Raw genomic sequence first — 57,671 nt, 5'->3', positions numbered from 1 at the left:
GCGCCCGCTCGTCTGGCTGCGCTCCGAGGACGGCGCGGGGCCGGAGGCGCCCCTGTCGGGGGGGCTCGTGATGTGGAAGGACCAGCGGTTCCTGCCCTGGAGCGCCGACGAGGCGCCGCGGGTGTCCCGGAAGGCGGTGGCGGCCAGGCGGCCGCGCCCGGCGCTGCGGCCGCAGGCCACGGCGGCCCTGCGCGGCTAGCTGTACAGCCGCACGTCGGTGAGCACCGGACGGGCTGCGCTTCACCCGATAGAGACACGGAAGATCCCGTCCGCGTCGGCGCGAGGCGCTCGGCCGGCGCCGGGCATATCCCAGGTGTGCACGCCGCGCGGCCGGCAGTGCGCGCGGGCGATACGGCCCGGCGGCGGCGGGTGGCCTGCGTCGTGCTTGCCCTCCGCAGGGAGCGAGGCGCCATGCGGTTGACGTACGAGCAGGATGTGCGGGGGCACTCGGTGGTCGACGCCGAAGGGAGCGTGATCGGCGAGGTCGAGCAACTCTACCTCGACAGCGAGTCGATGAGGCTCGCCGGTCTGCGCATCAAGCTCCGCTCCGAGGCGGCCGAGGTGCTCGGCGTCCAGCACGGCCTCTTTCGCGCCGGCTTCCTCGACGTGCCGGCCGAGGCCATCCAGAGCCTCGGCCAGGCCGTCGTGCTGCGCACCCAGGCGCGCAACCTGCTGACCCCTCCCGTGTCCGGCCGCCCCGGCTCGCCCCCCTGAGCCCTGGGCAGCGGACACGTGCGCCCCGGGCAGCGGACGCGTGAGCCCTGGGCAGCGGACGCATGAGCCCTGGGCAGCGCGGCGAGACCTCGCGGTCGCTCGGCCTCGTTGAGGCCCGCAGGGTCGGGCGATAGAGTCGGCGTGGGCCTCGCTTCGGGCGACCCTCCCGAGCGCGCTCCGCAGAGCCGACGACCCATGAGCCGCAGCGATCGCGAGCAGACGGAGCTCCCCCATGCCGCGGGCCGCGCGTCGCCCGACGCCGACACCGCGATCGCGCGGTCGCCGGACATCGCCTCGGACGTCACGTTCCGGCTCCGGGAGTCGCCCAGCGCGAACGCCCGCGAGGCGCCGCCCATCTCCGTCGCGGCGCCCGAGCGCCTCTCCGCGGAGGAGCGGTACGAGGATCTCGGCTGCATCGGGCGCGGCGGCATGGGCGAGGTGCGCCGCGTGCGCGACCGCATCCTGGGGCGCGTGCTCGCCATGAAGGTCCAGACGCCCGAGGCGCGGGACGCGACGCCCGATCGCGCCCGCTTCCTCGCCGAGGCGCGCCTGACCGCGGCCCTCCAGCACCCGGGGATCGTGCCCGTGCACGAGTGCGGCGCGCTCGCCGACGGCCGGCTGTGGTTCACGATGAAGGAGGTGCGCGGCCGCACGCTCGCCGAGGTGATCGCCGAGGTGTACGCGGCCGGCGGCGGGCGCCTCTCCCAGGTCGCGCTGCGGCGGGCGATCGACACGTTCCTCCGCATCTGCGAGGCCGTGGCCTACGCGCACAACCACGGCGTGATGCACCGCGACCTCAAGCCGGCCAACGTGATGATCGGCGAGTTCGGCGAGGTGCTCGTGATGGACTGGGGCCTCGCGCGGCCCGCGGCGCGGCCCGCGGGGGCGCCCGCGGCCGCCGCCGGGCGGGTGGAGCTCATGGAGGAGGCCCCGCTCACGCGACCCGGCGAGGTGCTCGGGACGCTGCTCTACATGCCCCCGGAGCAGGCGCGCGGCGAGTGCGACCGCCTCGGCGCGGCGAGCGACGTGTACGCGCTCGGCGTCGTGCTCTACGAGATCCTCGCCGGCCGCCACCCGTACGACGGCAGCGCCGCGGCGCTCTGGAGCGCGCTCCTGACCCGCCCGCCCCCGCCGGTCGAGGCGGTCGCGCCCCAGGAGGTGCCCGCGGAGCTCGCCGCGATCTGCGCCCGCGCGATGGCGCGCGACCCGGAGGACCGCTACCCGGACGCCGGCGCGCTCGCCGCCGAGATCCGGAGCTGGCTCGACGGCGCGCGGCGGCGCGAGCGCGCGCTCGCGATCGTGGACAGGGCGCGCGAGATCCGGCCCGAGATCGAGGCGACCCGGGCGCGGGCGCGGGCGCTGCGCGACGAGGCGCGGGCGATCCTCGACGGGCTGAGCTCGTTCGCGCCCGCGGAGCAGAAGGCCGTCGGGTGGCGGCTCGAGGACGAGGCGGAGCGCCTCGAGCGGGAGGCGTCGATCGGCCAGATCGAGTGGATGCAGGTCCTCCGGTCGGCGCTGAACGAGGTGCCCGATCTCCCGGAGGCGCACGAGGCGCTCTCGGACCACTACGCGGAGGAGCTCGTCGCCGCCGAGGAGGCGCGGGATCCGCGCGGGGCGGCGCGCGCCGAGGCGCTCCTCCGGCAGCACGATCGCGGCCGCCACGCCGAGCTGCTCGCGGGCGACGGGGCGCTCTCGCTCTCGAGCGTCCCCGCGGGCGCGGAGGTCTCCCTTCATCGATATGTCGAGCGCGACCGCAGGCTCGTGCCCGAGCCTGTGCGCGAGCTCGGCCCCACGCCCCTCGTCGCGGTGACGCTCCCGCGCGGCAGCTACCTCTTGACGCTGCGCGCCCCGGGATACCGGGAGGCCCGCTATCCGGTGCTCATCGAGCGCGGGCGGCACTGGGACGGGATCCGGCCCGGCGGGGGCGCGCCGTGCCCGGTGCGCCTCCTCCGGCCCGGCGAGATCGACGAGGAGACGCTCCACGTGCCCGCCGGCTGGTTCCTGTCCGGCGGCGATCCCGACGCGGCGGACAGCCTGCCGCGGAGGCGCCTCTGGATCGACGATTTCCTCGTCCGCAGGCACCCGGTGACGAACGCCGAATACCTCACCTTCCTCAATGCGCTCGTGGCGAGCGGGCGGGAGGCCGAGGCGATGGAGTCCTGCCCGCGCCTGCCCCTGGGCCGCGCCGCGTCGGGGCCCGGCTCGCTCCGCTTCGTGCGCGGCGAGGACGGGAGCTTCCAGCTCGGCGCGGTCCCGACCGACGTCCAGGAAGAGCCGAGGATGCCCGTCGCCTTCGTCGACTGGCGGGCGGCGATGCGCTACGCGGCGTGGTACGCGGCCGAGACCGGCGCGCCGTGGCGCCTGCTGAACGAGCTCGAGTGGGAGAAGGCGGCGCGGGGCGTCGACGGCCGCCGCATGCCCTGGGGCGATTTCCTGGAGCCCACGTGGGCGTGCATGCTGGGCAGCCACGAGGGGGTCGCCGGCCGCCTCCCGGTCGACGACTTCCCGCTCGACGAGAGCCCGTATGGCCTGCGCGGCGCGGCGGGCAACGTGCGGGACTGGTGCCTCAACGCGTGGAAGCGGGAGGGGCCGCGGGTCGAGCAGCGGATCGTGCGCCTGGATCCGGCCGACGAGGGCGACGCGGGGTTTCGCGCGGCGCGGGGCGGCGCGTGGTCGACCGCGCCGAACCTCTGCCGCGCGGCGGGGCGCTTCGCGGGGAAGCCCGGCGACCGCTTCGGGGGGATCGGGCTCCGGCTGGCGCGCAGCCTGCCGCGGTGAGCGGCCCGGGCGTCCGCGCGCCGGGCGCGGGCGTCCGCGCGCCGGGCGCGGGCGTCCGCGCGCCGCTCACGGGCTCTTGTGAAAGTACCAGGTCGCCGCGGGATCGATGTGGGCCGGATCGGTCGTGGGCGCCTGGCGTCCGTCGAGCGCGACCTGGAAGCTCATCTGGCTCGGGATCCTCCCGAAGATCAGGCCGTTGTCAGGCCGGTAGGTCTTGTACCAGACGATCCGGACGAGCGCCCCGACGTCGTCCCGCTCGAGCAGGAGCCCTATCCGCGGCGAGTACATCGTGACGAGGCCCTGCTGCGCGTCCGGATCCTCGGCCCAGAGGAGCACGCGCTTCGGCGCCTTCGGCTTGTAAACGCCCTGGACCCACGCGGAGGGCGGCGCCTCCTGCGGGGCCGCGAGGACGCGGCCGTCGCCGATGAACTCATCGATCTCGTCCTCGTACCCGCCCGTGCCCGGGGCGTTCTTGAACCCCGACGAGAACAGGGACATCTCGAACCAGCCTTCGGGCAGGTCGTCGCGGAGCGACCAGTACTCGGTCTTCGCCTGGTACTTCCCGGCGGGGAGATTGCCCGTCACGGCGATGCGGAGGAGCGTCGCCTGGCTCTTTGCGTCGATGATGATGAGCTTCGAGTCGATGGGGACTTGAATGGTGCGGTTATCGTCCGTCGGGGGGTCCAGCACGGGGAGGGTCATACCGCCTGTCAATCCAGCGCTCATGGTTCGATATCTCCTTGTCGGGATCCGTGGACTTCTGGGGTGGTTTCGTCATGGCCGCCCCGGGCGCTCCGTCCTTCGGGGCGGGCGCGCCGCGGGCGGCGGCAGCCGGTCGGCTGCCATCTGCTCACTGCATCCTCACTACATACCCGGGCGTGCCCCGGCCGGTCGAGGCCCGGTGATGCGCTGTCGTGCCGGCCGCCGAAGGGGGCTCCCCTCGTCGGGGCCCGGCGCCCTCCGCGCCCGGTTCGCTCGTGCTCGAAGCAAGCGCCGGACCAGCGGGCCGTCGCGCGGCCAGGGGAGCTTCGGGCCGGCGTTTGTGGAGGCGGCGCGCGCGGGGGAGGGGGCGCTTGCGCGGCGATGGCGCAATCCGGGCGAAGGTGGCCCTGGTCGTGCCCGCGTTCCACCGACCTGCATGTCGGGTCGGGCCGGTCGCGGCCATGTCCCGCCGACCTGCAGGTCGGGTCGGGCCCGGTCGCGACCACGTCCCGGCTGGCTCTGGTCCACGAGATCGAGCCTTGGATAACCCCACATGTCGCCGCTGGTGTGAAAGAGAGGTTTGGTGCGAGTCGAGTTAAATTGTGTAAATCGCCCTCTGTCGAGAATCCGTTTGCTCTCCGTGCTCTCGACCCTAGAATGGGTGTGGCCAGCACGATAGGTGTCGTTGTTGAATATTTTTAGCTTGTCTGTGGCTTCAAACAGCGATCGAGAGGACGCCGATCGCAGAAAAGAGGGATCTTTGGTCAGCTTATCATTCCTCCGGCTGAAGCGTGGGCTCATCCTCGTCGCGGGGGCTCTGGCCCTGTCCTCCTGTATGGCTCCTGGCGTCGACGCGGACGACGCGCAGGAGCCGGCGGCGCTCGGGGAGCGCGACGCGGCGGCGCCGCCCGAGCCCGGGGAGGGCGCCGAGCTCGTGGACTCTTCCTCCCAGGCCGCCGCGGGCAAGGCGCCCTTCGAGCTGAGCAACGCCCTCTTGCCCTTCGACATGCCGGCGAGGGCCGATCTCGCGTCGAGCGGCTACAAGGTCTTCGCCCACTGGCACAATTTCCCGATCCGGCAGTTCTCCAGGAGCGGGGGGACGGCCAGAGACTACTACGTGGGCTGGCTCCAGCCGACGGGGCAGTACGAGGGGATCGGCGGGTGGCTGCGCGATCGGCCCATCCCGATCCTGCCCGTCCCGCCTTCGGAGGCGAGCTATCTCCGGAGCGACATGAAGGCGGACATCCAGACGGCCGCGGCGGTGGGCGTCGATGGATTCCTGATCAACTTCTGGTTCCCGCCCACGGACAGCCGCTGGGCGTGGCTGACGAACATGTTCGCCGCGGCGGACGAGTTCAACGCCGAGAACCCGGCCGCGCCGTTCCATGTCATCCCCAACGTCGACAGCCACATCCTCTCGGGGAACAGCGGGAAGGACGAGCCCCGGACGAGGGCCGACCACATCGCCAGGTTGAAGCACCACGCCTCGTGGATGAAGATGGGCGGCAAGTACCTGATCGGCAGCTTCAGGCCGGAGGCGCTCCCCGCGTCCTGGTATGCGGAGTTCTTCGACCAGCTGAAGACGGTCCACGGGATGGACGCGGTCCTGTGGGGCACCCTGCTGAGCCCCACGGAGGCGAACCGGAATGCGCTCAAGCCCTTCATGGCGGGGGCGGCCTTCTCCCGCTGGGACAACCTCCCGTACAACGCCAACTTCTCGTCCAGCCTGAGCACGCTGAAGGCCTGGGGCGAGCAGAACGGGGTCCCCTACGCGCCGCCCGTCAGCCACACGGACCACCGGCCCACGTCGGGGTGGGCGCTGGAGACCGCGGGCTTCCAGACGCAGTACAAGAGCTGGAAGGCGGCGATCGACTCGGGCGTGAAGATGGTCCAGATCCTCACGTGGAACGACCATTACGAGGGCCACGCCCTGAGGCCCAACTCGGCCATGCAATACGCGGCGTACGACATGACGGCCTACTACACGACGTGGTTCAAGACGCGGCGGCAGCCGACGATCGTGCGTGACGTCCTGTACTACGCGCACCGCATGCACCTGAGCTCGGCGCAGCCGGATCTCACGAAGCAGGACAGGGTGTTCACGTCGAAGAACAACGTTCCGTTCCTCGACCGGGTCTTCGCGCTCGGCATGCTGAAGGAGGGCGGGCGCCTCCAGATCCGGTCGGGCGGGGCCGACCATGCGAAGGACGTCGGCGCGGGAATGCAGTTCTTCGACGCGCCGCTGCGCGTGAACGATCGGCCGAAGCTCCAGCTCCTCCGGAACGGCGCGACCGTCATCGACCTCACGAGCGCCTTCCCCACGCGCTCCTCGATCGTGTGGCAGGACCTCATGTACCGCGCCGGGAGCTCCTCGCGCCCGGTGGTCGTCGGGGTGCAGGACGACCTCCCGCAAGACCGACTCCCCTGACAGCATGTTGCATTGAACCAGAAACCAGGAGAATACATCATGTCGATTCGCAAGCACCTCCGCCTCGTCTTCGCCCTGGCCGTCGCTGCGGCCGTGCTGGGCTTCACCGCGGCGCCGGCGTCGGCCTCCGATGATGGGGAGTGCAAGCCGCCGTGCTTCAAGCACCCGATCACCGGGCAGCTCATCTGCGGTCATCCCTGTCCCTGAGGCAGCCCTCCCCCGCGCCCCCTGCGCTCACGTCTTCCGCGCCTCCACGGCGCCCGCGCTGACGCTTTCGGCGCCTCCACGGCGCCGGCGCTGGCGCTTTCGGCGCCTCCACGGCGCCCGCGCTCCCACGCCGTCCCGCCGACGACCTCCGTCGGTCCGGGGGACGCGCCTCGCGCGTCTGCGGCGCGGCCGCGCCCGCGGCGGGGCCGTCCGGATCAGCTCCTGCGCTTGCGCGGCCGCGGGATGCCGTAGGCGTCCAGCCGGGCCACGAAGGTGCGGCGGGGCATGCCGAGGAGCGCCGCGGCCTGGGTCTGGTTCCCGGCGCACCGCTCCAGCGCGTCGACGATCCGGCGCCGCTCGAGCGCGTCGATCTCGCTCCGCAGGTCGCGCGCGCTCTGGGCCGGCTGGGCGGCGCCGGCGTCCTCGCCGGCTGCCCGCGCGGGCGCGGCGGGGGTCTCGGGGCTCGCCCGCTCGGGGCTCGCCGGGAGGACGGGCGGCGCCGCGGCCGCGTCGAGCAGGAGGTGCTCCGGGAGCAGCGTGTCCCCGCCGGAGAGCACCACCGCGCGCTCGATGACGTTGCGCAGCTCGCGGATGTTGCCAGGCCAGCGGTGCGCCTCCAGCGCGGCGAGCGTCTCGGGGGCGAGCGCCGGCGCCGGGCGCCCGAGCGCGCTCGCGGTCCGGGCGGCGATCGCGCGCGCGAGCGGCTCGATCTCGGCGACGCGCTCGCGGAGCGGCGGGATCGTCAGCGCGATGCCGTTGAGCCGGAAGAACAGATCCTCGCGGAAGGCGCCGCGCCGGACCTCGGCGGCGAGATCGCGGTTCGTGGCCGAGATGAACCGCACGTCGATGGACCTCGGGCTGAGCCCGCCGACGCGCATCACCTTGCGGTCCTCGAGCACGCGCAGCAGCTTGACCTGGATGCTCGGCGGCAGCTCGCCCACCTCGTCGAGCAGGACGGTGCCCTTCTCCGCCGTCTCGAGCAGCCCGGGCTTCGCGTGCGCGGCGCTCGTGAAGGCGCCCTTCTCGTGGCCGAAGAGCTCGCTCTCGAGGAGCGACTCGGACAGCGCGGCGCAGTTGAGCCGCAAGAACGGGCCGTTCGCGCGCGGCGAGCGCCGGTGGATGTGCTCGGCCAGCACCTCCTTGCCGGCGCCCGTCTCGCCGAGCAGGAGCACGCTGAGCGGCGCCCCGGCCACGCGCTCGGCGAGCGCGTAGAGCCGCTGCATCGCCGCGTCGCGCACGACGGGCTCGCCCTGCCCCTGGCCGGCGGCGGCGCACGCGGCGGGCTCGCGCGGCAGGATGACGATCAGGGCCGACCCCACGTTGACGGCGTCGCCGACCGAGAGCTCCATGGTCTTGCCCTGCTCGAGCTGGAGCTCGAGGAGCTTGGTCGTCGCGCCGGCGGTGCGGTCGCGGCGGAGGCGGGTGCCGTTCGCGCTCCCGAGATCCTCGATCGCGAGCCGCCGGCCGAGGTGGAGGATGGCGTGCCGGCGCGACACGGAGCTGTCGTCGATCTGGATGTCGTTGTCCCTGCCGCGGCCGAGCGAGACCCGGCCCTCGGCCGGCAGCGGGTGCCGGGCCGTGGACCCCGCGGCGAACACCGCGAGCTCGAGGGGGATCGGCGCATCATTTCCAGGGGACGTCATCGGAGCCACCTTATCTCATCTCCGCGTCAGCTCACCTCGCTCCCGATGGGCTCGCTGCGCGGCGCCCGTCCACGCGCGAGGCGCCCGCTCGACGGGCGCCCTGGGTGAACGCGCCGGGCGCCGGGCCGGGCGAGGCGGCGCCGGGCGCCCTGGGTGAACGCGGCGGCGCCGGGCGCCCTGGGTGAACGCGGCGGCGCCCGACGCCGGGCCGAGCGCGGGGCAGGGGGCTCACGTTGCAATCCTTCACGTTCGACGCGGTGCGGGCACGCGATGCAGTGCGAGCACGCGCTGCGGTGAGGGCACGCGATGCAGTGCAGGCACGCGATGCCGTGGGGCACCCGATGCGGTGCGGGGGAGAGGTTCAGCACAGGGATTCCCGCGGACTGACGCGTTGCGGGGGCGGAAGGATGTGTGATATGTGTGGCTGATGAAGGTCAGGAGCTCTCTTCTCATCACCCTCTGCGCGCTCCTCGCCTGCGGGTGCGCCTCCTCGTCGCTGAACCCTCCGTCGGGCCCGGAGAGCACAGGGAATGCCGCCTCGGCGTCCGATGGCGTGCCGTCGCCCGGCGCGCCGCCTCCGGCCGGCGCACCGGCGGCGACCCCCGCCCGCCCTCGCGGCCGCGCCTATCCGCCGGAGGAGCTGCGCCGGGTCGCCCGCATCGCGGCCGCGCGCTGCAAGAAGGCGAACACACCCACGGACTCGGCGTGTCTGCTCACGGAGGCCGCCGCGTTCCTGAAGTTCCGGCCCGAGGATCCGGATTGCCGCTTCGTCGCGGGCACCGCGCTCTCCGTGGCCGAGTGCACCGATTTCAACGAGGGCTGCCACAGCGTGGACCCGGCCGATCTCGAGCACCAGCTCGCAGCGCTGCAGAACGCCGGCAAGGAGTGCCATCGCGAGCCGACCGATCGAGAGCGGGACGAGGTGCTGAAGCTCGCGGGCGCGAAGTGACGGCGCGCATCGCCGTCGCGCCCTGGTCGCGGGGGAGGTCTTGCCGAGCCCCCGTGGGCGTCCGCCCTCGGCTCGGCTGCCTGGCGACGGTGGCCTGAGAGGCGCCCTCGCCCGCCGATCACGGTCTCCCCCGGCGCGTGACCCCCGCCACGCGCCGCGCCGCCTCGGCGGCCTCGCCCGGTGAATGCCGCCGCTCGATGACCGCCGTCACCCTGCCGGCCTCGATGTGCTCCTTCGATACGCGCAGGTCCTCCCTCCACGGCCTCATCAATGAACATTTCAGCCTGTCCGGCGCCCTGTGGGGTCGTGATTCAGAGGCAGGACCAGATCGAGGTGAACATGTCCATGGAGCTCTATGCGCATCCGTTTTCTTCCTACTGTCAAAAGGTGTTGATCGCGCTCTACGAGAACGAGATCCCGTTCGAGCTCCGCATGCTCGCGCCGGGGCACGAGGACGCGGTCGCCGAGCACGAGGCCCTCTGGCCCCTCAAGCGCATGCCCGTGCTCGTGGACGACGGCCGTACGGTGGTGGAGGCGAGCATCATCGTCGAGCACCTCGATCTCCACCATCCGGGCGCCGTGCGGCTGATCCCGGAGGACCGTCGGGCCGCGCTCGACGTGCGGATGATGGACCGCTTCTTCGATAACTACGTCATGACGCCGGTGCAGAAGATCGTGGGTGACCGCATCCGCAGCGCGGAGCGTCGCGATCCTCAAGGCGTCGCCGAGGCGCGGGAGCTGCTCGATGTGGCCTATCGCTGGCTCGATGGCGCGATGGCAGGGCGAGCCTGGGCCGCGGGCGACGACTTCAGCCTGGCGGACTGCGCGGCGGCTCCCGCGCTGTTCTATGCCGACTGGGTCCACCCGATCGGCGAGGCCTGCGCGAACGTCCGCGCGTACCGGCGGCGGCTCCTCGGTCGTCCCTCGTTCGCGCGGGCGGTCGACGAGGCGCGGCCCTATCGCGCCATCTTCCCGCCGGGGGCTCCCGACCGGGACTGACCATCGGGTAAGCGCTGCGAGCTCCGGGGGCGTGGCGGCGCGATCTCGTGCTCGCCCCTCCGGAGCGTCATCCGTTGGCCCACGCAGCGCTGCGGGGGGCACCCCGACGCCCCGCTCCGAGATCGCTCTCGAGGACCGTTGGGACGTGCCAGGCTGCCGCCTCGCGTGGTGCTCGGCGTGCATCTTTCCGCTCGACGAGCGCGCCCGGCCGAGCGACGCGCGCCAATCGTGCTGCGGGCGTGGAGGAATGATCGAGGCCCGCAAATGCGGGCATTCAGAGGGGGTCCGGGTGGTAGCTGGGCGGTTCCATTGAGGATGGGAAAATACGACGATGGCAAAGCGAATGAACCGAAGAATTTTCCTCCGGGGGCTGGGCGGAGCCTGCGTCGCGGCGCCGTTCCTCGGCTCGATCATCGACCGCACCGCGAGGGCGGAGCAGGCCACGCCACCGAGGCGGCTGATCGTGATGTACACGCACTATGGCTGCATCACGACGCGGTTCTTCCCGAAGAAGTCGCACGGCCCGCTCACCGCCGCGGACCTCGAGCCGACGACGCTCAAGCACCTGGCGCCCTACGTCGACAAGCTCCTCATGCCCCGGGGCATCCGCGCGATGAACGAGTGGACGGCGAAGATGGAGCGGGGGCAGGGGAACGATCGCCACTTGCAGGTGAACGCGTCGTTCTTCACTTGCCACCCGGTCACGCCCAACAGCGACGATCCGTTCGACTTCTCCCAGGCGACGAAGTTCAACGCCAAGCCGACCGGTCCCTCGCTGGACCACGTCATGGCACGACAGCTCAGCCCGGACGGCGAACCCCTGTTCATGCGGGTGGGGGGCCGCGGCGTCAGCAGTGACTCGGCGATCTCGTTCTCGGCGCCGATGACGCGGTATCATGGTCTGGGTGCGCCGGCGGAGATCCTGGCCAAGCTCACGGGTTTGTTCGCGGACCCCCTCCCGTCCCCGGACACGTACCAGGCCATCCGCGGCAAGAGCATCATCGACATCGTGCGGGACGATCTCGACACGCTCGCGCGCTTCGACATGAGCCAGGCGGACAGGAACAAGCTCGAGGCCTGGAAGGCGCTTCTCCACGAGACCGTGACGACCGTCGCCTCCGGGCAGTGCACGACGTCCCTCGCCACGGCGCTCGGGATCACGCAAGAAAACATCGACCTGGCGAGCCAGCACACGCTCGGCGACGACGTGCTGATGCAGAAAATCGCGGACAACTTGGACGGGGCAGACCTCTATTCGAACCTCGCCGTGCTCGCGGCGGCGTGCAACGCGAACCCCGTCATCTTCCTGAAGTACCCCGCGAACTACGTTTTTCGGGGGCTCGGTCTGTCGTTCGAGAGCGCCAGTCTCTCGTATCGCGTGGGCAGCGCGATGATGACGGGCACCTGCCACCCGGGGGTGATCGACATGCTCCTCAAGATCGACGACTACCATGCGAGGAAGTTCGCTCACCTCGTCGATCAGCTCAACCGCATCGACGAGGGCGACGGGACGCTCCTCGACAACTGCGCGGCCGTCTGGTTCCAGGACGCGTCCGACGGCTGCGCCCGCAACCTCAACAACCTGCCGATCGTCCAGGTCGGCAGCGCCGGCGGCTATTTCAAGACCGGCTGGGCCGTGAACGTCGAGGATGGCTCGCCCGACCTCACGACCGGCAACAGCGAGAGCGCGTGTGTCGACGGCGCCCCGGACGAGGTCGACGGGCTCAGCCAGTCCACGGGGACCGATCCGTCGCTCGCCAACGCGCCGATCAACAAGTACTACTGCAACTTGATGAACGCCCTCGGGGTCAAGGCGGGCAGCGATGGCTTCCCGGCGCCGGGCGGCTCGGAGCCGGTGACCCACTTCGGCATGTACGATCGAACGGAAGACTTCATCGGTGGCGGGACCAATCCCCCCACCATCCATGATCCAGGCGAGTTCACCGCGCTCAAGGCGAGCTCCTGAGCGGTCTCGCTCCCGATCCTGTCGCGCCCGGCCGAGCAAAATGCGTCAATCGTGCTGTGGGCGGAGGAATGATCGAGACCGGCAAATGCGGGCATTCAGAGGGCGTTCCGAGTGGTGGCTGGGCGGCTGCATTGAGGTTGGGAAAATACGACCATGACAAAGCGCGTGAGCCGAAGAATTTTCCTCCGGGGCCTGGGCGGAGCTTGCGTCGCGGCGCCGTTCCTCGGCTCGATCGCAGGCCGCGCCGCGAAGGCGCAGCCGGCCACGCCGCCGAGGCGGCTGATCGTGATGTACACGCACTATGGCTGCATCACGACGCGCTTCTTCCCGAAGAAGTCGCACGGCCCGCTCACCGCCGCGGACCTCGAGCCGACGACGCTCAAGCACCTGACGCCCTACGTCGACAAGCTCCTCATGCCCCGCGGCATCCGCGCGATGAACGAGTGGACGCTGGACCTGAAGCGAGGGCAGGGGAACGATCCCCACACGCAGGTGAACGGGTCGTACTTCACGTGCCACCCGGTCACTCCCAACAGCGACGACCCGTTCAGCTTCAACCAGGCGACGAAGTTCAACGCCAAGCCGACCGGTCCCTCGCTGGACCACGTCATCGCACGACAGGTCAGCCCGGGCGGCGAGCCCCTGTACATGCGCGTGGGAAACTTCCGCGCCGTCCCTCAGGAGGCGATTTCGTACTCGGCGCCCGAGACCCTGTATTCGGGTCTGGGCGCGCCGGCGGAGATCCTGGCCAGGCTCACGGGCTTGTTCTCGGACCCCCTCCCGTCTCCGGACACGTACCAGGCCGTCCGCGGCAAGAGCATCATCGACATCGTGCGGGACGATCTCGACACGCTCGCGCGCGTCGACATGAGCCAGGCGGACAGGAACAAGCTGGAGGCGTGGAAGGCGCTCCTCGACGAGACCGTGAGGACCGTCGCTTCTGCGCAGTGCAACACGTCCGTCGCCACGGCGCTCGGTGTGACGCAAGAAAACGTCGACCTGGCGAGCACGCCCCGGAGCTTCGACGAAGACGTGCTGATGCGGCGAATCTCGGACAGCATGGACGGGGCCGACGTCTATTCGAACCTCGCCGTGCTCGCGGCGGCGTGCAACGCGAACCCCGTCATCTTCCTGAAGTACCCCGGGAACTACGTTTTTCGAGGGCTCGGCCTGACGTTGGAGAGCGCTGGTCTCGCGAACCGCACAGGGGATGGGAGCGATGTGGGCCCCTGCGTCCCGGGGGTGATCGACATGCTCCTCAAGATCGACGACTACTATGCGAGGAAGTTCGCCTACCTCGTCGAGCAGCTGAACCGTATCGACGAGGGCGATGGGACGCTCCTCGACAACAGCGCGGCCGTCTGGTTCCAGGACGCGTCGGACGGCTGCGCCCGCAACCTCAACAACCTGCCGATCGTCCAGGTCGGCAGCGCCGGCGGCTATTTCAAGACCGGCTGGGCCGTGAACGTCGAGGATGGCTCGCCCGATCTCACGACCGGAAACAGCGAGTTCTCGTGCGTCGACGGCGCCCCGGACGAGGCCAACTCGCTCTCCCAGTCCACGGGGACCGATCCGTCGCTCGCCAATGCGCCGATCAACAAGTACTACTGCAACTTGATGAACGCCCTCGGCGTCAAGGCAGGCGCGGATGGCTTCCCGGCGCCGGGCGGTTCGGCGCCGGTGACCCACTTCGGCATGTACGACCGAACGGAAGACTTCGTCGGTGGCGGCATCAATCCCCCCACCATCCATGATCCAGGCGAGTTCACCGCGCTCAAGGCGAGCTCCTGAGCGGTCTCGTCCCCGAGCCTTCGCGCGCCCGGGTCATGAATGCGCCGCGAACCCTTCCCCTCTCTCCTTGGCGTCGTTGGCGCCATGGCGGTTCTTCTGCTGATCCGGGGCAACTTCCCGCAGTAGGCAGTGCTACGGCGCGCCCGCGTGGGTCAGCGTCTCCCAGCTGATAGCGCCGTGTCCTCGGCCGTCCAGCCGCTGTACGTGTAACGCAAGATCTCCGCAGCGCGCAGGAAGTTGGCGCCCGCCCAGCCAGCGGCGAAATGTCGGACCCCGCGAGCAGGTAATTCTCTCTCTTGCCGCCGACTTCGCGACGCGGACGCGCACCGGCGGAGGCGGCGTCCGCGCGGCGTCTCCTCGGCGGCGAGCACCAGCGCGCGCTCGAGCGTGGCGGGGTCGACGCCCGGCCCGTGTTGGGTGGTGGTCACGTTCGGGGGGCTCACCTCCGGGGGCTTGCGTTCCGGCGGGCCTCTCTTGTGGCCCGCCTGCACTCCAGCCCCTCCGGTGAGCCTCCCGAACGTGACCACCACCCAACACGGGCCCCCCGACCGTCGGCGGCGTGCCCTCGATCGGGACCGTCACGACCGACGATACGTCGGCCACCGACGGAGTCGGCGGTCTGTCGGCGGGGCTCTCCGGCGGCCGGGAAGGGCCACGGGCGCGCGGCGGCGGCCGAGGCGGCCCTGGCGGGCTCCGCTCCCGGCGCGCGATCGCCCTGGAGCGTCGAACACAACCGGACCGGGCCAGGCAGGCGAGCGCGGGGGCAGAGCCAGGCGCGATGAGGAGCCCTGCTGAAATGAGGCAACGAAGAGCAACGACATGACGCGCCCGACCTCGGCTGCCTGGCGACGGGAGGTCTCGAGAGGCGCTCGCGAGCTCGTGAGCCCGGCTCGAGCGCACAAGACACGAGCGTCAATCTGCGCGTACAGCAAGGCTGTACGCGAGGATGGTCGTCACGAACCGCTTGATTTTCGCAGCGTGTTTGCTCATCCTACCCACCCAAGAGGACACTCCTCGCCTCGCGCAGCTCTTGCTTGTGGGCGACGTGGTCAGAAAAGTTCAATTTCGCCGATTCACTCGCCGAGCGCGCGTCGCCTCGACCATCCGAACATCCAGGCCTTCCGCTTGGGTCCAGCGGGAACGAGAGCTAAACCTTCCCTCTCACCATCTTCGTCGTGAACCATGAAATGTCGACTCTCAAGCTTCATCGCGGCAGCAATCGTCGCCATCCTGTCTCCGCTCGCAGGCTGCACCGAAACCCCTGACGATACCGGCGCTGGAGGCGCCGGTGGCTCGGGGGCCAGCGTGGGCTCGGGCGGTAGCGGGGCCTCGGGGGGCAGCGAGGGCTCGGGCGGTAGTGGCGGCTCGGGAGGCCCCACGGGCTCGACCAGCGCGGGCACCGGCGGAGGCGGCGGCGCAGGCGGCGGCAGCGGCTCGACCGGCAGTGGCGATGAGATCCCTCCAACGTTCGAGACGGTGAAGTTCGTTATCGAGAACGTTACTTGTTTCGGGGCGGGTTGCCATAACGACGAGCAGAACCCCCTGGACTTGAGGGTCGACGGAGAGCTGCACGCGAGGCTGACCTCGCACATATCCAAGAATTGCGGCAATATCCCGATCGTCAATCCCGGCAAGCCGGAAGAGAGCGCTCTCATCAAGATCCTGAAGGGACCGTGCGGCGTACCTCCGCAGGACACTCCGCGGATGCCCCCTGACTGCCTCAACGATGGGGATTCCAAGTGCGTACCCGACAACTACATGCAAGCGCTCACGCAGTGGATCGCCGACGGCGCGCAGGAGTAGCACGGCCTGGCGAGTAGCCGCTGACGGGTTGCGGCGCCCCACAGGCGCGGCACGCGACCGCGCTCCCACCCGTGCGTCGGGCCGCCGATGAGCGGCTCGACGCCCACGCGCAGGGCATACCGCGCCGCGAAATCTTACGGCGCGTCGATTGGCCCGTGGTCAAGACGATCTGCACCGTGTAGTCGAGCCCCCGAGAAGTAGATCTGCTTGCCGTCCTCCCGGTCGCGTGTGCGCACGGCGATGACGCGGACCCCATCCGGCCAATCGCCGCGCCGGAGGAGCACCTCGGTCACCTGAGCGGCTCCACGGTCGCGTCGATGTCGAGGTACACGAACCGGCGCGGGCCTTCGTTCGGTCATGGCAACCCGGACGGGTCGCCACGCCGAGCCACGCTGTCAAGGCGGTCCGTCTACTGCGCCGGATTTCTCGCGCTCCGGATCGGCATCGCAGGCGCGAAATGTGCGTTTGTGGGGTGGTCTACTGCGTTGCAAACGCGCCTGCCGGGTATGCGGCATGAGCAGGTCCGGGCGTGTCCACGGTGTTCGTCTCGAAGGCCCAGCTGCCACCCGGCGGAATCTGGACCGTGCCGCTGGCGAACGCTACGCCGAGCGGACGCCCGACGCGATTGGCGGAGAAGACCGTGACGGAGGGGGTGCTCACCGCCACGTCGAGTCCGTTGAGGAGCGTGCCCGTGTACGTCGTGCCGGCGCCGCCAGTCACGGCCTTCACCTGGCTGACGGTGAGGCCATCGATGGGAACAACGTCGAGGGCAAAGTAAGGGCACCGGTAGACGACGTATCCTACGTCCTCGATCACGATGTCTGAGGGCAAATCCGTCACCGCGGCCATGGTCACATCACCTGGTCCCACGCACGCGGCGATGGCGCCCGAGCCATCCGTGAGCCGGTAGTAATGCTGAGTGAGCAACCCGTTGATCCCGCTTGCCAGGGACCGCTGGGCCTTGTCATAGAGCTCCACTGAAACGGCAGCGCTGCAGGCCGGGATATCCCCGTCGTTCCTCAAGGCGGCGTAGAGCTCGGTGTTGCTCGGTCCTTTGCGGAGAGTCAGCGCGATCACGTTGAGCACGCCGTTCCCGCCCGGGAGCGCCATGACGGTGAGGTCTTCCGGGACGATGAGCGCGTCGTCACCGATGTCTTCGCCCACCCCAGCGCCGTCGCTCGCCTCGCTCGAACAGGCCAGCGGGAGGAGCATAGCGGCAGGGACGAGAAAGCGCTTCGCCAGCATGAACATGAGACGAGATGCTTGATCTATCGCTGTCCGCCATCGTCGGGCAGCGCGGGGTCGCGAGGTGAGGCACATCGTGAAGGGCGGTGGTTCCGCGGCGCCCGCGGTCACGGACGACGCGCGAGCGCAAAGACCCCTTCGGTGAGAAGAGGTCTTTGCGCCCGAGCTCGCTTGGCTGTTCAGGCTCTCGCTCCGAGAGTGCTCAGGCCTTGAGCTCCGTGAACCCGCCCGGATTGTGGATCTTGGCGCCGGCGACCGCGCCCTTGCCACCGATGAACTCCTCCGTCTTGTCGGAGTAGCCGAAATGGGTCACTTCCGCGGAGCCGCCCTTCGCAGGGAAGCCATCCGGCCCCGCCTTCACGCCCATGGCGTTCATGATATTGCAGAAGTACTTGTTGATCGGCGCGTTGGCGATCTTCGGATCGGTTCCGGTGCCCTGATTGATACCGTTGACCTGGCCGGAGCCATTGGCGCACTGCGACCTGCTGCTGCCTGGCGCCGGGGTCGACGCGGGGTCGACGTTGATGATCTGGCCGGTCTTGAAATAACCGCCGCCGCTGCCGGCTTGGAGGATCGGAGCGTTGTTGAGGTTGTGCGCGTTGCCGTCCGACATCTCGTTGAACCAGACGGCGACGCTGCTGTCGAGGACCGTCGTCCCGTTCCCCTGGGGGATGCCGTCGAGCATTCCGACGAGGTTCGCGAACTTCTGCGCGTAATATTGGTCAACCTTGAGGAGCCACTCGATCGCGTTGGGCAGGCAGCTGCCTGTCATCCCTGCATTGTCGAGGCGGTGCGAGAGGGAATGCGACTCCATGGTGATGCCGAGCCCCCTGAAGAGGTAATTCCCCGGGTACTTCAGGAAGATGATGGGGTTGGCGTTGCAGGCGGCCGCGAGCGCGGCGATGGCCGAACAGATATCTGCTCCATCCAGATCGCCGGAGACCTTGGTCGTGAGGGCGTCGCTGCCCAGGCCGCCCCCCCCCACCTTGGAGGCGTTCGCGGCCGTCGCGCCGAGCATCGCGCCGAGCTCCGCGTTGCACTGCGCAGAGGCGATCACGTTTCCTGTCGAGTGGAGGAGCTCCTTCCAGGCTGCGAGCTTCTGCTTGTCGGCGCTGCTCATGTCGAACCGCTCGAGCGTCTGCAGATCGTCCTTCACGAGGTCGATGACGCTCTTGCCGCGCATCGCCGCGTAGGTGTCCGGAGACGTCGGCTCCCCCGACTGGAAGAGGCCCGTGAGGCTGCTGAAGGCCTGCGATGCGTTGAGGCCCCTGTAGATGGTCTCGGCGGCGGAGTAGGAGATCGCCGACTGAGCGCTGTCGTTCTGACCAGCCGTGTTCAAGAGCAACGGAGTGCCTTGCGGGCTGAGCTGCTGGGCCATGATGTGATCCAGCGAGGGGCCGACAGGCTTCGCGTTGAACTTCGTCGCCTGCTCGAAGCTGAACGGGTCGTTGCTGTTCGGAGTGACCGGCTGGCAGGTGAAGAACGACCCCACGATCTGCGTGTGCGAGTCGTTGCCCTGTCCACGCGACATGTTGGCGGTCCACTCGTTCATCGAGCGGATGCCGCGCGGCATGAGGAGCTTCTTCGCGTAGGGGGCGAGGGCCGCGAGGCTCGTCGGCTTGAGGTCATCAGCCGTGAGCTCACCCTGGGTTTTCGCGGGGAACCAGTCGTTCGTGATGCACCCGTAGTGCGTGAACATCACGATGAACGTCTTCGCGGGTGCCGTGGTGTCCGCCTTCGCGGTGCGTTCCCACACGGAGCTGAGGAACGGCGCAGCCAAGACGGCTCCGCCCAGGCCACGAAGGAAGATTCTTCGGTTTACTTGCTTGCTCATGTTCGACGTTCCTCAGAAGTCAAAGCGTTTCACGGACTCGCACGCGGAAAGACTCCGCTTGGGTGAGATCGGCCATCAGATCGAGGATGCTGTAGCCGCTCTGAGACAGCTTCATGTCGAGCTGATCGACGAGGCACTTGTCGTTCGCGTTCGGAGCCCGCCCGAAGGCATAGGAGATCCACGCCTGAGCGTAAAGCTGCTTCGATTTCTGAATTTGGGTAATTTCCTGCATGAGCTGCAACGGAGAGGAGATCTCCTTGACCTTGCCGTCGCCGAAGTCGATGGTGTTCGTCGTGACGCTCGCGTCGATCGCGCCACCACGAGGATCGACCGTTTGCAGCTTCCCGATGCCGTCGTAGCCCTCCATCACGAATCCCGGCGGGTTGATGATCGCGTGGCAGCCGCTGCAGCTAGCGGGCTTCGTCAGCTCTTCGACGTACGCGCGTTGCGTCTTGAAGTCGCCGTCCACGGTCATCTGGGCGGCGCCGGGGAGGGGCGCACCCGGATCGACGCCGAGCATGTACACCGAGATGAACGCGCCTCGCAGGATCGGGCTCGTGGCGTTGAAGCCCGAGTAGGAGCTCAAGAACCCGACGCGGGTCAAGAAGCCCGGCCGCTCGTTCGGGTCCAGCTCCACCCTGGTCAGCTCGTTGCCGTACATCGAAGGATCGAGCCCATAGATCGCCGCGTTGTCCTTGTTGACGAAGGCGATATTGCTGAGGAGGAGGTCCTGGAACGAACCGCCCTCGAACGCCACCTCTTCGAAGAAGGCGTCGAGCTCAGCCTTGTAGACGGCCTTGGCGTCCGAGGAGTACAGCGGGTACAACTCGGGGTCGTGATCCATCTTCCACCAGTGGGCGTTTCCGTTCTCCATCTGCGCCCAGTTGTTGTGGAACGCTGTCACGAGCGGCCCGGTCTTTTCGCGCACATCAATCATTCGCTGCGCCTGGGCCAGAATCTGCTCCTTGGTCTGGAGCTCGTTATTGTCGGCCGCCTCGTTCAGCGTGTCATCCGGAACGGAGCCCCAGAGCATGTACGAGAGCCTCGCCGCCACTTCGTGGCTGGAGAGCTGGATGCCCTTACCCGACGGGTCCGGGGTGTCCGTCAGCTCGGGGAGCATGAGGAACGAGGGCGACACGAGGAAGGCGAACAGCGTTGCCTCCGCGACCTCGTCGGGCGTTCCTGGCGGCGTCGTCTGGCCCAGCTTCTGGAATCGCGCCACCTCCGCGTCGGTCAGCGGGCGACGGAACGCCTTGCGGCCGAAGGTCTTGATGGTCTGCTCCAGGCAACCGCTCGCCGCAGGGTCACAGCTGATGAACCTGGACTTGTTCGTCCCAGCCATCACTTCTTTGGCGATCTGCGCGGCGACATCTTGATAGATGCGCCAGGCGTCGGGGGTCATCGGGCCGTCGGAGTCGGAGACGAGCAGCTCAGACGGCAGCTTCTTCTCGGGACCCACGAGGGTGACGCCGAGGAGGTCCCGCACCGTGTTGTCGTACTGCCGGTTCAGCAGGCGGGGGATCTGGCTCGTCGCCGGGATGCCGGGGATGCAGACCTTCGGGTCGTCCGGCTGCTCCCCCCCCCCCGTGCCGCTGCCGCTCCCGGTGCTGCCACCGGAGGTCGCACCGTCCTCCCCGCCGTCCTCGCCAGCATCCGCGATCGTGCCGGTGCAGCCAGCGAAGAAGGGTGTTGAAGCGAGAAAAATTGTCGTACCGATGTACGAAAGATGTCTTAACGTTCGCATGCGCATGCGCCTCCTATTCCCGGTCCGTGTCGAAGTGATCACGGGAGCGAACCAAAAGCTGTGGATGAGCTCGAGGCTCATCCATCGGCGTGAGCACGGGCGCCTCGCCGACGGTTTCCTTTGGAGATGTGATAGTGAAATGCTGACGTACGAGCGGAGCGCCTCTACCCGCTTCGATCTCGAGGGCCGTGGCCCCGCCAAGCGAGGCGGCGGCGCGTACGAGGCCCCCGGCGCTCCGCCACGTATCGCACGGGAGATTCCGGGTTCGTGATGCCTCGCACACGGATCACGGGCAGCTCGCCGTGAGCCTTCGGCCCGTCACGCCAGCCGCACGCCGACGAGCCACCCTTGCTTCATCGCACCGGCTTACTGCAGCGCGTCGAGAAGGGAAGGACGAACCTCGGGGTCGTCATGCTCGTCCACCTGGCTGACGCGCTCGGTGTCGCGCCCGTTATTTTGATGCGCCGCGCAAACCATGAGGCTGGAAAGCTCCAATGGTCGGATCTCGATCTTGACCGGGGAGCCGTTGTGCTCGACGAGAACAAGACGGATGATGATCGCGCGTGCGCGCGCTCCGGAAGTGGCGCGGTGTCTGCCCGGACAAGGAAGGCGTCTTGGTCCGGAAGTGGGCGACGCCTTGCCAGGACGCGACGGGTCGAGAGCTTCGGACTCGGGTTTCGCTCTTTTATCCAGCGCGCCGCGCAGCGCGCGATGGCGGGGCTCAATATTCTTGACTTGATCTGCGACTCCGAATACTTGAAGAACTCACAGGCTCGAGCATCGCTGCCTGAGCTTCCTGGGCGGAGACTCGTCATAAACGGTGAAGCCTGAGTCAGAGATCCCCTCCGATGCGCCGGGAGCGATCGGCCTGAGCTGCTCGGGACCACGGATTCGAGGCTGAACATCGGCTTGCACGGCGCGCGTGCGACCTTCATCACCATCAAGCTCGCGAACGGCCGCACGAAGACGCGGATCTCCGACCGGACCGGCCACAGCTCGAGCGACCGGATCCATAACCAGGAGCGCGCTGCTCGCAAAGTCGCGGAGCTCGGTCTGGGCGACTTCACCCCCTTGGACGAGGCGAGCCCCGAGCTGACCGGCAAGGGCGGCCCGGTAGCGAGAGACGGTCCCGCGCCCGAGGAGCCGGAGGTGCGAGCGATGAGCAACGAGGTCTCCCTCGCCTCCGCGCCGCCGCGTCCGGCGCTGGCCCGACGCGGCGGCCCTCCCCGAGGTGGACGATGAGGCGGCCGAGGGGCGCCGGTTGGGTCCGCGTTGGGCCACACCGGAAGAGGATCCGGCCGAGGGACAGGCCGACGTCGAAAGCAAGAGGACTCGCGGACGTCCAGGGGGGGCTCGCTCCGAAGACCGGCGCAGCTTGAAGGCACCCTTTCGACGGCCGCCTTCGCCGAGCGCCGCACAGGGGCGCTGTGCTCCTCGCCGTGGGACAGGTGCGTCGACGGGTGATAGGTGCAGTGCTAGGAGCCGCGGCGGGAGCTCCCCTCGGGCTGCTCCTGGGAGCGTTCTTCGGAGGCAATTTCGCGACCAGCTTCGAGTTCGGGGGGCTTCGGGGGTATGAGGCGACGGGCCGGCTCGGTCTGCTGCTGGGCGCGGCGCTCGGGGCGGTGCTCGGCGCTGCCCTGGCTCGGGTGCGAGGAGGATGAGACGGATAAGCCGCGTCGGGCCATGCGCCGCCCCCGCCACGTCGCAAGCTGCTGGCTGCGCAACCTCCGCGCGGCCGTCGCCGAGGCGGCTGCGCGGCTCGGCTGCGACGCCGGAGGCGGCCTTCCGCCGCACATCCAAGCGGTTCTCGGGGGGGCCACTGAGCTCGTGGCGGCGGCGAGGGCGCAACGAACACACCCCGCAACGGACACACCCAGGTTCCGGTGTGTCCTGCGTTTGTCTACGTTGTCGCAGGTATTCGGCTTCGGATTCCCTTGTTATCGTCGCCTGGGATGTCGAGAATCCGAGCTCAGCTCCGACCTTCCCAACGAACGCGCACCCGAACCCGGGACGAAAGCGCCGAACGCGCACCCGAACCCGGGAGGCGGCGCACCCGAACCCGGGACGAAAGCGCGGTGCACCCGAACCCGGGAGGGGCGCACCCGAACCCGGCGCACCCGAACCCGGGATGAAAGCGCGGCGCACCCGAACCCGGGAGGCGCACCCGAACCCGGGACGAAAGCGCCGAGAAGGAGCCGACCATGAAATACATCCTGATGATGCATACCCCGCACGGTGGCCAGTACCAGGTCGCCTGGTGGCCATAGAAGGACATCCAGGCGCACATCGAGTTCATGAAGAGCTTCGCCGAGAAGCTCGGCGAGTCGGGCGAGCTGGTGGCGGCCGAGGGGTTGGCCGGGCCCGAGCAGGCGAAGCTCGTGCGCGCGGGGAAAGACGGCAGGCCGATCACCAACGACCGACGCGCGGCGCGCGGCGCGAACCGGGTTGGCCGGCGAGCTGATCCCGCTCGCCGAGCAGGATCGGCGCCTGTAAGATCAGCGCGCGATCGCCGAGGGGGGTGGCGCTCGTCAGCGCAGCGCCGTCGAGAGGGTCGGTCGGCCCGTATCAGATGCAGGCCGCGATCGCGGCGGTGCATGACGAGGCGGCGTAGGCCGAGGACACGGACTGGGCGCAGATCCTGGCGCTGTACGAACTGCTGAAGGGGATGTGGGACAATCCGACGGTGACGCTCAGCCATGCGGTGGCGACCGCGATGGTGCACGGCCCTCATGCGGGGCTCGAGCTGCTGAGTCCGCTCGCTGCCGATGCGCAATTTTCGGGGCATCATCGCCTCGATGCCGTGCGCGCCCATCTGCTGGAACGGGCTGGGGAGCGTGAGGCTGCGATCGCGCACTACAGAAGAGCGGCCAGCCGCACGACGAGCATTCCGAAGCAAAATTACCTGGCGACGCAAGCGGCTCGGTTGAGCGACGCTCGGAAGACGATGACTAGTCGGACGGGGAACGACGTGTACGATGGGGACGACCTGTACGAGACGACCTGTCCCAGGTTGGAGACGGTCTGTCTCAGGTTAGACGATCTGTCCCAAGTAGACGACCTGTCCCAGGTTGGAGACGACCTGTCCGAGGTTGGCGACCGGTCCACCTGTCCGAGGTTGGCGACCGGTCCGAGGTTGGCGACCGGTCCGGTTAGGTTGGCGACCGGTCCGGTTCGATTCGACCCACGTTGGCCCCCCGGTCCCCGGATCGAGTTTGCCGACCGGGACGGGACGGTCCCATTTGTCCGGGCTGCGCCCATTCCAATAATCCCCGGACGCCGCTTTGTGCGCCTGCCGCTGCATGACCCGCGTGGGGCTTATTCGCGGTGCCGTGCGCATCTCCTGCCACCTTCTCCGTTATCTCAAGACAAACGTTTCCCACGACGACGCGCTGAAGCCGTCGCCCGCCCTCGCCCCCCCTCGCTGCGTAATGCGCCCGCGCCGTACCTACCCTGTGAGCACGACGCCACTCACGCTGGCGCCGTGGAACGTGTGCATCCACCACGTACCCACCGGGAATTCAGCGCTGCGTATGCCGGCACGCCATCGGTCCAGCGCCGCGCGGTACGACGAACGAAACGCTCGCACAGCAGCGCGAGCCATTCGCCATGCGTCACCCTGTTCACGGCCCACCGCGACCGTCGGGTTGCGATCACCCACCGCCTCGAAGCTCGTCGCACGCTCGTAAGGAGAGACCTCGCTGGCTCGGTCGGCGCCCAGAAATCCCAGCCCCTGCCGCTGTGCCTCCGCATGGGCCTGCTCCTCCTGTCGCTCGAGCTCGGCTGCGACTGCACGGCGAAAGCCCTCCGCGCTGTCCTGCTGGATGACGGGGGGCAGCGCGAGCGGGAGCGTCGCCTCCTCCGGCCATCTTGGATTTTCTGGATCGAGATACACCGTGGGACGCGCCACGCGTAGAACACCGCGGCCGAGCTCGCCCACATCCACCTTGGCGCCCGGCCACTCGCACGCATGCCGGACCAGGCCGGCGGCCACAGGATTTGCGAGAACATAAGCGATCTTCTCCACCACCGCCGCGCGGGTCAGCAGCCGTACCACGCTTGTGGCCTGATGGTCCCATACCGGCCCTTCCCATTGGCGGAGCACCTTGGTGCCGAGCGCGGCGATGCGATGGAAAAATTGCAGAAAACGTGGCAGGACGCCGTTCACGTCGGTCACGACGATGTGCAGATGCGTTGACATTGCACAGAACGCATGGACCTCGATGCCGTAGCGGCGGGTCGAGACCGCGAGGGCGTAGACCAGGAACTGGGTGATGGCCGGGTCGGGGCGGAAGAGTAGATGGCGGCGCAGGACGCGGCGGGTAATCAGGTAGGTGGCGCCGGGGGTAATCTCGCGGGGCTGGGTCATGGCCGGCGCACATTGACAAATGCTGTGCCGGCGGCCCTGGCGAATAATTTCAGGGACTTGCCCCGCTTCGCAGGTGGCGGCCGCCAGGTGGTCCGCCCACGTGGGCTGCTGGTCCCGCTGTCTCGACCCGGGCTGCTCCCTGGGCAGGTTGCCGCTCCGGCATCGGCAAGCCCAACCCGGGTTGGCTGCAGCAAGCCCAACCCGGGTTGGGACGCCGCGGCGTCGTTGCAACCCGGGTCGGGTCGCCGCGGTCGGGTCGCGGTCGCGCCAACCCGGGTCGGGTCGCGCCAACCCGGGTCGGGTCGCGCCAACCCGGGTCGGGTCGCGGGCCGCGAGCCTGTCAGAGCGGCCGCACCGGCAGGCAGAGCTCGCAGCGGAAGCCGTTGATCTTCGGATCCTGGAACTCGCCCTGGTAGAGCTCGAAGCAGGGCCGATGGTCAGGCTGATAACCGCTCTGCGGGAGCCACTCCCCGAAGAGCCGATCCCATGCGACCCCGATCATGCGCGCGTCGCCGACGAAGGCGCTCGTAGCGTACTTGCCCCCGGCCACGTCGGTCACGTTGACGTCGCCGCCGGTCTTGAAGCCCTCCGGGATCACGATGGCGGCGTCGTGGCGGCATTTGGCCGGCTCGGTCACGTGGGGGTTGTCGTGCGCGATGCCGAGGCAAATCCGATCCACGGTCCACAGATCGCGCGCGCTCGCCCAGCGCATGAGCCGCCGCCAGGCCTCACCGACGCTCCCGTTCGGGCCATATGGGCCGACGCTCCGGATATAGGCCACATGATAGCTCGGCAGCGCCTTCACCGCCACATCCATGATCTCCTCCTCGTCATCGCGGGCGCCCGTGCCCGACGAGGAGCCATCTTGTCCTGGCGCGCACGCCGCTGCTTTGCCCGGCTTGCGCACGACTTCACCCGGCTTGCGATCCGCTTGACGCGCCTTGCTCGCCTGCGCCCCGCCGTTCCTCCATGCCGACGCGCTCATGCCGAAGCGCTCCTTGAACGCGCGCGCGAACGCGCTCGCCGAGCTGAAGCCGTTCTCGAGCGCGATCTCGAGGACGTCGGCGTGTGGTCGCAGCGTGAGGTGGCCGGCCGCGGTCTCGAGGCGCACCCGCTGGATGAATTCGCGAAGGTTCTCGCCGGTGATCGACTTGAACACACGGTGGAAGTGAAACGGCGAAAACGCCGCCACCCCCGCCAGCTCCTCGAGGGAGAGCTCCTCCGCGCGATGGGCCTGGATGTGGTCGATCACGCGGTTGACACGCTTCTCGTACTCGGCCCGGCTCTTATTTCTGGTCGCCACGGCCGGAGATTACCTGATCGCTCGTTCCAGGGAATCCTCCTCGTCCCCTGCAGCGGATCCCGCCGCGATGAGCGGCCTCGCCGGCCAAGGGATGCGGCCTCGGGTCGGCGGCGCTGCCGTTCCATGGGCCTCCAGCCACCGAGCTCGCATGGAGCGCTCATAACGACCCCTCGATCGCCGCCCGCGTCGCCCTCACCGATCTCGACCGCGCTGCGCTGCGCCGGGCGGGGGTCGCTCGACGGCTCCTCCGGCGAGCTCGCGCGTCGTCGACGACGTCCATCCCATGCTCCGCGTCCAGGGCAGGTCCATGATCGCCGTTGCTCGCAAACGATCGCCGCGAGTCCAATGCATGGCATGCATGAGCTCCATGCCGCATTCGAATTGGAAGGGCGTCGCCCGGTGAACTAGAGCCCCTCTCGGATTCCGCCCGAGCGCGTTGCGTGGATGGCGGGTTCGTCAGTGTTCGTTGGTTGTCAGATTCGTGCTCTTGGCCGGCCCTCTCGTTCGCGTTGATGCGGCCGTTCGAGATCGCTCGGTGATCGCCGCGCTGCCGCGCCGCGCGCGAGCCGTCGAGCGGATCATCCGGCGTCCTCGCGAGACGACGCTCCTGCCCTGGCCCGGAGCCAGGAGGCCAGGTCGCGCCTCGACGAGAGGTGTCCGGGCTGCGCCCGGTCGAGAGCTCGTTGCCGTGAGATTGCGTGAGATTCCTGTCGGCGCACGGCCCGCGAGGGATGACCTCGCGGCGTGCTCCGATGTCCTTGTGCCTCAACTTGGGAGCTCATCATGAGGGTGTTCAGGTATATCGCTTCTGCTGGCCTTTTGTCCGTGGGGTCCTTCGTCGCGTGCTCGGCGCCTGTCGAGGAGGACGAGGCCCCCGACCAGGCCCGCTCCGCGGTCATCTATGGCGACGACGACCGGGAGGAGCCCTTCACGTACTCGGATCCCGCCTGGGCCGCGCGCGTGATGGAGTTCACCGTGGCCCTCGTCCCCGCCTCGGCGGTCGACGACTCGGATCCCAACAACATCCAGATCGGCGACCGTACGTGGATCGAGCGCGACGACGTGTGCCCCGACGTGCGCTTCGCTACCCAGCCGGCGCTCGCCGACTGCAGCGGCACGCTCATCGGCGAGGACCTGGTGCTGACGGCCGGTCATTGCATCAACAACTGCGGCGCCAGCCGCTTCGTCTTCGACTATGCGATGACCCCCGCCGGCCAGCTCGGCCAGATTACCAGCGACGACCTCTACCGGTGCGTGGACATCATCACCTGGTACCGGGACACGAACGGCGCGGACTACACGGTCGTGCGCCTGGACCGGCCGGTCGTGGGGCGAACACCCGCCGCGGTGCGGACGTCGACCGAGCCCCTGGATCCGGACGACGACACCCCGCTCGTGGTGCACGGCTTCCCCCGTGGGCTGCCGCTCAAGCTGGCCGATGGCGCGACGATCCGCAGCAACGATCCGGATAACGATTTCTTCGTCGCCAACCTGGACACGTTCGCGGGCAACTCTGGCTCCGGGGTGTTCGATCTCAACACGAAGGAGCTCGTGGGCATCCTGGCGCGCGGCGAGCGCGACTTCGAGGAGGACGAGGAGAACGACTGCAGGCGTCCGTTCGAGTGCGACGACGACGCCTGCCGCGGTGAGGACGTGACCTATGCCTACAGGGCCATCCAGGGCCTGTGCGAGCGCGCGGAGACCGACCTGTGCTCCTGCGGAGACGGCGCCTGCGGCCCGCTCGAGGACCCGGCCTCGTGCCCGGGCGACTGCTCCTGCGGCGACGGCATCTGCAGCAGCGGTGAGGACACGGCGTCGTGCCCGGCGGACTGCCAGCTCGAGGTGCTGTACGACGTGCACACGCCGCAATCGAACTGGGTGACGCCCGGCATCCAGGTGCGCAATACCTCGGCGCAGAGCGCCTCTCTCTGGGGCTCGACCGTGCGGTACTACTTCACCCAGGAGCCGCCCGGCTCGCTCGAGGCCGAGTGCTGGGGTTGCTCGGCCGACCTCGAGATGAGCTTCCATGATGAGCTTCCATGAGGTGCCCGGCGGCGGGTGCGCGGACGCGACCCACTACCTCGACGTGACATTCCCGTTCCTCTTCGAGGTGGAGCCCATGGCCACCACCGACCAGTTCCGAATCGCGTTCCACGCCTCGAGCTGGCAGGCGTTCAACGAGTCGAACGACTACTCCTACGCCGGGACCAGCTCGGACTGGGCGCCCAACCGGAAGATCACGCTATACCGGAACGGCTTCAGGGTCTTTGGCGACGAGCCCTGCCCGGGCCTCTTCATCCCGCCGCCCAACTGAGCCCGGATCGCTCGCACCGCGCCCCGGGGGGCCACGCTTCGATCGGCGCGGCCTCGTGATCGCCCACGCGGCCTCGTGATCTCCCACGCGGCCTCGTGTCTCGCCGCCCGCGCTCGCCGCGCGGGGGGCGAGACGCGACGGAGCGTGGCGCTCAGGCCCGGGGGCGCCGGCGCGGGGGGGCCATGCCCGCGCCCCCGCCGCGGGCATCGGCCCGGCCGCCGCGCGGCGCGCCCCCGGCCTCGTCGTCGCGGCGGACCTGGACCTTGCGGCCCTTGAGGCGGGTGGCGCGCAGGGCCTGGATGACGCTGTCCGCCGCGCCGGCCGGGACCTCCACCATCGAGAAGCCGTCGGCGATCTCGATCGCGCCGATGTCGCGGGAGCTCAGCGCAGCCTCGTTCGCGATGGCGCCGACCAGATCGGCAGGACGGATGCCGGCCGCGCGCCCCGCGCCGATGTAGAGGCGCGCGATGTCGCCGCCGCCTTCGCGGCGGCCGTCGCGCCGAGCAGGGCTGCGCGGCTCGCCGGCGCGGCCGTGCGGCCCCGGCGCGTGGCGCCGCGCGGGGGGGCGCTCCGGCGGGGGCGGCCAGACCGCCGGGATCTCCTGCTCCTCCTCGTCCCGGTCCCCCTCGGTCGCGTCGTGGGCGAGCTTCACCGCCGCCGCCGCGATATCCATCACGTCGAACTCGTCGGCCAGCCCCTCGACCACCACCCGGAAGCGCTCGGCGCCGCCCTCGAGCAGCGCCTCCCGGAGCGAGGCGCGCGTCAGCTCGAGGCGCCGGGCGCGCAGATCGGCGATCGTCGGGAGGGTGGCCGCCTCGATGCGCTGGCCCGTGAGCCGCTCGACGTTGCGGAGCATGCGGTGCTCGCGCGGCTCCAGGAGCGTGATGGCCGCGCCCTCGCGGCCGGCGCGCCCCGTGCGGCCGATGCGGTGCACGTACACCTCGGGGGCGCAGGGGACGTCGTAGTTGATGACGTGCGAGACGTGCTCGATGTCGAGCCCTCGCGCCGCGACGTCGGTGGCGACGAGCAGGTCGGCCGTGCCGGAGCGGAACCGGCCCATCACGCGATCCCGGTGCTCCTGCGAGAGCCCGCCGTGGAGCGCCTGGGCCTCGTAGCCGCGGGCGCGCAGCGCCTCCGACAGCTCGTCGACCTCGTTGCGCGTGCGACAGAAGATGATGGCCGAGCTCGGATCCTCCATGTCGAGCACCCGGGTCAGCGCCGCGGGCTTGTGCGCGCGCGGCACGATGTAGGCCGTCTGGCGGACGCGCGGGAGCTCGCCCGGGGCCGCCTCCTCGCCGGCGATCTTGACGCGCACCGGCTCGCGCAGGTGCCGGCCGGCGATCCCGGCGATCCGCGGGGGCAGCGTCGCGGAGAAGAGCACGGTCTGCCGCGCGCCCGGCGTGGCCGAGAGGATGGCCTCCAGCGCCTCGGCGAAGCCCATGTCGAGCATCTCGTCGGCCTCGTCGAGCACGACCGTGCGGATGCCGTCGAGCAGGAGCGTCCCGCGGCCGATGTGATCGAGCGCGCGGCCGGGCGTCGCCACGACGACGTGGACCCCGCGGCGCAGCGCGCGCAGCTGCTGCCCGAACGGCTGGCCGCCGTACACGGACAGCACCTGCACGCCCAGCCGGCGGCCGTAGCGGTGCACCGCCTCGGCCACCTGCATGGCGAGCTCTCGGGTCGGCACGAGCACCAGGGCCGCGGGGCGGCCCGGCGGCTCGCCGCCGATCTCGAGCCGCTGGAGGAGCGGCAGCGCGAACGCCGCCGTCTTTCCGGTGCCCGTGGCGGCCTGCCCGAGCAGATCGCGCCCGGCCAGGAGGTGCGGGAGCGCCTCGCGCTGGATGGGCGTGGGCTCCTCGTAGCCGAGCTCGGCGAGCGCGCCGAGGAGGGCAGGCGCGAGGCCGAACGCGGCGAAGCCGGCAGGCGAGGCGGTCGGTTCCACGGCGACTCCGCGTGTCATGGGTGCGCGCGGGCAGGATCGCAATCCGCCCGGCCCGGGAAGCGCGCAGGGTTCCGGCGGGTCGGTGGTCCCGCGCCATCGAGCACGCCAGTCGGGCTCTGCACGCCAGTCGGGCTCTGCGAGCATCGAGCGCGTCAGCCGGGCGCGGTGGCCGTCGAGCGGGTCAACCGAGCTCCGCGGCGAGCGCGCGATACCGGTCCGGGAGGCGCGTGACGTCCACCTGGCCGAGCAGCGCGCGGGCGCCCTCGCGCGCCCGCGGGTTGTCCTCGGGGGCGCGGCGCACGGCCTCGAGGTGGAGCTCCAGGGCCCGCAGCCGCTCTGCGGCCGCCTGCGCGCCCCGGCCCTGGGCCTCGAGGATCGCGGCCTGCTCCGCGCAGAGCGCCGCGTAGGCGCCGATCTTCTCGTGGTCGCCGAGCAGCGTGGCCGCCCCCGCGGCGTCGACCCGGTCGAGCATGTCCCGCATCGGACCGAAGAGCCCATCCGCGGTCTCGCGTAGCACCCGGTGGGCCTCGGCCAGCTCGCCGGCGCGCCGGAGCCCGGCGATCCGGCCGATGGCCTCGGCGAGCTGCTCGATCATGCGGAGAATGTAATCGCGCTGTCTCAGCGACATGGGGTCTCCTCGATGTGGGTGTGGCCCGGGCGCCGCGAGGCGCGGCGGCCCTGGGGCCGTGGCCCGCGCGCACCCTGGCCCGCGACAGGATGTCGTGCCGGAGCGCCGGAGCGCCAGAGCGCCGGACCGAGAGATACCGCGGGCGTCCCCGCCGTGCACCAGGCCAGCACGGGTGTCGCGCCGACATCCACGTTGTGGGCGCGACACCTCTCGTGCGACGCTCGAGTCCGCCATGGCCAAGGTCACCGCCCTTCACATGGACACGATCACGCAGAAGTCGGGCCACCAGATGACCGGCATGGCCGTCAGCGTGTGCTTGACGCCCGCAGCGCCGAGCCCGGTGCCGATCCCGTACCCGACGATGGGCACCGTGGCCGAGGGGATCATCGATCCGTGCATGCGGACCAAGATCGAAGGGGCGAAGATCCTCACGGTCGGCGGCTGCATGAAGGCCTGTCACGGCAACGAGCCGGGCACGCTCAAGGAGGTCGTCAGTCTCAACACGGGGGGGCCGTGCTTCCCCTGGCTGGGCGCGCCCAACGTCTTCATCGAGCTCGGCATGGCGGGCATCACCGGCAGCATGGGCCAGATGAACAAGAGCATCACCGTCGGCGCCGGGGCGAGCGCGAGCGGCGCCTCCGGGGGCGGCGGCGGCGGCGGCGGTGCCGGCGGCGGCGCCGGCGGCCCGGGCGGCGGCGGTCCGCAGGGCCCGAGCAACGGCGGCGGGGGCGGCGGTGGCAGCAGCCAGGGCGCGGGCCCGCCGAGCCCACCCGCGCCGCCGGGGGCGGATGGCCAGGCGTCCGCCGGGCATCCGATCGACGTCGTGACGGGTGCCATGTACACGAACCCGGTCGCGGACCTGGAGCTGCCAGGGCCCCTGGTCGTGACCCTGGAGCGCAGCTACTCGACCGCGGCGGTGCGGCACCGCTGCGGCATGGGGTGGGGGTGGTCGCACGATTTCGCCTGGAGCGCTCGGCGCCGCGGCGACGCGCTCGAGCTCACCGCGCCGGGCGGCCGCGCCCAGGCGCTCGCCTGGCCCGCGCAGGATCAGGTCCTGCTCCTGCCGTTCGGGGTCCGCGTCTCCGCCGTCGGGGAGGATCTCCTCGTCGAGGCGGACGACGGCCTCGTGCGGGTGCTGCGCCGCGCCGCCCCGGAGGACCGCCTCGCGCTCGTCGAGATCCGCGACGCGTTCGGGAACAAGGCCAGCCTGGAATGGCGAGGCGACGAGCTCACGGGCATCGTCGATGCCGTCGGGCGGCGCGCCCGGCTCGAGCGCCAGGGGCGCTTCTCCTTCTGGGAGGTGACGGCGACCGACGAGCAGGGCACCCCGCACACCCGCCGCGCCGTGACCTACGAGGTCGACGGCGCGGGCGACCTCGTGCGGGTCATCGACGCGGGCGGCGCCGAGGTCCGGTACGAATACGACGAGGAGCACTACCTCGTCCGGGAGAGCTTGCCCGACGGGCTCACCTACCACTTCAGGTACGAGGCGATCGACGGCATCAAGCGGTGCGTCGAGACCTGGGGCGAGATCGCCGGCCGCGACGTGCTCGCGGAGCTCGGCGCGCCCCGCCTCCCGGGCGCCCGGGGCGTCCACCACACCCGGCTGTCGTATGACCTTGCCGGGCGCAGGACCGTCGTGATCGACGGCGAGGGCGGGACCCACACGTACACGGGCAACGCGCTCGGCCTCGTGACGTCCTACGTCGATCCGCGCGGCCACGCGCGCACCTACACGTACGACACGGTCGGCAGGCTGCTCTCGAGCCGCGACGGCGGCGGGCGGACCACGCGGTGGTCGTACAACGCCGCGGGGCACCTCGCGAGCGTCACCGAGCCCGACGGCGCCACCTGGCGCGACGCCATCGACGAGGAGGCGCAGGCGATCGTCCGCACGCGCCCCGACGGGAAGAAGACCCGCACCACATACCGGCGGGGCATCCCCACCGGGAGCATCGACTGGCGCGGCCGCGAGCACGCCCTCGAGTGGGACGCGCGCGGCCTCGTGCGCGCGTCGACCGGGCCGGACGGCGCCGAGCTCACGTACGACTACGACGCGCACGGCAACCCGCTCCGGGTCGAGACGCCGTCCGGCGACGCCTACGCGTACGTCTTCGACCTGTTCGGGTGCCCCGTCGAGGCGCGCACCCCGAAGGGCGGCGTCTACCGGTTTGCGTACGACTCGCGCTTCGCGCTGGTGCGCCTTGAGGAGCCGAACGGCAACGTCCTGGAGCTGGAGATCGACGCGAGCCGCCGCGTCATCGCGCGCTCCGACGCGAGCGGGATCACGCGCTACCGCTATGTCGCCGGCGCGCTCGTGGAGGTGGTGCGCCCGGACGGCCGGCGATTCCGGCTCGGCTACGATGCGCTCCTGCGGCTCCGCTGGATCGAGAACGCCGCGGGCGAGCGGTATGCGCGCGAGTACGACGGCAGCGGCAACCTCTCCCGCGAGACCTCGTTCGGCGGCGCGACCACGGCGTACGAGTACGACGGCTCGAACCACCTCGTCCGGACGACCCACGCCGACGGCGCGTGGGTGCGCTACGAGCGCGACGGGGCCGGCCGCGTCACGAAGCTCGAGACCTCGGGCGGGCTCGTGGAGGAGCTCCAGTACGACGCGCTCGGACACCTCACGCGCGCGCGCAACGCCGACGTGATGATCACGTTCGAGCGCGACGACGACGGCCGGGTCGTCCGGGAGGTCCAGGAGACCGCCGGGTTCGCGTTCGCCGTATCCCGCCGGTTCGACGACGCGGGCCGCGTGCTCGACCGCCGCTATGCGACGGGGTGGTCCGTCGGGGTGCAGCGGCGCGAGGAAGACGGCGCGCCGGCGTCCATCGAGGTCGCGGCCGCGGAGGCGGACGGGCTCGCCTTCACGCGCGACGCGCGCGGCGAGGCGCGGCGGAGGCGGCGCGACGGGACGCGCGAGCTCGTCTGGTCGCGCGACGCGCAGGGCCTCCCGGAGCGTGTCGCCATCCTGGACGAGCGCGGCGAGCCGGTCAGGGAGCGCGCGTGGACGTGGAGCCGGGTGGGGCCGGTCGCGGCGGTCCGGGACAGCGAGCGCGGCGCGCGCCACTACGACCTCGACGTCGAGGGTCGGCCGCTCCGCCTCCACGGCCTCGGCGCCGACGAGCAGTTCACGTACGCACCCCAGGGGACCCCGGTCCCGTCGCGCGGCCCCGCGTGGTCGATCGGCGGCGACGGCCGCCCCCTGCGCGCGGCCGGCGCCGAGCTCCAGTGGGACGCCCGCGGTCGCCTCGTGGGGAGCGTCGGCCCGGGGCCGCGGCAGACCTTTCGCTACCAGTACGACGACCGCGATCGCCTCGTCGCGGCGGTCCGCGGCGACGGCCTCGAGGTCCGTTACCTGTACGACCCGCTCGGCCGCTGCATCGCGCAGTCGCACGGGAACGGCGAGAGCACCTGGTTCGGCTGGGACGGCGAGAGCCTCGTCGAGGAGCGCCCGACGCGGGGGCCGTCGATCCAGCGCGTGTTCGACGACGACGGCTTCACACCGCTCCTCGAGGCGCGCGACGGCAAGGACTGGCGGATGGTCGTGACCGACGCGGCCTCGACCCCCTGGCTCTACCTGCACCGCGACGGCCGCGCGTCGGAGATCGAGCTCGGCGCCTTCGGCCGCGTCACGCACGCGACGGGGGATCCCGGCGCGCTCCGGTTCGCCGGGCAGCGCGCCGACGCGGCGACCGGCCTGCACTACAACCGCCACCGCTTCTACGATCCGACGACCCACGTCTTCCTGACCCCCGACCCGATCGGCCTCCTGGGCTCGCTGCAGGAGATCGGGTTCGTCCCCAACGTCACGGTCTTCATCGATCCCTCGGGGCTGACGACGATCGTCGTGGGCGCGCCGGCCGACCCGACCATCCAGCACCACGTCGCCCTGCTCCAGGCCCAGCACCCGGGCGCGCGCGTGCTCCGGTACGATCAGCTCACGCCGGGCAGCCTGGCACGAGAAGATCACCTCATCGTGTCGACGCACGGCGCGCCCAACCTGGTGGAGTGGGGCAACGGGTACATCGACGGCCGCCAGCTCGGCCAGCGGCTCACGGCGGCGGGGTTCCGCGGACAGAAGCGGGGGCGAAGGCGGCGCGTCGAGCTGTCCGCGTGCAACAGCGCGACCCCCGCGGCCGGCAACGGGCCGAGCGTGGCCCAGGCCGTCGCGGACGAGACCCGGGCGATCGCGAGCGGCGCGCGCTCGGCCAACCCGGCCGCGACCTACGCGGGCACGACGTCCGTGGGGCCAGGCGGCCACGCGTGGGGTCCCGGCATGATGGCGCCGAACTGGACGGGCGGCACGACGCCGTACGTGCATGATGGCACCTGGGTCGAGACGCGGCCCCGCCCGCAGAGAGGCCGCGGCCGGCGCCGGCGCTGAGCAGCCCGGAGCGAGGAGCGAGACGAGCTCGTGCGTTTCATCAACCCCTATCCATTCGGCCACCCGCCCCGGAACGAGGACCTCCAGCGCGCGCTCGCGGCGTCGTCCCGGGGCCAGATCGTCGACGGCGACGACCGCGTCTTGACCGAGCTGGACCGAGCGGCGCTGAAGGCCCTTGGACCGGCCCTCGAGATCCGTGAGGACAAGCCCTGCTTCGACGAGCGGTGCCGCGGGCCGCTCGGGCTGCCGCAGCTCGGGCTCCTCCTCTCCGGCGAGGCCGGCCCGGTCGGCCGTCTGGACCTGTACCCGGAGAACCGGTCGATCTACTGGCGCGGCCTCGACTGGAAGCAGTGGAGCGGCTGGTCCGAGCTCCGCGACGGCCGCGCGCTGCTCGAGCTGCTCGCCGCGCACGGCACCCCGGCGCCGCTCGAGGACGTGACGCGCTGGCATGGCGAGGAGGGCGAGCGCGCGCGGCGCGAATGGATCAAGGCGATCCCGCCGAACCTCAAGGGTCCCTGGTGCGCCTCGGCCGATCGCCTCCTGGACCCCTGGCACATGCTGGAGGCGGCAACGTGGGTCCGTCAGGCCGGCGCGAGCCTGCGCAAGGCCCGAGGGCTCCTGGAATGGTACGGCGCGGGCTCCGGGCCGTTCGCGCGGCGGCCCGATCACGAGCTGCTCCCGCGGCTCCTGCTCGGTCGCTTCCTCGGCGAGGACCTCCGGCGCGCGCTCCAGCCCCAGCCGAGCGACCCGGCGCTCGCGGGCGCTGGGCGCCACCTCCTCGACGCCGGGCCGCTCTCCCCGAGCGCCCGCGCCCAGCTCGTCGAGCCGCTCGACGCGCGGCTCCGCGAGGCGATCGTCGACGCGGTGCGCCGGCGCGCGTCCGGCGAGGACGCGGATCTGCTCCGCGCAAGGCTCTTCCCGGCGCCGTTCGTCCCGCCCGAGCCCACCACGCTGGTCGGCGCGTCGAGCACGCTGCACCTGCGCCGCCCGGTGGCCGCCGGCGACGCGGTGTACGCGGTGGATTTCCAGGACATCGTGCGCCTCGAAGGGGGCTCCCGGTCCGTCCTCGGCAAGCTCCTTGGCGACGCCGTCCTCGCGGTCCGGGACGGCCGGCTGCTCGTGGGCAAGGGCGGCGGCGTGCAGGAGCTCGACGCGTGTGGGAACGTCGTGGCCGTGCACCCGGCAGCGACACCCGAGCAGGCGGCCGCGGCGCGCGCTGTCGCGGCGGCGTGGTCCGCGCCGGCCGCGGCGCCGCTGCTGGGCGAGCCGCTCGGCCCCACACCCGACGAGCGCGAGGCGTTCGAGGCGCTCGCGCACCTCGGGCTCGGCGCCCCGCCCTCGGCGCGCGCCGTGGGGCGGGACCACCTCGAGGCGGGCGGGCGCGCGGTCGTCCGCCGCGGCGAGGTGGGCGCGCCGCCCCGGCGGATCGCGCTGCCCGGGCGCGCCGTGCTGCACGCCTCCTCCGCGTCGCACCTCGTGCTCGCGCTCGACGTCGGCGACGCGTGCCAGATCGCGTGGGTGGAGGAGGGCACCGACGCGCTGCGCCTGTCGCCGCCGCTCCGGATCGCCCCGCGCGCGCTCCGCTTCCTGCTCGCCACGGACGCCGCCGCGCTGCTCGGCGTCGACCTCGGCGCCGGCGAGGTCGTGCTGCGCGTCGGCCTCGAGCGCGGCGATGGCGGTCGGCCCGCGGGGCCATGAGCGCCTACGTCTCGCTGTTCGTCATGTCGCTCTCGGCGATCTTCTTCGTCGTGGACCCCATCGGCATCGTGCCGCTGTTCCTGACGATGACCGCGGGCGATCCGCCGGAGAAGGCGCGGCGCACCGCGCGCCGCGCGTGCGCCGTCGCCGGCGGGCTGATGCTCTTCTTCGCCCTCTGCGGCAACGTCCTCTTCAAGGTCTTCGGCGTCTCGCTGGGCGCGTTCCGCGTCGCGGGCGGCGTCCTGCTGCTCATCACGGCGCTCGACATGCTGCGCGCGCGCTCGTCCGCGACGCGCACCACCCCGTCCGAGGAGCAGGACGGCATCGCGAAGGAGGACGTGGCGCTGGTGCCGCTCGCCATGCCGCTCCTCGCCGGGCCGGGCGCCATCGCCACCGTGATGGTGCTCATGGCGCGCGCGGGCGACGACCTCGCGGCCATGGCGCTGGTGCTCGCCAGCGTGGCGATCACCTTCGCGGCGTCCTACTTCGTGCTGCGCGGCGCGGGGCTCGTCCAGCGGGCGCTCCGGGCGTCCGGCGTGGCCGTGCTCGAGCGCGTCATGGGCCTGATCCTGGCCGCCATCGCGGTGCAGTTCATCGCGGACGGGGTCAAGGAGCTCTGGCGGGGGTGACGCGGCCCCTCGCGCCGAGGCGCGCCATCGCGTAGGCGAGCCCGCTCTGGAGCGTGCTCTGCGTGGTGATCCGGCCGAAGTCGATCCCCAGCCCGATGAGGGTCTTGGCGATCGCCGGGCCGACGCCCACCATCACGCTCTGGCAGCCGAGGAGCTCGGCCGCCTGCACGGCGCGGATCAGGTGGCGCGCCACCGCGGCGTCGATGACCGGCACGCCGGTGATGTCGAGGATCACGAACTCCGCGCTCCGCTGCCCGATGGCCCCGAGCAGGCTCTCCAGCGCCTGGGCGGCGCGCCGGTCGTTGATCTCCCCGACCAGGGGGATGAGCAAGATCCCCTCCCAGACCTGGATGACCGGCATCGCCACGCGATCGAGCAGCGCCGCCTGCGCGCTGATGATCGCGCGCTGCTCCCGGTTCTCCGCCTCCATCCGCTCGGCCAGGAGGTGGCGCCGCTTCAGCTCGGTGATGTCGGTGATGAGCCCGCACAGGCCGACCACGTCGCCCTGCGCGTTCCTCATCGGGAACTTGCGGGTCCAGATCGTGCGCGTCACCCCGTCCGCGCCCGTGGCGAGCTCCTCGTTCTCGTTCGGCTCACCGGAGCTGAAGACCACGTCGTCGTGGGCCCAGAACACGTCGGCCTGCTCCTTCGGCCAGTAATCCGGGTCGCTGCGGCCGATCAGGTCCTCGTAGCGCTGCCCGATGAGCCTGCAGAAGCCCTGGTTGCAGGCGATCCAGCGGTGCTGCCGGTCCTTGACGAAGATCGGATCCGGGATGGTGTCGATGACGAGCTGGATCAACTCGAACGTCGTCCAGTCCGAGACCTCGATGCATGGAAGAGTGAACGCCACGCCGCTGCCCGATCTCCCCCCCCGGTCGACACGCTCCAGCTTAGCCGGCATCTCCGGTGGTGTCCGCAAGGAGCGACGCTGCGGGCCGCGGGCCTGGAGGCCTGATGCGCGCTGGCGCACATCGCGGCGACGGGCGGGTGCCTCGGCTTCCTGGCTGCTCTCACATTTTCACGAGGGCGCCTGGTGAAGGGCGCGCGAGGTCGCGCGGCGAGCGGGGCGCGCGACCTCGCGCGCTCGACGACGTATCCGGCACGCGGTCCTCGGCGCGGTCGTCGTCGGCCCGGACGTGGCGCGCGGCGCTCGAGGTGACGCTCGATCTGTACGACGATCGTCCTCTCGGCACCGACATCGAGGCGCTGCAGACCACAGCCAGGAGACGCTGCCCGGCGCCACCGCGCTGCGAGCGAAACGCGAACAGGCCGGGAGCAGCCCGCGAGAAAACTATCGAGAGGCGAGGGCTCCATTCTCGACACTGGTTGCCCGGCTGATGTAGTCTGCGAGATTGGACATGGCTCAGCCCTGCAGCACGACCAGCACGCTCGACGACTTCCTCCTGCATTGTACGGACATGGTCTTCATCGCCAGCGAGGGCGGCGCGCTGCATCGCACGAGCAGCGCGCTCACGCGGGCGTTGAGCTCCGAGCTCCTCGATGCGGCCTCGCAAGCGGGGCTCGCCCCTCTGGTCTACGCTGACGACAGGCGCGCGTTCGACGAGGCGTGGGGGCGCCTCCGCGGCGCGGCAGAGCCCATGGTCCTCGATCTGCGGCTCAAGACGGCGGACGGCTCCTTCAAGTTCTTCCAGTGCACCGCGCGATGGGTGCCCGAGAAGGGAGAGGTTTATGGAACGCTCCGCGACGCGGAGGAGCGAATCCGGCACGACATACAGCTGAAGCTCTTCAAGGCGATCAACGACAATCTCCCCGTCTGCCTGTGGGCGATCGACACGCGAGGGGTCTTCGTCCTCCACGACGGCAAGGCGCTCGCGGCCGCCGGGCTCAAGCCGGGGCAGTTCCTCGGGCAGAATATGTTCGACATCTACCCGGAGGAGGGCACGAGGGAGCTGCGCAAGGCGCTCGCGGGGACGATGTCTTACTTCGTGAACGAGATCGACGGCGTCCACTGGGCGGCCTGGTATTTGCCCATCCAGAACGAGCGCGGCGACGTCACCCACGTCGCGGGGATCAGCCTCGACATCACGCCCGAGAAGCGCACCGAGCAGGAGCTCCGCGCGAAGCTCGATCTCATCCAGAGGCAGCAGCAGGTCATCCGCTCGCTGTCGACGCCGATCATCCAGGTGTGGGACCGCGTGCTCACGCTGCCTCTCGTCGGCATGTTCGACAGCGCGCGCGCCGCCGACGTGATGGAAGGGGTCCTCCGCGAGGTCGTCCGGACGCAGGCGCGCTACACCATCCTCGATCTCACCGGGATCGAGGCGATGGACACGGGGACGGCGGACCACCTCTTGAAGCTCGCCGGCGCCATAAGGCTCCTCGGCGCCGAGGCGATCATCACGGGCATCCACCCTGCCATCGCCCAGACCATCGTCGGGCTCGGCGTGGATCTCTCGTCGATCGAGACACGCTCGACGCTGCGGCAGGGGCTCGAGCACTGCATTCGCAGGATGAGCCGCGAGGCCAGTTGACGCGGCGTGACACCCCCTCGGCCGCCTGACTCGGGCCGGCTTGGTCCGGCGCTCTGACGCGGCACGACATCCCCGGCCGCCCGGCGCGAGGCCGCCGTCTCGAGGCGGACGGCGTGACAGGTGCGACGACGTCGCCGGAGGGCGCCGCACGGCGATGGATTCGCACGTTTGCCTCGACCCCCTCGACCTATCGACCTCACGTGTCATGCGCATGACATGAAGCCCTCATGAGGAGCTCATGAAGCGCCGATGTCGAAGCGTCGAAACCCGGGGACAGGCGCGAGCTGCGCTTGACCGAGCTCGTTTAAATAAGTATATTAACATATTGGGCCTTTGACGCGCGGGCACCCGACGAAAGGGGTGAGACTCATGAGCACGAACGGTGGTCGTTTCAGCAGCTTTCTGCGTCGTGTCTTGCCGGTTGCATCCATGCTCGCGCTCGCAGGCGCCGCCACCCTGTTGATCGCGCACCCCGCGGAGGGGACGAGCTCGAACGGCCTGCCACGGCTCGAGGCGCTGCAGGAGATCGAGCAGCTCGAGTACTGCTATGCGGCCGGGACCGACGCGATCGGCCGCGGGGATCTGGCGAAGGGCAAGCAGATCTACTCGGAGTGCTTCACGCCGAACGCCCCGGTCGTGATATGGGCGGCCGGCACCGACACGGACGATCCGCCGGCCGTCTCGGTGCCGAGCGCCGACGCCTGGGCGGACCTCATCGACGATCTGTTCGCGGACTCCGGCTATGTCAGCACGCAGCACCTGATCAGCAACATCCGTATCGACCTCCTCCCCGGCGGCAACAAGGCGAAGATCACCTCCTACCTGATCGCGACGCACGTCTACGACCCGCTGGGCAGCGTCCAGGTGGCGCACGGCACGTACGAGAACGAGGCCGTCTTGACGCCCTCGGGCTGGAAGCTCAGCAAGCGCACGTTCCAGACCCTCTCGTTCATGCGCGTCGACGCGCCCGCTCCCTGAGCTAGTCCCAGCGCTCGGACAGCACGGCCCTCATCCGGTCGATGCGCAGGGCTCGCTCCAGGGCGCGGCCCTCGAACGCGCTGAGCAGGGACGGGAGGGCCTGCCGGGCCAGGGCCAGGAGCGCGCGGCGGCGGACCTCGGCGTCGAGCCTGCCCTCGGTGAGGATCTGGCTGAAGGCGAGGGCGAGGATCGCCTCGTCACGGGTGAGCAGGCTGTACTCGTCCTGCTCGCCGAGGGCCTGGACCTCCGCCGCGTCCACGGCGTTCCAGCCTGCGTTGTCGACCTCCCAGCGCTCGAGCAGCGCGTCGAGGAGCTGGAGGGGGCTCGTCGTCGGGTGCTCGTCACGGAAGTCGCGGAACGCGGCGAGGGTCTCGTGCGCGGTCTCGTTGCCGAAGGGGGCGGTCTCCTCGGTGAGCGACCAGAAGAACGGGTCGGTGAGGGCAGCGACGGCCCGGGGGTGGCTGTCCTCGGGGGAGAGATCGGGCAGATCGGGCGCTTCGGTCATGGGGGATGGCTCTCCGTCGGGTGAGGCGGCCGCGCCGCGCGGCCACTCTACCTCGCCGGAGCGCAGGGCGCCCTCCGGCCCGGGGCCCCGGCTCCCGCCCGCGCCGGCGCCGGCGCCGCCAACCCCGGCGCAGCGACGGCCGCCGCGCGGCGCCGCCCGCCCAGCAGACCCGGCCACCCGCGGCCCGCAGGCGCGCGCCCGTGCCGACGGATTGACCATTGTCCAACGCGTTGGCGTCCTCTCTGACCTCCTGGACATCGGGGTTTACCCTGGAGGCATCTGGAGCTCAGCGCCAGCCGCCCTCCGGCCCGAGGGCCCGGCCTGCGCCGCCGAGCGCGAACGGATCAACGTCGGTCAACGAAAACACCACTCGTCGCAGGAGAGCGCCATCATGAAGGTAGCCATCTTGGTCGGTAGCGTGAGGATCGGGAGACAGTCGCACAAGATCGCCCACCACGTGGAGCGGAGGCTCCAGGAGAGGGGCATCGCGGTCGACCTGATCGACCTGGCCGCGGACCCGCTGCCGATCCTGGAGGAGCGCTCCGGTCGGGATCCGGAGCTCCAGGCGCGGGTCGAGCGCCTGAGCGCGCGCCTCCAGGCCGCGGACGCCCTGCTGCTCGTGACGCCGGAGTACCACGGCAGCTTCTCCGGCGTGCTGAAGAACGCGCTGGATTATTTCTGGGAGGAGTTCAACCGGAAGCCGATCGGCGTGGTCGCGGTCTCGGCGGGGAAGATGGGAGGCATCAACGCCTCGACCCAGCTCCAGCACGTGATCCTGAGCCTGGGGGCCTTCCCGCTGCCCACGAAGCTGCTCGTCCCGGAGGTCCAGAGCGTGTTCGACGAGTCGCTCCAGGTGAAGAGCGAGCCGGTCGCGAAGCTGACCACCCGGTTCCTGGAGGAGTTCCTGTGGTTCGCCCACGCCGTCGTCCAGGCGAAGCGAGCGACCCAGTCCTCCTGGCTGTCGGTCGCGTAGGCGCCCGCCGGCCGCGGCTCAGTGGCCCTTCTTTTCGCCGCCCATGAGCCGCTTCGCCGCGGTCACGACGCCCAGCACCACCGCGCCCGCCACGACGCCGACCACGGCGTCGGCCAGCGTCGGCACGACGGCGCCGAGCACCGGGCCGGCGCCGTGGGCCAGGCCCTCGATCCCGTGGTGCAGCGCCGGCACGCCGTGCGTCAGGATGCCGCCGCCGACCAGGAACATCGCCGCCGTGCCGGCGATCGACAGGCCCTTCATCAGCCAGGGCGCCGTCTTCAGGAGGCCGCGGCCCAGCGACCGCTGCAGCGAGCTGCTCTGCTGGCTCAGGTACAGGCCGGCGTCGTCGAGCTTCACGATGCCGGCGACGAGGCCGTAGACGCCCACCGTGATGATCACGGCGATGCCGCACAGCACCGCCACCTGGGTGCCGAACGACGCCCCCGCCACGGTGCCCAGGGTGATCGCCATGATCTCGGCCGACAGGATGAAGTCGGTGCGCACCGCGCCCTTGATCTTGTCCTTCTCGAACGCCACGAGGTCGATCTTCGGGTCGGTGACCGCCTGGACCAGCTCGGCGTGGTGCGCCTTGTCCTCCTCCTCGCTGTGCAGCAGCTTGTGGGCGAGCTTCTCGAAGCCCTCGTAACAGAGGAAGCCGCCGCCCACCATCAGCAGCGGGGTGACGGCCCAGGGCGCGAAGGCGCTGATCGCCAGCGCCGCCGGCACCAGCATGGCCTTGTTCAGCATCGAGCCCTTGGCCACCGCCAGCACGACGGGCAGCTCGCGATCGGCGGAAATCCCGGTCACCTGCTGGGCGTTCAGCGCCAGGTCGTCGCCCAGCACGCCGGCGGTCTTCTTGGTGGCCACCTTGGTCAGCACGGCCACGTCGTCCAGCAAGGTGGCGATGTCGTCGATCAGGGCGAGCAGGCTGCTTCCGGCCATGGAAAAGGTCCTCGTCGTCGGATGAATGGGGTCGATCGCGTCGCGGCGGCGCCGCCGGGCGGCGACCGTCGCGCCGGCATGGTAGCGGGCGGCGGGCTCGTCGGATCGAAGATCCTGGGCGCGCACGCCGATCGGCCGGGCGCGCGCGGCGCCCCCTCGACGAGGCCGGCGGCGCCGGGATTCGGAGGCGGGCAGGCTGGAGGGGGCGCGAGCAGGCGCGCAGGGGGGCTCCCCGAGCTTGCCCCCGCAGGCCGGTTTGCGGAGGGGCCGACGCGGCGGGCCGTCGGACCGTCGGAGGAGACGGCTACGGGAGCTCCCAGTGCTGCGCGTCTCCTCGGCACGCAGGCGCGCAGCCCTCGCCGTTCGGGTACGAGGTCCGGTACTCGGGGGTGAAGCTCCGCTCTCCGAGGACGGCGCCATCCCGCCGCGCCACGACGTCGACGCGCGCCGGCGTGCCGTGGATCGCGAGCAGCTGCGTGAACTGGCCAGGCACCGGGGTGCAGCTCTGGGAGACGGAGTCGCCGTCCCTCGTCTCCGTGCACGTGGTCACTGGATTGACCGAGACCATGACGGTCGGGCTGCACTGGACGAACACGCCGCCGCCGCCGGGCTGCGGCGTGTTCGTCCAGCCGTAGGCGCACGACACCTCGTCGCCGTCCACCGTGAGCTCCAGCGTGTACTCTCCCGCCGGCCAGCTCTTGTCCGCCGTCACGGCGGCGATGGTGAAGCTGTCGACGCAGCCCATCCCGGTGCATTGCTTCGCCGCGCAGCCAGACATGGCGGCGGTCATGGCGAGCCCGACGACGAGCGCGGCGGCCTCGCGCGCGCAGGAACCGAGTGGGACGAGGGAAAAAAGAGAACAAGCCATGGGGCATCCTCTCTCCAGCGGAGCGGCCGTGGATCGACACGCAGCCGTATCACGTCGCAACGGGCAGGTCACCTTGCCGGAGAGCGATTCTCGCCATGAATGCACGAATCAACCCGCTCACCGACATCACTCCCCCGAAGGGCTCCGGGGCGCTTCGGCACGCACGCACACCGCGGCGCTGGCGCTGCTGCGGGAAGGCGGGCCGAGGGGCGAACCGCCATGACGCCAAGGACGCCAAGAAACCAGGGAAGTAGAAGGGGAAAATCGAGGGACAACCCTTCCCCTCTCTCCTTGGCGTCGTTGGCGCCATGGCGGTTCTTCTGCTGATCCGGGGCAACTTCCCGCAGGAGTGCTAGTCGCCCCGATGCCGGTGGTAGTGAGCGGCCACCTTCATCCGGTTGCCGCAGAGATCCATGCTGCACCAGCGCCGGGCGTGGTTCTTCGAGGTGTCGTGGAAGTAGAGGACGCAGTCGGGGTTCCCGCAGCGCTTCACGAGCCCCGGATCCACGTCGCAGAGCAGGCCCGCGGCCGCCTCGGCGATGGGGCGGAGGAGCTGCGCCGGCTCGTCGATCCGCACATGGACCCGGCGCACGAACCCGCCGCGCGCCCGCACGACCTCGGTGTACCCCGCGTCGAGGCGGAGCGCCCGGTTGAGCGCGTCGAGCGCGCCCTGGCCTGACGCGCCGCGCTCGCGCGGCCGCTCGATCAGCGCGCGCAGCGCCGCCCGGAGCTCATGCGCCTGCTCCACGGCGCGCGCCCCCTCGCTCGACCCCTCCCACCGCTCGAGGACGCCCGCCGCGGCCGCGCGATCGAGGAAGCCCGCCTCCTCGGACCAGCCGACCAGGCTGCGCAGATCCGGGAGCAAGTCCACCCGGCCGCCGCGCTGCACCGGCTCGGTGTTGAGGAAATCGAGCGCCCGGTGATTGCCGAGCCAGAGAAAACGCGATGCGCTGCTAACCATCGACCACCCACTTGACTGGTTAGCATGGCGGCTGTATAACCGTCAAAGTCGGTTGACGGAGGTTAGTATGAGGCGCGAGGAGAGCGTGGACGTGGTGCCTGGGCGATCGGCGGTGCGATCTCGGGAGGTCGATCCGGCGAGGACCGGGGACATGGGCGCTGTACAGGGCGCGGTCGGTGTCACGGAGGCCGCGGCGGGGCGGCGCTCCGGGCTCGCGCGGCTCGGCCGGGCCGTGGGCGGGCTGGCTTCCGCCGCGCTCGTCGCCGCGCTCGCGGGCTGCGCCAGCCCGGCGCTCGTGCCGAGCAGCCACGCCGCCGCGCCGGTCAGCGCCAGCGCGCCGGCCGACGCACGGGCAGGGGACCGGACGCCGGCGGCGGCGCCCGACGCGGTGTGGCCGGACAAGACGCGCTACCGCACCGTGGAGGTGCGAGGTCGCCGGATCTTCTACCGCGAGGCCGGGCGCCGCGATCGCCCCGTGCTGCTCCTGCTCCACGGCTTCCCGTCGTCGTCCCACGAGTACCGGGAGTTGATCCCGCTGCTGTCGGGCCGGTATCGCGTGGTGGCGCCGGACTACCCGGGATCGGGCTACAGCGATCGCCCCTCTCCGTCCGAGATCACGTACACGTTCGACTTCCTCGCGGAGCACATCACCGGCTTCACCGAGGCGCTCGGGCTCACGCGGTACGTGATCTACATGCATGATTTCGGCGGGCCGGTCGGGTTCCGTGTCGCCATGGCCCACCCCGAGCGGCTGCGCGGGCTCGTCGTGCAGAACGCCAACGCGTACGTCGAGGGTCTGTCCGAGGCGCTGCGGGAGGGCATCCGGCACGCCCACGAGGACCGGTCCCCGGCCACCGCCGCTGTCGTGGCCCAGCTCGTCAGCGCCGCGGGGGTCAAGGAAGAGCAATATCTCCGGCACGTGCCGGCGGCGCAGCGCGAGCGCGCGAGCCCCGATGCCTGGACCCACGATCTCGCCTTCCTGGCCACCCCGGAGGACCGCGCGATCCAGGTCCAGCTCCTCCAGGACTACCAGACGAACGTCAATGCCTATCCGTCATGGCAGGCGTTCCTGCGCGCCCGGAAGCCGCCGACCCTCATCGTGTGGGGGCGCAACGACGCGGATTTCATCAGCGCCGGCGCGAAGGCGTACCTCCGCGATCTGCCCGACGCGGAGCTCCACTTGCTCGACGCGGGGCACTTCGCCGTGGAGGAGCGGCCGGTCGAGATCGCCCAGCACATCACGCGCTTCATGGAGCGGCTCCCTCGCTGAGCCCGGTCGGCGTCGCGCCTTCCGCGCGCCGGCGCGGCTCGCCCGCCCGCCCGCGCGGCAGGGCGCCTCGCCTCGCCGCGGGGAAGGGGTTGCCATGATCGAGATATTCGAGGACGGTTGGTCCGAGGAAGGTTCGTTGGAGGTGCAGAATGAGTCAGGAAGCCGCCGTGTCCCGTCCACCGCTGCCGCCGTTCACCGCCGAGACCGCCGCCCAGAAGGCGCGCCTCGCCGAGGACGCCTGGAACAGCCGAGAGCCCGCGCGCGTGGCGCTGGCGTACACCGTCGATAGCCGCTGGCGCAACCGGGCGGAGTTCTTCGAGGGACGGGAGGCGATCGAGGCGTTCCTGCGCCGGAAATGGCAGCGGGAGCTCGATTACCGGTTGATCAAGGAGGTCTGGGCGTTCACGGGGGACCGGATCGCCGTGCGCTTCGTCTACGAGTGGCACGACGACAGCGGGAACTGGTACCGATCCCACGGCAATGAACAGTGGGAGTTCGACGCGCACGGGCTCATGCGGCGCCGCGAGGCGAGCATCAACGACGTGCGGATCGCGGCGGAAGAGCGGAAGTTCCGCTGGCCGCTCGGGAGGCGGCCGGACGATCACCCCGGGCTGAGCGAGCTCGGGCTGTAGCGGAGGAGCGCATGGAACCGCACGACGTGACCACGCGAGAGAGCCTCGGCTTCCATGCGCGCCCCGCGGCGATGACGTCCCGGGGAGGTCCTCAGGCGCGGTGGGCCGCGCCCGGGCGGCCCCGAGCGGCCGCACGCTCCGGGCGGCCCGGACCAGGACGTCCGCCATCTTACCACCCGCAGGTCCTGCCGCGGTTCTCCTGGTCGAGCCACTCCTTGAGCGGCGCGAAGTAGTCGAGCATCGCCGTCGCGTCCATCTGTCGGGAGCCGGTCACCACCTCGAGCGCCTCGGGCCACGGGCGGCTCCGCCCCATCTCCATCATCCTGCGGAGCTTCTCGCCGGCCCTCGCGCTGCCGTGGATCGTGCAGCGGTGGAGCGGCCCCCGGTACCCCGCTTCCTCGCAGAGCGCGCGGTGGATCTGGAACTGGAGGACGTGGGCGAGGAAGTACCGGATATAGGGGACGCTCGCCGCGACGTGGTACTTCGCGCCAGGGTCGAAGTCGGCCTCGGAGCGGGGCACCGGCGGGCGCACCCCCTGGTACCGCGCCCGGAGCTCCCACCAGGCCGCGTTGTACTCCGAAGGCGGGATCTCCCCCGAGAAGACCCCCCAGCGCCACCGGTCGACCAGGAGCCCGAACGGCAGGAAGGCCACCTTGTTGAGGGCGTCGCGCAGGAGGAGCGAGAGGTCGCTCGACGGCGGGGGCAGCTCGCTCACGAGCCCGATCCTCTGGAGATACTCCGACGTGACCGAGAGCCCGATCACGTCGCCGAGGGCCTCGTGGAACGCGGGGTTGGGGCTGTCGCGGTAGAGCAGCGGCCGCTGGTTGTACGCCCGCTGGTAGAAGTTGTGGCCGAGCTCGTGGTGGATGGTCTGGAAGTCGTCGGCCGTGATCTCGATGCACATCTTGATGCGCAGATCGTCCTCGTCATCGATGTTCCACGCGCTCGCGTGGCAGACGACGTCGCGATCGGCCGGCTTGACGAAGAGCGACCGCTCCCAGAACGTCGCGGGCAGCGGCTCGAACCCGAGCGAGACGAAGAACTGCTCGCCCGTCTTCACCATCTGGATCGGGGTGAACCCTTTCTCCTTGAGCACCGCGTCGAGGTCGTAGATCGGCGCGGCCTCCTCGGGCGCCACGAGATCGTAGAGGTTGCTCCAGTCCTGGGCCCACATGTCGCCGAGCAGATCGGCCCGGATCGGGCGCGCGTCGGGCACGACCTCCTCGCCGTACCTCGCGGCGAGCCGGCCGCGCACGTGGCAGTGGAGCGCGTCATAGAGCGGCTTGACCTGCGCCCAGAGGCGGTCGACCTCTCGCGGGAGCGCCCCCTCCGGCATCTCGTATTTCGCGCGCCAGGCGTCGCCGGTGTCCTTGAACCCGAGCTCGCGGGCGCCCTCGTTCGTCAGCGCCACGAGCCGCGTGAAATCGTCGCGCATGGGCGCAGAGACCGTGCGCCAGCCGACCCACGCGCGCTCCAGCTCCGCGGGATCTCGGCTCTTCGCCAGGATCCTGCTCAGCGCCTGGAGATCGAGGCACGCGCCGCCCGCAGGGCAGTACTTGCCCGCGCCGTACATCGCCTCGAGCTTCGACGACAGGGTCGAGAGCTCCCTCGTCCTCTTCGGATCCGCGGGGGCGTACAGGGTCAGGGACGTGCGCAGGAGATCGATCCGCCGCCCCACGTCGTATGGCAAGTCGAGGCCCGCGAAGCGCGTTGCTCGCTGCGCGTACCGGGTCATCGCCCCGAGCAGCTTCGCGCTCGCCGCGGCCGAGAGGATCTGGGTATCGAAGGTGATGTACGTCGACGCCACCCACGCGGCCCGGTTGTTGTCGGTGCTGAGCTCGTGGAGCTCCGACTCCGTCGCCTCGATGAAGCGCGCGGCCTCCTCGGCCGTCGGCGCCGGCTCGGCCGGCGGCCCTGGCGTCGCGGGCGAGGGGCGAGCGGGGGGCTCGGAGCAGGCCGCGAGCAGCGCGAGGGCAGCGCCGGGCAGGGCGACGACGATCACCGGATGGATTCGCATCATTTCCGCGGCTCCCGGATCGCGGGCATCTCCGGCGTGACATCGCGCCTCCCCCCGGATGACCTGATGTCATGGGGTGCGCCTCGGCGCCGCGATCCTCCAGGAGGCTCCTAAGGCCGCTCGCCGGCTCGAGCAACCGCCGTGGCGTCCGGCGGCCCGCCCTCGTCAGGCCGCGTCCTGCGCGCGAGGCGCGATGGGGCGCGGGCGCTCCCTGGCATCCATGGCAGGCGCGAACGCCGCGCGGAGGGCCCGAATCGCAGGAAGGGCTGCAATGCGCACGACGACGCAAGCGGTTGCGCGACGGAGCAAGCGAGAGGCGTCTCCGCTGCGCCTTCAGGGCGCGGCGGACATGGCGGGAATGCCCCGGTCAACCGCGCGGGCGGGTGACCGGATCAGGCGCCGCCGGGGCGCAAAGCCCGGATTCCGGGGCGCCCGGTCCGGCTCCTGGACTCCGCAGGATCGCGGCGGAGCGGCCGTGGGTGCGTGGCACGGCGCTTGATGACGTGCTGACAGGAGAGGACAGCATCGGGACTCGGCTGGATCCACGGCCGGTGATCCGACCGCGCGCCGCACGGCTGCGGCGACCGACGACCGGGCTGCGCCTCGGTCCGCCGGACCGGAAAGGAGGTCTACCTGATGGTTCCACTTCCGTGAGGATTCCACGTTCGTGATGGATCACCCCGGCGTCCGGGCGATCGACGCTCCCCGTCGCCCGGACGCCTGGGGACATCCGCCCGCGGCCAGCGGCCGCGCTCTCCGTGAAGACGGGTCAGGGCACGATGGCCTGGAAATCGGGCCCCTGCGGCCCCCGGGTGAGGAGCACCGTCTCGGTCGGGGTCGCGAGGACGCGGAGCGGGGCTCCGGCGATCGTCTGTGCGCCGAGCAGCTCGAGCGTGTCGCTGTGGTGCTCGACCAGGGTGCCGGTCCCGTCGGGCGCGCTCCGGATCGTGACCAGGCTGCCGTCGTCGAGCCAGGCGGCGTCGTGGATCAGCGTGGGCAGCGAGCGCACGATGGTCAGCGTGGTGGCGTCGTAGAGGTTGCCGCTCCCGAGGAGCACGTGGCTGCCGTCGGGCGAGGGGCGGATCGGCGACGCGATCGCGTGGCCGCCGTGATAAGGGCTCTCGCCCTGGCCGGTGATGGCGCCGCTCGTCGTGTCGATCGACTCCCAGTACAGATCATTGGGCGAGAGGTTGTCGCCGAAGAAGTACATGCGACCGGCCGCGGGGCTGAAGGCGTACTCCCGGGAACGGTAATTCCAGTCGATGGCCGAGACCCTCTTTCCGCTGGGGAGGAAGGTGTGGTGCGTGGCCCACGAGCCCGAGGGCGTGGCCGCCAGGACGATGGACCCGGCGGTGGCGAGGCCGTGGGGCTGTGCCGGGAGCGTCGCGAAGGGCGCCTCGGCGACGCCCGCCGCGAGGTCGATCCGGGTGAGCGCGCCGGACTGGTAAGCGACGTAGAGGCGGTGATCCTCCGCGCTGTACGCGGCGAACAGCGCGCCCGGGTCGTCGAGCAGGATCGGGTTCAGGTGGTCGTCCTCGGCGAGCGACCAGCGGAAGATCCGGTCGTGCTCCTTGCTGAAGAGATACACGACGTCATCGGCGCCGAGCATCACCTGATCCGGGACGTAGGCGGGGACGCTGCCCGCGATGTCGCAGGCGCCCGGGTCGCCCGCGAGCGCGTGCTCCGGGAGCTGGCAGGCGGAGTCGAGCGGGAAGGCGTCGAGGACGAGGCCGGTGGTGCTGTCCGCCTGCGAGCGACCCGGATTCCAGGCGTCGGGGTAGCCGTCGCCGTCGGTGTCGGCGGACGCGGCGGGGTCCATCGGGAAGACGTCATCAAAGAAGGAGACGCCGTCGCCGTCGCCGTCGTCGGTGGGCACGTACTCGGAGAAGACAGGCCGCGTCCCCGGATCGGTGACGACGACCACCGCACCCGGCGGTGACAAGACGCGGAGCGGCGCGCCCGAGAAGCGCCGGTAGTTGACGAGCTGGAAGGTCTCACCGCGCTCCTCCCACTGCTCGAGGAGCGTGTCGCCCGCGTCGGCGCGGAGGGTGATGAGCGTGCCGTCGGGCAGCCACGCGGCGTCGCTCGGGGCGATGGGGAGCGAGCTCGTGACCTCGAGGGTCGCCCCGTCGTAGAGATCGCCCGAGCCGAGCAGGACGTAGCTCCCGTCGACCGACGGGCGGATGGGCAGCGCGATGGAGAAGTCGCCGTGATAGGGGCTCTCGCCCTGGCCGGTGATGGCGCCGCTCGCGGCGTCGATCGACTCCCAGTGCAGGTCGTTGGGAGACGTGCCGTCGCGGAAGAAGTACATGCGGCCGGCCGCGGGGCTATAGACGTACTCCCGGGAGTAGCGGTTCAGATCGACCGCCGAGACCCTCTCCCCGCTGGGGAGGAAGGTGTAGTGCGTGGCCCAGGAGCCCGAGCGAGTGGCCGCCAGGACGATGGCGCCGGCGGTGGCGAGGCCGCCGGGCTGTGTCGGGAGCGTCGCGAAGGGCGCCTCGGCGGCCCCCACCGCGAGGTCGATCCGGGTGAGCGCGCCGGACCGATAGGCGACGTACAGGCGGTGATCCTCCGCGCCGTAGGCGACGTACAGCGCGTCCGGGCCGCCGAGCACGATGGGGTTCAGGTGGGTCTCTTCGGCGAGCGACCAGCGGAAGATCCGGTCGTGCGCCTTGCTGAGGAGATACACGACGTCATCGGCGCCGAGGATCACCTGATCCGGGAGATAGTCCGGAATACCGTTCGCGATATCGCAGGCGCCCGGGTCGCCCGCGAGCGCGTGCTCCGGGAGCTGGCAGGCGGAGTCGAGCGGGAAGGCGTCGAGGACGAGGCCGGTGGCGCTGTCCGCCTGCGAGCGGCCCGGATTCCAGGCGTCGGGGTACCCATCGCCGTCGGTGTCGGCCGACGCTGCCGGATCCAGCGGGAAGGCGTCGTCGAGGAAGGAGACGCCGTCGCCGTCGCCGTCGTCGGTGAGGGTGTAGTCGTTGAAGACGGGCCGCGAGCCATCGCTGGTGATCACGACCACCGCACCCGGCCGCGGCAAGACGCGGATCGGCTGCCCGGAGAAGCGCTGGACGTTGGCCGTCACAAAGACCTCGCTGCTCTGCGCCCACTGCTCGAGGAGCGTGTCGCCCGCGTCGGCGCGGAGGGTGATGAGCGTGCCGTCGGGCAGCCATGCGGCGTCGCTCGGGGCGATGGGGAGCGAGCCTGTGACCTCCAGCGAGTTCCCGTCGTAGAGATCGCCCGAGCCGAGCAGGACGTGGCGTCCGTCCACCGACGGGCGGATGGGCGGCAGGATCGAGAAGTCGCCGTGATAAGGGCTCTCGCCCTGGCCGGTGATGGCGCCGCTCGCGGTGTCGAGCGACTCCCAGTGCAGATCGTTGGGATAGATGTTGTCGCGGAAGAGGTACACGCGGCCTGTCGCGGAGCTGTAGGCGTACTCCCGGGAGTAGCGGTACATCTCGACGGCCGAGGCCCTCTCCCCGCTGGGGAGGAAGGTGTAGTGCGTGGCCCCCGAGCCCGAGGAGGTTGCCGTCAGGACGATGGGGCCGGCGGTGCCGAGGCCGCTGGGCTCTGCCGGGAGCACCGCGAAGGGCGCCTCGGCGACGCCCGCCGCGAGGTCGATCCGGGTGAGCGCGCCGGACTGGTAAGCGACGTAGAGGCGGTGATCCTCCGCGCCGTAGGCGGCGAACAGCGCGTCCGGGCCGAGCACGATGGGGTTGAGGTGGTCGTCTTCGTCGAGCGACCAGCGGAAGATCCGGTCGTGCGCCTTGCTGAAGAGATATACGACGTCGTCGTCGCCGAGCATCACCTGATCCGGGGTGTAGTCGGGGATGCCGCGGGCGATGTCGCAGGCGCCCGGATCGCCCGCGAGCCCGTGCTCCGGGAGCTGGCAGGCGGAGTCGAGCGGGAAGGCATCGAGGACCAGGCCCGTGACGCTGTCCGCCTGCGAGCGGCCCGGATTCCAGGCGTCGGGGTAGCCGTCGCGGTCGGTGTCGGCCGACGCCGCCGGGTCTGTCGGGAAGGCGTCGTCGAGGAAGGAGACGCCGTCGCCGTCGCCGTCGTCGGTGGGGGTGTACTCGTTGAAGGCGGGCCGCGAGCCCTCGCGGGTGATCACGATCACCTCATCTGCGCGCGGCAAGACGCGGATCGGTTGCCCGGCGAAGCGCTGGACGTTCGCCGTCACGAAGAGCTCGCCGCGCTGCGCCCACTGCTCGAGGAGCGTGTCGCCCGCGTCGGCGCGGAGGGTGATGAGCGTGCCGTCGGGCAGCCACGCGGCGTCGCTCGGGGCGATGGGGAGCGAGCTCGTGACCTCCAGCGAGGTCCCGTCGTAGAGATCGCCCGAGCCGAGCAGGACGTGGCGCCCGTCCACCGACGGGCGGATGGGCGGCGTGATGGAGAAGGCGCCGTGATAAGGGCTCTCGCCCTGGTCGGTGATGGCGCCGCTCGCGGTGTCGATCGACTCCCAGTGCAGGTCGTTGGGAGACGTGCCGTCGCGGAAGAAGTACATGCGGCCTGTCGCGGGGCTGTAGGCGAACTCCCGGGAGTCGCGGCTCCTCTCGACGGCCGAAGCCCGCTCCCCGCCGGGGAGGAAGGTGTAGTGCGTGACCCAGGAGCTCGCGGGAGATGTCGCCAGGACGATGGGGCCGGCGGTGGCGAGGCCGCGGGGCTGTGCCGGGAGCGTCGCGAAGGGCGCCTCGGCGACGCCCGCCGCGAGGTCGATCCGGGTGAGCGCGCCGGACTGGTAAGCGACGTAGAGGCGGTGATCCTCCGCGCCGTAGGCGGCGTACAGCGCGTCCGGGCCGCCGAGCACGATCGGGTTCAGGTGGTCGCCTTCGGCGAGCGACCAGCGGAAGATCCGGTCGTGCGCCTTGCTGAAGAGATATACGACGTCGTCGTCGCCGAGCATCACCTGATCCGGGGTGTAGTCGGGGATGCCGCGGGCGATGTCGCAGGCGCCCGGATCGCCCGCGAGCCCGTGCTCCGGGAGCTGGCAGGCGGAGTCGAGCGGGAAGGCATCGAGGACCAGGCCCGTGACGCTGTCCGCCTGCGAGCGGCCCGGGTCCCACGCGTCGGGGTAGCCGTCGCCGTCGGTGTCGACCGAGGCGGCCGGATCCAGCGGGAAGGCGTCGTCCGCGGAGGGGTCGCCGCACGGCTGCGTGACGTACACGTCATCGATGTTCCACGAGCCGACCGTGTAGGTGCCGCGCACGACCTCGAAGCCGAAGCGCACGCGCATCGCCGCGTTCTTGTAGGGCGTGAGGTCGTGGGTGATGAGCGCCCACGAGGTGTCGCTGATCCTCTGGGAACCGGCGTTCGTCCAGAGGGGCACCCAGCTCGCGCCGTCGAAGACCTCGACCGTGTTGCGCATCAACGACGGGGACTCGGAGTTGAGCCAGCGATAGAAGCTCAGGGTGACGTTGCCCGACGCGCCCGAGGTGTCGAACGGCGGGCTCTCCAGGTAGTAGAGCCCGTGCGGCCCGCGCGAGGCATTGCCGCCGAGGACGACGCCCGCGACGCCGTTGTCGTTCGAGGGGGTGTGATCCTCGGCGGGATCCGCCCCGAAGGTGCCGCCGGACGAGGCGGCCGCGGGCCCGATCTGCCACTCGGGCCCGAGCGTCCAGCCCTGCGCGTTGTCGGAGAAGTTCTCCCTGAAGAGGATCGGCGCGCAGGTGTCGCACGGGGCGCACGCGCTGCCGCCGCAATCGACGTCGGTCTCATCCCCGTTCTGGATGCCGTCGTCGCACGTGACATAGCAGAGGTCGAGCTTCGGCCGCCGCTCGGTCTGCGCCTTCTCGCTGCTGTCGAGCTCGGTCCTCTCCGCCGGATCCTCCTCGAGGAGGACGCCGTGGTTCTCGGCCTCGCCGCTCACCCACGCGCGCGCGAGCTCCGTGAGGTCGGAGGACCGGAAGCCCGAGCCCCCGCCGGCGGTGAACGACGCCGCGACCGCGGGATCGAACGCGTCCGCGGCGCTCGACCAGGTCACCGTCGGCTCCTCCCAGGCGCTCGTGACCCGGTGGACGCGGACCGTGCTGTCGGTCGTCCTGTAGATCTGGTGGAGCGACAGGCTCGCCGACACGACCGAGGCGCCCGCGGGGACGCCGGACAGATCGAACCGGAGCAGGCTCCGCCGGTTTCCACCTTCCGCGCTGCTCCCCGTGGCGAGGGTCGAGCTCGCGCCGTCGTTCCAGCTGGGCGCGTTCTGCCAGAGCACGGCGTCGGCGACGCCCGCCGGTCCGGCGCCGCGCTGGACCGTGAGGCACACCTGTCCGTCGGTCGGGAGGGCCTGCGCGACGTGACCCACGCCTTCGACCCCCTCCACGCGCGCGTCGTCGGCGTCGGCGCCGCAGCCAGCCACCAGGGCGCTCGCCACGCCGAGGCATGCGGCCTTGAAGACCTTTCTTGTCCTTCTTCTCATCCAGACGTTCTCCTTGACTGCCGTCGTCGTGGGCCGCGCCCGACCTCGCCGGCGCGCGGCCGTGGTCGGGCGGACCCGCGGCCCTGCGCGCCGGCGCGAGGCGAGGCGTGGCGTGAAGCAATGCAAAACCCCAGATCCGATCGGAATGCGGCGGTGCATTGCCATTGCGCCGGTCGACGCGGCAGGCACACCGCCGCACGGCCCTGTGCAAGCGATAGACCAAAGGGCGCCGTGCGCGGCTCAGGGCCCTTGGCGTGGCGCCCGCGCTGCCGCGGGCGGGCCGCTCGCCGAGGATCTCGGGCACCGCGCTTCTCGATCTGTGCCAGCGTGTCCGTGAGCACGAGCGGCCGGCCGCTGGCCGGCCGGTGGCCGATCACCGCCGGGTCCAGGGACGGCCAGGCAGATGGATTGATGGCCTGTCCGTCAGGACAGGGCACCCGGGCACTCACGTGCTGGTGGCCGGCGGCGGGATCGACAGCCGGCCGGCAGGAGGGCCTCCCTGCATGACCCCCGGGGGAGGCGCGTTCGACGCGGACGGGACATTCGCCCGGCCCGTCGTCACGGCGCCTCCGTGACATTGTCCCTGTGACATGTCACGGAGGCGCCGTGACATGTCCCTGTGACATGTCACGGCGCCATCGCTACATCCGGCGCCCGCGTCGCGCCGGGCCTGATCACCTCCGAGGCGGACGTCGACGCGGTGCTGCGCGCGGTCCGCGCGCTGGCCTGAGGCGCGCCGCGGACCGGCCGTCGCGCCTCGGGCGTCAGTCGGCGGCCACGAGCCGCCACGCCTGCGCCTCGCCGCCGTCGCCCGCCCGCTGCTCGATGACGGCGGCGTCCTCGGTCGAGCCCGCGCGCACCGTGACCAGCTTGCCGCTCTCCTTGTTCCGGATCTGGACGTGACCGCCGCCGAGGTCGATGAACAGCCACGCCTGGTTGTCCCCGTCGTTGTTCGTCCACTGCTTCAGGGCGATCCCGTCGTCGGTCGCGTGATCGGGGACGTCCAGCACCTTGCCGCTGCCGACGTTGGTCAGCCGGAAGTAGCCCGCCCCGTTGTAGTTGAGGCGCCACCTCTGGTTGTCTCCGCCGTTGTCCGCGTACTGGACGACCGACGCGCCGTCGTCGGTCGCGCCGTTCATGACCTCCATCACCTTGCCGCTCTTCCTGTTCACGAGCTTGAACGTGTGCGTCGCCCCGGTGATCGTGCCGGCCGCCGCGTCGATGGTCAGCGTGTTGTTCCAGCTCATGCTCATCGTCCTGTCGGAGGGGAACGAGAGCGGCTGCCAGACATAGGTCGAGCGGTTGACGGGCTCGCCCCAGGCCCCCGCCCAGCGATCTCCCATGTAGAGGTAGGCGGTCCCCGCGCTGCCCTGGACCGGGAGCACGTACGTGGACTGCGAGTGGAACGTCGTGCCGTCGCCGATGTTCGTCATCTCCGACCAGCCCCTGTCGATGGCGGTGGAGGTCGCGTACTTCGCCTGGTTGGGCGACCAGCCCGTCGCCCCGGAGGTCAGCAGGAAATAGACCCCGTTCCGCTTG

40 protein-coding genes and 3 pseudogenes (2 of these 43 cut by a window edge) are annotated in these 57,671 nt (G+C 70.8%); 24 read left to right on the top strand and 19 right to left on the bottom strand.

Annotated features, from left to right (window positions below; translation table 11 throughout):
• The 3 genes from WMF31_RS32600 to WMF31_RS32590 form a co-directional block, all read left to right on the top strand.
• A protein-coding gene (locus WMF31_RS32600; protein ID WP_436605680.1) for a hypothetical protein crosses the window boundary here: on the top strand, window positions 1–199 show its end. It extends 1,349 nt beyond the left edge of the window; the window shows 199 of its 1,548 coding nt (coding positions 1,350–1,548); the start codon falls outside the window, past its left edge; its stop codon occupies window positions 197–199.
• 212 nt (window positions 200–411) lie between these two features.
• Complete coding sequence (locus WMF31_RS32595; protein ID WP_436605679.1) at window positions 412–714, top strand: PRC-barrel domain-containing protein; 303 nt, start codon at window positions 412–414, stop codon at window positions 712–714.
• Between the two features lie 195 nt (window positions 715–909).
• Window positions 910–3,492, top strand: coding sequence for a protein kinase domain-containing protein (locus WMF31_RS32590; protein ID WP_436605678.1), 2,583 nt, complete (start codon window positions 910–912; stop codon window positions 3,490–3,492).
• Window positions 3,493–3,558: 66 nt separating this feature from the next.
• Here the strand turns inward: WMF31_RS32590 and WMF31_RS32585 are convergent, their stop codons facing one another.
• Window positions 3,559–4,182, bottom strand: coding sequence for a hypothetical protein (locus tag WMF31_RS32585; protein ID WP_436605677.1), 624 nt, complete (start codon window positions 4,180–4,182; stop codon window positions 3,559–3,561).
• 847 nt (window positions 4,183–5,029) lie between these two features.
• On the opposite strand from WMF31_RS32585, the gene WMF31_RS32580 reads away from it, so the two are divergent.
• Both WMF31_RS32580 and WMF31_RS32575 read left to right on the top strand, forming a co-directional pair.
• On the top strand, window positions 5,030–6,622 hold the full coding sequence (locus tag WMF31_RS32580) for an endo-1,3-alpha-glucanase family glycosylhydrolase (RefSeq protein ID WP_436605676.1): 1,593 nt from the start codon (window positions 5,030–5,032) through the stop codon (window positions 6,620–6,622).
• A 39-nt stretch (window positions 6,623–6,661) separates the two neighbouring features.
• A complete protein-coding gene (locus WMF31_RS32575; RefSeq protein WP_436605675.1) occupies window positions 6,662–6,829 on the top strand; it encodes a hypothetical protein in 168 nt (55 codons plus the stop codon).
• A 215-nt stretch (window positions 6,830–7,044) separates the two neighbouring features.
• On the opposite strand, the gene WMF31_RS32570 is transcribed toward WMF31_RS32575, so the two are convergent.
• Window positions 7,045–8,472 (bottom strand): sigma 54-interacting transcriptional regulator, encoded by a 1,428-nt coding sequence (locus WMF31_RS32570; RefSeq protein WP_436605674.1) that lies wholly within the window; start codon window positions 8,470–8,472, stop codon window positions 7,045–7,047.
• A 427-nt stretch (window positions 8,473–8,899) separates the two neighbouring features.
• Here WMF31_RS32570 and WMF31_RS32565 point away from each other — a divergent pair, with 427 nt between their 5' ends.
• Window positions 8,900–9,421 carry a hypothetical protein gene (locus tag WMF31_RS32565; RefSeq protein ID WP_436605673.1) on the top strand — a complete coding sequence of 174 codons (522 nt, stop codon included), beginning with the start codon at window positions 8,900–8,902 and terminating at the stop codon, window positions 9,419–9,421.
• A 118-nt stretch (window positions 9,422–9,539) separates the two neighbouring features.
• On the opposite strand, the gene WMF31_RS32560 is transcribed toward WMF31_RS32565, so the two are convergent.
• A complete protein-coding gene (locus WMF31_RS32560; protein ID WP_436605672.1) occupies window positions 9,540–9,689 on the bottom strand; it encodes a hypothetical protein in 150 nt (49 codons plus the stop codon).
• A gap of 77 nt (window positions 9,690–9,766) precedes the next feature.
• On the opposite strand from WMF31_RS32560, the gene WMF31_RS32555 reads away from it, so the two are divergent.
• The 4 genes from WMF31_RS32555 (at window position 9,767) to WMF31_RS32540 (ending at window position 15,980) form a co-directional block, all read left to right on the top strand.
• Window positions 9,767–10,420, top strand: coding sequence for a glutathione S-transferase family protein (locus WMF31_RS32555; protein ID WP_436606627.1), 654 nt, complete (start codon window positions 9,767–9,769; stop codon window positions 10,418–10,420).
• A gap of 343 nt (window positions 10,421–10,763) precedes the next feature.
• The gene (locus WMF31_RS32550) at window positions 10,764–12,386 is read left to right on the top strand and encodes a DUF1552 domain-containing protein (protein WP_436605671.1); all 1,623 of its coding nucleotides are present in this window, start codon (window positions 10,764–10,766) and stop codon (window positions 12,384–12,386) included.
• Window positions 12,387–12,539: 153 nt separating this feature from the next.
• Window positions 12,540–14,177 (top strand): DUF1552 domain-containing protein, encoded by a 1,638-nt coding sequence (locus tag WMF31_RS32545; protein ID WP_436605670.1) that lies wholly within the window; start codon window positions 12,540–12,542, stop codon window positions 14,175–14,177.
• 1,182 nt (window positions 14,178–15,359) lie between these two features.
• Window positions 15,360–15,980 carry a hypothetical protein gene (locus WMF31_RS32540; protein ID WP_436605669.1) on the top strand — a complete coding sequence of 207 codons (621 nt, stop codon included), beginning with the start codon at window positions 15,360–15,362 and terminating at the stop codon, window positions 15,978–15,980.
• Between the two features lie 47 nt (window positions 15,981–16,027).
• Here WMF31_RS32540 and WMF31_RS32535 read toward each other — a convergent pair.
• The 4 genes and pseudogenes from WMF31_RS32535 to WMF31_RS32520 all read right to left on the bottom strand — a co-directional run.
• Window positions 16,028–16,288: pseudogene (locus WMF31_RS32535) on the bottom strand (IS1380 family transposase); the annotation flags it as partial.
• A gap of 169 nt (window positions 16,289–16,457) precedes the next feature.
• Window positions 16,458–17,231, bottom strand: coding sequence for an FxLYD domain-containing protein (locus WMF31_RS32530; protein WP_436605668.1), 774 nt, complete (start codon window positions 17,229–17,231; stop codon window positions 16,458–16,460).
• A 196-nt stretch (window positions 17,232–17,427) separates the two neighbouring features.
• Window positions 17,428–19,059, bottom strand: a complete 1,632-nt coding sequence (locus WMF31_RS32525) for a DUF1552 domain-containing protein (protein WP_436605667.1) — start codon at window positions 19,057–19,059, stop codon at window positions 17,428–17,430.
• Window positions 19,060–19,078: 19 nt separating this feature from the next.
• A complete protein-coding gene (locus WMF31_RS32520; protein WP_436605666.1) occupies window positions 19,079–20,809 on the bottom strand; it encodes a DUF1592 domain-containing protein in 1,731 nt (576 codons plus the stop codon).
• Between the two features lie 342 nt (window positions 20,810–21,151).
• On the opposite strand from WMF31_RS32520, the gene WMF31_RS32515 reads away from it, so the two are divergent.
• The 4 genes and pseudogenes from WMF31_RS32515 to WMF31_RS32500 form a co-directional block, all read left to right on the top strand.
• Window positions 21,152–21,634, top strand: coding sequence for a hypothetical protein (locus WMF31_RS32515; protein WP_436605665.1), 483 nt, complete (start codon window positions 21,152–21,154; stop codon window positions 21,632–21,634).
• A 78-nt stretch (window positions 21,635–21,712) separates the two neighbouring features.
• On the top strand, window positions 21,713–22,045 hold the full coding sequence (locus WMF31_RS32510) for a hypothetical protein (protein WP_436605664.1): 333 nt from the start codon (window positions 21,713–21,715) through the stop codon (window positions 22,043–22,045).
• Between the two features lie 959 nt (window positions 22,046–23,004).
• A pseudogene (locus tag WMF31_RS32505) lies at window positions 23,005–23,217 on the top strand (YciI family protein); the annotation flags it as partial.
• A 1-nt stretch (window position 23,218) separates the two neighbouring features.
• A pseudogene (locus tag WMF31_RS32500) lies at window positions 23,219–23,738 on the top strand (DUF6596 domain-containing protein); the annotation flags it as partial.
• A 510-nt stretch (window positions 23,739–24,248) separates the two neighbouring features.
• Here the strand turns inward: WMF31_RS32500 and WMF31_RS32495 are convergent.
• The gene (locus WMF31_RS32495) at window positions 24,249–25,169 is read right to left on the bottom strand and encodes a transposase (protein WP_436605663.1); all 921 of its coding nucleotides are present in this window, start codon (window positions 25,167–25,169) and stop codon (window positions 24,249–24,251) included.
• A 340-nt stretch (window positions 25,170–25,509) separates the two neighbouring features.
• Window positions 25,510–26,472, bottom strand: coding sequence for an AraC family transcriptional regulator (locus tag WMF31_RS32490; RefSeq protein WP_436605662.1), 963 nt, complete (start codon window positions 26,470–26,472; stop codon window positions 25,510–25,512).
• A gap of 825 nt (window positions 26,473–27,297) precedes the next feature.
• Here WMF31_RS32490 and WMF31_RS32485 point away from each other — a divergent pair.
• Window positions 27,298–28,515 (top strand): trypsin-like serine peptidase, encoded by a 1,218-nt coding sequence (locus WMF31_RS32485; protein ID WP_436605661.1) that lies wholly within the window; start codon window positions 27,298–27,300, stop codon window positions 28,513–28,515.
• Complete coding sequence (locus tag WMF31_RS32480; RefSeq protein WP_436605660.1) at window positions 28,499–28,786, top strand: hypothetical protein; 288 nt, start codon at window positions 28,499–28,501, stop codon at window positions 28,784–28,786. The genes WMF31_RS32485 and WMF31_RS32480 overlap by 17 nt, the downstream gene beginning before the upstream one ends.
• A gap of 151 nt (window positions 28,787–28,937) precedes the next feature.
• Here the strand turns inward: WMF31_RS32480 and WMF31_RS32475 are convergent, their stop codons facing one another.
• Both WMF31_RS32475 and WMF31_RS32470 read right to left on the bottom strand, forming a co-directional pair.
• The gene (locus WMF31_RS32475; protein WP_436605659.1) at window positions 28,938–30,746 is read right to left on the bottom strand and encodes a DEAD/DEAH box helicase; all 1,809 of its coding nucleotides are present in this window, start codon (window positions 30,744–30,746) and stop codon (window positions 28,938–28,940) included.
• A gap of 163 nt (window positions 30,747–30,909) precedes the next feature.
• Window positions 30,910–31,356, bottom strand: coding sequence for a hypothetical protein (locus WMF31_RS32470; RefSeq protein WP_436605658.1), 447 nt, complete (start codon window positions 31,354–31,356; stop codon window positions 30,910–30,912).
• Between the two features lie 232 nt (window positions 31,357–31,588).
• Here WMF31_RS32470 and WMF31_RS32465 point away from each other — a divergent pair, with 232 nt between their 5' ends.
• The 3 genes from WMF31_RS32465 to WMF31_RS32455 are packed head-to-tail and all read left to right on the top strand — an operon-like array spanning window position 31,589 to window position 38,076.
• Window positions 31,589–35,749 (top strand): PAAR-like domain-containing protein, encoded by a 4,161-nt coding sequence (locus tag WMF31_RS32465; RefSeq protein WP_436605657.1) that lies wholly within the window; start codon window positions 31,589–31,591, stop codon window positions 35,747–35,749.
• A gap of 30 nt (window positions 35,750–35,779) precedes the next feature.
• A complete protein-coding gene (locus WMF31_RS32460) occupies window positions 35,780–37,447 on the top strand; it encodes a hypothetical protein (RefSeq protein WP_436605656.1) in 1,668 nt (555 codons plus the stop codon).
• On the top strand, window positions 37,444–38,076 hold the full coding sequence (locus WMF31_RS32455; protein ID WP_436605655.1) for a MarC family protein: 633 nt from the start codon (window positions 37,444–37,446) through the stop codon (window positions 38,074–38,076). The genes WMF31_RS32460 and WMF31_RS32455 overlap by 4 nt, the downstream gene beginning before the upstream one ends.
• Here WMF31_RS32455 and WMF31_RS32450 read toward each other — a convergent pair.
• Window positions 38,054–38,926, bottom strand: coding sequence for a PAS domain-containing protein (locus WMF31_RS32450; RefSeq protein WP_436605654.1), 873 nt, complete (start codon window positions 38,924–38,926; stop codon window positions 38,054–38,056). The genes WMF31_RS32455 and WMF31_RS32450 overlap by 23 nt on opposite strands.
• A gap of 508 nt (window positions 38,927–39,434) precedes the next feature.
• Here WMF31_RS32450 and WMF31_RS32445 point away from each other — a divergent pair.
• Together WMF31_RS32445 and WMF31_RS32440 are read left to right on the top strand one after the other, a co-directional pair.
• Window positions 39,435–40,568 carry an STAS domain-containing protein gene (locus WMF31_RS32445; protein WP_436605653.1) on the top strand — a complete coding sequence of 378 codons (1,134 nt, stop codon included), beginning with the start codon at window positions 39,435–39,437 and terminating at the stop codon, window positions 40,566–40,568.
• 369 nt (window positions 40,569–40,937) lie between these two features.
• The gene (locus tag WMF31_RS32440; protein WP_436605652.1) at window positions 40,938–41,546 is read left to right on the top strand and encodes a nuclear transport factor 2 family protein; all 609 of its coding nucleotides are present in this window, start codon (window positions 40,938–40,940) and stop codon (window positions 41,544–41,546) included.
• A 1-nt stretch (window position 41,547) separates the two neighbouring features.
• Here WMF31_RS32440 and WMF31_RS32435 read toward each other — a convergent pair whose 3' ends face one another.
• A complete protein-coding gene (locus WMF31_RS32435; RefSeq protein ID WP_436605651.1) occupies window positions 41,548–42,051 on the bottom strand; it encodes a hypothetical protein in 504 nt (167 codons plus the stop codon).
• A gap of 391 nt (window positions 42,052–42,442) precedes the next feature.
• Here WMF31_RS32435 and WMF31_RS32430 point away from each other — a divergent pair, with 391 nt between their 5' ends.
• Window positions 42,443–43,024, top strand: coding sequence for an NADPH-dependent FMN reductase (locus WMF31_RS32430; protein ID WP_436605650.1), 582 nt, complete (start codon window positions 42,443–42,445; stop codon window positions 43,022–43,024).
• Between the two features lie 18 nt (window positions 43,025–43,042).
• On the opposite strand, the gene WMF31_RS32425 is transcribed toward WMF31_RS32430, so the two are convergent.
• The 3 genes from WMF31_RS32425 to WMF31_RS32415 form a co-directional block, all read right to left on the bottom strand.
• A complete protein-coding gene (locus WMF31_RS32425) occupies window positions 43,043–43,966 on the bottom strand; it encodes a DUF808 domain-containing protein (protein ID WP_436606626.1) in 924 nt (307 codons plus the stop codon).
• A gap of 304 nt (window positions 43,967–44,270) precedes the next feature.
• Window positions 44,271–44,834 carry a hypothetical protein gene (locus WMF31_RS32420; RefSeq protein ID WP_436605649.1) on the bottom strand — a complete coding sequence of 188 codons (564 nt, stop codon included), beginning with the start codon at window positions 44,832–44,834 and terminating at the stop codon, window positions 44,271–44,273.
• A 352-nt stretch (window positions 44,835–45,186) separates the two neighbouring features.
• Window positions 45,187–45,795, bottom strand: a complete 609-nt coding sequence (locus tag WMF31_RS32415; protein WP_436605648.1) for a CGNR zinc finger domain-containing protein — start codon at window positions 45,793–45,795, stop codon at window positions 45,187–45,189.
• Between the two features lie 151 nt (window positions 45,796–45,946).
• Here WMF31_RS32415 and WMF31_RS32410 point away from each other — a divergent pair, with 151 nt between their 5' ends.
• Together WMF31_RS32410 and WMF31_RS32405 are read left to right on the top strand one after the other, a co-directional pair.
• Window positions 45,947–47,065 carry an alpha/beta fold hydrolase gene (locus tag WMF31_RS32410; RefSeq protein WP_436605647.1) on the top strand — a complete coding sequence of 373 codons (1,119 nt, stop codon included), beginning with the start codon at window positions 45,947–45,949 and terminating at the stop codon, window positions 47,063–47,065.
• A 149-nt stretch (window positions 47,066–47,214) separates the two neighbouring features.
• Window positions 47,215–47,697, top strand: coding sequence for a DUF1348 family protein (locus WMF31_RS32405; protein WP_436605646.1), 483 nt, complete (start codon window positions 47,215–47,217; stop codon window positions 47,695–47,697).
• Window positions 47,698–47,866: 169 nt separating this feature from the next.
• Here WMF31_RS32405 and WMF31_RS32400 read toward each other — a convergent pair whose 3' ends face one another.
• The 3 genes from WMF31_RS32400 to WMF31_RS32390 all read right to left on the bottom strand — a co-directional run.
• Window positions 47,867–49,717, bottom strand: coding sequence for a M2 family metallopeptidase (locus WMF31_RS32400; protein ID WP_436605645.1), 1,851 nt, complete (start codon window positions 49,715–49,717; stop codon window positions 47,867–47,869).
• Between the two features lie 766 nt (window positions 49,718–50,483).
• Entirely contained in the window at window positions 50,484–56,132 is a 5,649-nt protein-coding gene (locus WMF31_RS32395; RefSeq protein ID WP_436605644.1) for a DNRLRE domain-containing protein, read from the bottom strand.
• Between the two features lie 764 nt (window positions 56,133–56,896).
• Window positions 56,897–57,671 carry the 3' end of an RICIN domain-containing protein gene (locus WMF31_RS32390; protein ID WP_436605643.1) on the bottom strand. 962 nt of this gene lie beyond the right edge of the window, so the window shows 775 of its 1,737 coding nt (coding positions 963–1,737); its start codon lies off the right edge, out of view; the stop codon is at window positions 56,897–56,899.

The organism is Sorangium sp. So ce1036 (genome assembly GCF_051369805.1).
Taxonomy (GTDB): domain Bacteria; phylum Myxococcota_A; class Polyangia; order Polyangiales; family Polyangiaceae; genus Sorangium; species Sorangium cellulosum_F.
This window is presented reverse-complemented; position numbering and strand designations above follow the sequence as displayed.

Coding starts and splice junctions, on each gene's coding strand:
- WMF31_RS32595 (WP_436605679.1), top strand. CDS start 412: ATGCGGTTGACGTACGAGCAGGATGTGCGGGGGCACTCGGTGGTCGAC.
- WMF31_RS32590 (WP_436605678.1), top strand. CDS start 910: ATGAGCCGCAGCGATCGCGAGCAGACGGAGCTCCCCCATGCCGCGGGC.
- WMF31_RS32580 (WP_436605676.1), top strand. CDS start 5,030: ATGGCTCCTGGCGTCGACGCGGACGACGCGCAGGAGCCGGCGGCGCTC.
- WMF31_RS32575 (WP_436605675.1), top strand. CDS start 6,662: ATGTCGATTCGCAAGCACCTCCGCCTCGTCTTCGCCCTGGCCGTCGCT.
- WMF31_RS32570 (WP_436605674.1), bottom strand. CDS start 8,472: ATGACGTCCCCTGGAAATGATGCGCCGATCCCCCTCGAGCTCGCGGTG.
- WMF31_RS32565 (WP_436605673.1), top strand. CDS start 8,900: ATGAAGGTCAGGAGCTCTCTTCTCATCACCCTCTGCGCGCTCCTCGCC.
- WMF31_RS32560 (WP_436605672.1), bottom strand. CDS start 9,689: ATGAGGCCGTGGAGGGAGGACCTGCGCGTATCGAAGGAGCACATCGAG.
- WMF31_RS32555 (WP_436606627.1), top strand. CDS start 9,767: ATGGAGCTCTATGCGCATCCGTTTTCTTCCTACTGTCAAAAGGTGTTG.
- WMF31_RS32550 (WP_436605671.1), top strand. CDS start 10,764: ATGAACCGAAGAATTTTCCTCCGGGGGCTGGGCGGAGCCTGCGTCGCG.
- WMF31_RS32545 (WP_436605670.1), top strand. CDS start 12,540: ATGACAAAGCGCGTGAGCCGAAGAATTTTCCTCCGGGGCCTGGGCGGA.
- WMF31_RS32540 (WP_436605669.1), top strand. CDS start 15,360: ATGAAATGTCGACTCTCAAGCTTCATCGCGGCAGCAATCGTCGCCATC.
- WMF31_RS32530 (WP_436605668.1), bottom strand. CDS start 17,231: ATGTTCATGCTGGCGAAGCGCTTTCTCGTCCCTGCCGCTATGCTCCTC.
- WMF31_RS32525 (WP_436605667.1), bottom strand. CDS start 19,059: ATGAGCAAGCAAGTAAACCGAAGAATCTTCCTTCGTGGCCTGGGCGGA.
- WMF31_RS32520 (WP_436605666.1), bottom strand. CDS start 20,809: ATGCGCATGCGAACGTTAAGACATCTTTCGTACATCGGTACGACAATT.
- WMF31_RS32495 (WP_436605663.1), bottom strand. CDS start 25,169: ATGACCCAGCCCCGCGAGATTACCCCCGGCGCCACCTACCTGATTACC.
- WMF31_RS32480 (WP_436605660.1), top strand. CDS start 28,499: ATGATGAGCTTCCATGAGGTGCCCGGCGGCGGGTGCGCGGACGCGACC.
- WMF31_RS32475 (WP_436605659.1), bottom strand. CDS start 30,746: ATGACACGCGGAGTCGCCGTGGAACCGACCGCCTCGCCTGCCGGCTTC.
- WMF31_RS32470 (WP_436605658.1), bottom strand. CDS start 31,356: ATGTCGCTGAGACAGCGCGATTACATTCTCCGCATGATCGAGCAGCTC.
- WMF31_RS32465 (WP_436605657.1), top strand. CDS start 31,589: ATGGCCAAGGTCACCGCCCTTCACATGGACACGATCACGCAGAAGTCG.
- WMF31_RS32455 (WP_436605655.1), top strand. CDS start 37,444: ATGAGCGCCTACGTCTCGCTGTTCGTCATGTCGCTCTCGGCGATCTTC.
- WMF31_RS32445 (WP_436605653.1), top strand. CDS start 39,435: ATGGCTCAGCCCTGCAGCACGACCAGCACGCTCGACGACTTCCTCCTG.
- WMF31_RS32440 (WP_436605652.1), top strand. CDS start 40,938: ATGAGCACGAACGGTGGTCGTTTCAGCAGCTTTCTGCGTCGTGTCTTG.
- WMF31_RS32435 (WP_436605651.1), bottom strand. CDS start 42,051: ATGACCGAAGCGCCCGATCTGCCCGATCTCTCCCCCGAGGACAGCCAC.
- WMF31_RS32430 (WP_436605650.1), top strand. CDS start 42,443: ATGAAGGTAGCCATCTTGGTCGGTAGCGTGAGGATCGGGAGACAGTCG.
- WMF31_RS32425 (WP_436606626.1), bottom strand. CDS start 43,966: ATGGCCGGAAGCAGCCTGCTCGCCCTGATCGACGACATCGCCACCTTG.
- WMF31_RS32420 (WP_436605649.1), bottom strand. CDS start 44,834: ATGGCTTGTTCTCTTTTTTCCCTCGTCCCACTCGGTTCCTGCGCGCGC.
- WMF31_RS32415 (WP_436605648.1), bottom strand. CDS start 45,795: ATGGTTAGCAGCGCATCGCGTTTTCTCTGGCTCGGCAATCACCGGGCG.
- WMF31_RS32410 (WP_436605647.1), top strand. CDS start 45,947: ATGGGCGCTGTACAGGGCGCGGTCGGTGTCACGGAGGCCGCGGCGGGG.
- WMF31_RS32405 (WP_436605646.1), top strand. CDS start 47,215: ATGAGTCAGGAAGCCGCCGTGTCCCGTCCACCGCTGCCGCCGTTCACC.
- WMF31_RS32400 (WP_436605645.1), bottom strand. CDS start 49,717: ATGATGCGAATCCATCCGGTGATCGTCGTCGCCCTGCCCGGCGCTGCC.
- WMF31_RS32395 (WP_436605644.1), bottom strand. CDS start 56,132: ATGAGAAGAAGGACAAGAAAGGTCTTCAAGGCCGCATGCCTCGGCGTG.